Origin of the sequence: Oribacterium sp. oral taxon 078 str. F0263, assembly GCF_000469565.1 — a bacterium.
In the GTDB taxonomy this organism is placed as follows: domain Bacteria; phylum Bacillota; class Clostridia; order Lachnospirales; family Lachnospiraceae; genus Oribacterium.
The window spans coordinates 1-54917 of record NZ_KI273102.1; the positions used below are offsets into that span (position 1 = coordinate 1).

The 54917-nt window shown below is 50.7% G+C and carries 65 protein-coding genes (1 of these 65 running past the window's edge); 54 read left to right on the forward strand and 11 right to left on the reverse strand.

From position 1 onward, the window contains the following. The 6 genes from HMPREF1986_RS03910 to HMPREF1986_RS03940 form a co-directional block, all read left to right on the forward strand. Positions 1-1212, forward strand: a 1212-nt coding sequence (locus tag HMPREF1986_RS03910; RefSeq protein WP_021773472.1) for a transglutaminase-like domain-containing protein, incomplete at its 5' end; no start/stop codon positions are given. After that, positions 1213-1839: an alpha/beta hydrolase gene (locus HMPREF1986_RS03915; RefSeq protein WP_021773473.1), complete on the forward strand. Its 627-nt coding sequence runs from the start codon at positions 1213-1215 to the stop codon at positions 1837-1839. Positions 1840-1997: 158 nt separating this feature from the next. After that, on the forward strand, positions 1998-2771 hold the full coding sequence (locus HMPREF1986_RS03920; protein ID WP_021773474.1) for a hypothetical protein: 774 nt from the start codon (positions 1998-2000) through the stop codon (positions 2769-2771). 65 nt (positions 2772-2836) lie between these two features. After that, a complete protein-coding gene (locus HMPREF1986_RS03925; RefSeq protein ID WP_021773475.1) occupies positions 2837-3319 on the forward strand; it encodes a YcxB family protein in 483 nt (160 codons plus the stop codon). A gap of 228 nt (positions 3320-3547) precedes the next feature. Next, the gene (locus tag HMPREF1986_RS03935; RefSeq protein ID WP_036599260.1) at positions 3548-3970 is read left to right on the forward strand and encodes a PPC domain-containing DNA-binding protein; all 423 of its coding nucleotides are present in this window, start codon (positions 3548-3550) and stop codon (positions 3968-3970) included. A 34-nt stretch (positions 3971-4004) separates the two neighbouring features. Continuing rightward, positions 4005-4502, forward strand: a complete 498-nt coding sequence (locus HMPREF1986_RS03940) for a hypothetical protein (RefSeq protein WP_021773478.1) — start codon at positions 4005-4007, stop codon at positions 4500-4502. A gap of 116 nt (positions 4503-4618) precedes the next feature. Here HMPREF1986_RS03940 and HMPREF1986_RS03945 read toward each other — a convergent pair whose 3' ends face one another. Then, positions 4619-4996 carry a pyridoxamine 5'-phosphate oxidase family protein gene (locus HMPREF1986_RS03945; RefSeq protein WP_021773479.1) on the reverse strand — a complete coding sequence of 126 codons (378 nt, stop codon included), beginning with the start codon at positions 4994-4996 and terminating at the stop codon, positions 4619-4621. 144 nt (positions 4997-5140) lie between these two features. Between HMPREF1986_RS03945 and HMPREF1986_RS03950 the strand changes: the two genes are divergently transcribed. Further along, positions 5141-5644, forward strand: coding sequence for an RrF2 family transcriptional regulator (locus HMPREF1986_RS03950; protein WP_021773480.1), 504 nt, complete (start codon positions 5141-5143; stop codon positions 5642-5644). A 461-nt stretch (positions 5645-6105) separates the two neighbouring features. Then, positions 6106-6552 carry a flavodoxin domain-containing protein gene (locus HMPREF1986_RS03955; RefSeq protein WP_021773482.1) on the forward strand — a complete coding sequence of 149 codons (447 nt, stop codon included), beginning with the start codon at positions 6106-6108 and terminating at the stop codon, positions 6550-6552. An 88-nt stretch (positions 6553-6640) separates the two neighbouring features. On the opposite strand, the gene HMPREF1986_RS03960 is transcribed toward HMPREF1986_RS03955, so the two are convergent. After that, positions 6641-7210 (reverse strand): chromate transporter, encoded by a 570-nt coding sequence (locus HMPREF1986_RS03960; protein WP_021773483.1) that lies wholly within the window; start codon positions 7208-7210, stop codon positions 6641-6643. Continuing rightward, positions 7207-7932, reverse strand: a complete 726-nt coding sequence (locus HMPREF1986_RS03965; protein ID WP_021773484.1) for a chromate transporter — start codon at positions 7930-7932, stop codon at positions 7207-7209. Before HMPREF1986_RS03965 ends, HMPREF1986_RS03960 begins: the two co-directional genes overlap by 4 nt. Before the next feature lie 178 nt (positions 7933-8110). Here HMPREF1986_RS03965 and HMPREF1986_RS03970 point away from each other — a divergent pair, with 178 nt between their 5' ends. From HMPREF1986_RS03970 to HMPREF1986_RS04005, 8 genes are all read left to right on the forward strand, one after another. Next, the gene (locus HMPREF1986_RS03970) at positions 8111-9193 is read left to right on the forward strand and encodes an ABC transporter ATP-binding protein (protein ID WP_021773485.1); all 1083 of its coding nucleotides are present in this window, start codon (positions 8111-8113) and stop codon (positions 9191-9193) included. Further along, a complete protein-coding gene (locus tag HMPREF1986_RS03975) occupies positions 9165-10001 on the forward strand; it encodes an ABC transporter permease (protein ID WP_051273869.1) in 837 nt (278 codons plus the stop codon). Before HMPREF1986_RS03970 ends, HMPREF1986_RS03975 begins: the two co-directional genes overlap by 29 nt. Continuing rightward, positions 10001-10795: an ABC transporter permease gene (locus HMPREF1986_RS03980; RefSeq protein ID WP_021773487.1), complete on the forward strand. Its 795-nt coding sequence runs from the start codon at positions 10001-10003 to the stop codon at positions 10793-10795. Before HMPREF1986_RS03975 ends, HMPREF1986_RS03980 begins: the two co-directional genes overlap by 1 nt. After that, positions 10792-11907: an ABC transporter substrate-binding protein gene (locus HMPREF1986_RS03985; RefSeq protein ID WP_021773488.1), complete on the forward strand. Its 1116-nt coding sequence runs from the start codon at positions 10792-10794 to the stop codon at positions 11905-11907. The genes HMPREF1986_RS03980 and HMPREF1986_RS03985 overlap by 4 nt, the downstream gene beginning before the upstream one ends. Positions 11908-12049: 142 nt before the next feature. Further along, positions 12050-13126 (forward strand): lactonase family protein, encoded by a 1077-nt coding sequence (locus HMPREF1986_RS03990; protein WP_009216229.1) that lies wholly within the window; start codon positions 12050-12052, stop codon positions 13124-13126. A gap of 3 nt (positions 13127-13129) precedes the next feature. Next, positions 13130-14209, forward strand: coding sequence for a chorismate synthase (gene aroC / locus HMPREF1986_RS03995; RefSeq protein WP_021773490.1), 1080 nt, complete (start codon positions 13130-13132; stop codon positions 14207-14209). A 95-nt stretch (positions 14210-14304) separates the two neighbouring features. Then, positions 14305-15741 carry a proline--tRNA ligase gene (gene proS, locus HMPREF1986_RS04000; protein ID WP_021773491.1) on the forward strand — a complete coding sequence of 479 codons (1437 nt, stop codon included), beginning with the start codon at positions 14305-14307 and terminating at the stop codon, positions 15739-15741. 283 nt (positions 15742-16024) lie between these two features. Then, complete coding sequence (locus tag HMPREF1986_RS04005; protein WP_021773492.1) at positions 16025-17296, forward strand: CCA tRNA nucleotidyltransferase; 1272 nt, start codon at positions 16025-16027, stop codon at positions 17294-17296. On the opposite strand, the gene HMPREF1986_RS04010 is transcribed toward HMPREF1986_RS04005, so the two are convergent. Both HMPREF1986_RS04010 and HMPREF1986_RS04015 read right to left on the reverse strand, forming a co-directional pair. Continuing rightward, positions 17285-18016, reverse strand: coding sequence for a DUF6796 family protein (locus HMPREF1986_RS04010; RefSeq protein WP_021773493.1), 732 nt, complete (start codon positions 18014-18016; stop codon positions 17285-17287). The two genes, HMPREF1986_RS04005 and HMPREF1986_RS04010, sit on opposite strands and share 12 nt — an antisense overlap. 120 nt (positions 18017-18136) lie before the next feature. Next, positions 18137-18718, reverse strand: a complete 582-nt coding sequence (locus tag HMPREF1986_RS04015) for a TetR/AcrR family transcriptional regulator (protein ID WP_021773494.1) — start codon at positions 18716-18718, stop codon at positions 18137-18139. A gap of 757 nt (positions 18719-19475) precedes the next feature. Here HMPREF1986_RS04015 and HMPREF1986_RS04025 point away from each other — a divergent pair. Next, on the forward strand, positions 19476-21221 hold the full coding sequence (locus HMPREF1986_RS04025) for an ABC transporter ATP-binding protein (protein WP_021773497.1): 1746 nt from the start codon (positions 19476-19478) through the stop codon (positions 21219-21221). Positions 21222-21500: 279 nt separating this feature from the next. Here the strand turns inward: HMPREF1986_RS04025 and HMPREF1986_RS04035 are convergent, their stop codons facing one another. From HMPREF1986_RS04035 to HMPREF1986_RS12520, 3 genes are read right to left on the reverse strand one after another with little or no spacing between them, the layout of a single operon-like run. Beyond that, entirely contained in the window at positions 21501-22517 is a 1017-nt protein-coding gene (locus HMPREF1986_RS04035; protein ID WP_021773499.1) for a tyrosine-type recombinase/integrase, read from the reverse strand. Positions 22518-22535: 18 nt separating this feature from the next. Continuing rightward, positions 22536-23837 (reverse strand): restriction endonuclease, encoded by a 1302-nt coding sequence (locus HMPREF1986_RS04040; protein ID WP_021773500.1) that lies wholly within the window; start codon positions 23835-23837, stop codon positions 22536-22538. Between the two features lie 30 nt (positions 23838-23867). Continuing rightward, a complete protein-coding gene (locus HMPREF1986_RS12520) occupies positions 23868-24230 on the reverse strand; it encodes a helix-turn-helix domain-containing protein (protein ID WP_021773501.1) in 363 nt (120 codons plus the stop codon). Positions 24231-24383: 153 nt separating this feature from the next. On the opposite strand from HMPREF1986_RS12520, the gene HMPREF1986_RS04050 reads away from it, so the two are divergent. The 20 genes from HMPREF1986_RS04050 to HMPREF1986_RS04130 all read left to right on the forward strand — a co-directional run bounded on the left by HMPREF1986_RS04050 (position 24384) and on the right by HMPREF1986_RS04130 (position 32874). Continuing rightward, positions 24384-24590 carry a hypothetical protein gene (locus HMPREF1986_RS04050; RefSeq protein WP_021773502.1) on the forward strand — a complete coding sequence of 69 codons (207 nt, stop codon included), beginning with the start codon at positions 24384-24386 and terminating at the stop codon, positions 24588-24590. A gap of 55 nt (positions 24591-24645) precedes the next feature. After that, the gene (locus HMPREF1986_RS13090; protein WP_021773503.1) at positions 24646-24861 is read left to right on the forward strand and encodes a hypothetical protein; all 216 of its coding nucleotides are present in this window, start codon (positions 24646-24648) and stop codon (positions 24859-24861) included. After that, the gene (locus HMPREF1986_RS04055) at positions 24833-25027 is read left to right on the forward strand and encodes a hypothetical protein (protein ID WP_021773504.1); all 195 of its coding nucleotides are present in this window, start codon (positions 24833-24835) and stop codon (positions 25025-25027) included. Before HMPREF1986_RS13090 ends, HMPREF1986_RS04055 begins: the two co-directional genes overlap by 29 nt. Next, complete coding sequence (locus HMPREF1986_RS04060; protein ID WP_021773505.1) at positions 25024-25263, forward strand: hypothetical protein; 240 nt, start codon at positions 25024-25026, stop codon at positions 25261-25263. The genes HMPREF1986_RS04055 and HMPREF1986_RS04060 overlap by 4 nt, the downstream gene beginning before the upstream one ends. 50 nt (positions 25264-25313) lie before the next feature. Beyond that, a complete protein-coding gene (locus HMPREF1986_RS04065; protein WP_021773506.1) occupies positions 25314-25547 on the forward strand; it encodes a hypothetical protein in 234 nt (77 codons plus the stop codon). 33 nt (positions 25548-25580) lie between these two features. Further along, positions 25581-25874 carry a DUF3850 domain-containing protein gene (locus HMPREF1986_RS04070; RefSeq protein WP_021773507.1) on the forward strand — a complete coding sequence of 98 codons (294 nt, stop codon included), beginning with the start codon at positions 25581-25583 and terminating at the stop codon, positions 25872-25874. Continuing rightward, positions 25871-26122, forward strand: a complete 252-nt coding sequence (locus HMPREF1986_RS04075; protein ID WP_021773508.1) for a hypothetical protein — start codon at positions 25871-25873, stop codon at positions 26120-26122. Before HMPREF1986_RS04070 ends, HMPREF1986_RS04075 begins: the two co-directional genes overlap by 4 nt. Before the next feature lie 17 nt (positions 26123-26139). After that, entirely contained in the window at positions 26140-27150 is a 1011-nt protein-coding gene (locus HMPREF1986_RS04080) for a DNA cytosine methyltransferase (RefSeq protein ID WP_021773509.1), read from the forward strand. Beyond that, the gene (locus HMPREF1986_RS13485; RefSeq protein ID WP_081688433.1) at positions 27086-27517 is read left to right on the forward strand and encodes an XF1762 family protein; all 432 of its coding nucleotides are present in this window, start codon (positions 27086-27088) and stop codon (positions 27515-27517) included. The genes HMPREF1986_RS04080 and HMPREF1986_RS13485 overlap by 65 nt, the downstream gene beginning before the upstream one ends. A gap of 12 nt (positions 27518-27529) precedes the next feature. Then, positions 27530-28471, forward strand: a complete 942-nt coding sequence (locus HMPREF1986_RS04085; RefSeq protein ID WP_021773511.1) for a phosphoadenosine phosphosulfate reductase family protein — start codon at positions 27530-27532, stop codon at positions 28469-28471. Positions 28472-28505: 34 nt separating this feature from the next. After that, positions 28506-29327: a DNA adenine methylase gene (locus tag HMPREF1986_RS04090; RefSeq protein ID WP_036599269.1), complete on the forward strand. Its 822-nt coding sequence runs from the start codon at positions 28506-28508 to the stop codon at positions 29325-29327. Beyond that, a complete protein-coding gene (locus tag HMPREF1986_RS04095) occupies positions 29324-29566 on the forward strand; it encodes a DUF551 domain-containing protein (RefSeq protein ID WP_021773513.1) in 243 nt (80 codons plus the stop codon). Before HMPREF1986_RS04090 ends, HMPREF1986_RS04095 begins: the two co-directional genes overlap by 4 nt. Positions 29567-29640: 74 nt before the next feature. Beyond that, entirely contained in the window at positions 29641-29988 is a 348-nt protein-coding gene (locus HMPREF1986_RS04100) for a DUF4406 domain-containing protein (protein WP_021773514.1), read from the forward strand. Continuing rightward, positions 29964-30281: a hypothetical protein gene (locus HMPREF1986_RS13095; protein WP_155978761.1), complete on the forward strand. Its 318-nt coding sequence runs from the start codon at positions 29964-29966 to the stop codon at positions 30279-30281. Before HMPREF1986_RS04100 ends, HMPREF1986_RS13095 begins: the two co-directional genes overlap by 25 nt. 49 nt (positions 30282-30330) lie before the next feature. Then, positions 30331-30723 carry a VRR-NUC domain-containing protein gene (locus tag HMPREF1986_RS04105; protein ID WP_021773516.1) on the forward strand — a complete coding sequence of 131 codons (393 nt, stop codon included), beginning with the start codon at positions 30331-30333 and terminating at the stop codon, positions 30721-30723. Positions 30724-30733: 10 nt separating this feature from the next. After that, positions 30734-30985 (forward strand): hypothetical protein, encoded by a 252-nt coding sequence (locus tag HMPREF1986_RS04110; protein WP_021773517.1) that lies wholly within the window; start codon positions 30734-30736, stop codon positions 30983-30985. Positions 30986-30994: 9 nt separating this feature from the next. Then, entirely contained in the window at positions 30995-31489 is a 495-nt protein-coding gene (locus HMPREF1986_RS04115; RefSeq protein WP_021773518.1) for a hypothetical protein, read from the forward strand. A gap of 111 nt (positions 31490-31600) precedes the next feature. After that, positions 31601-32350: a rolling circle replication-associated protein gene (locus HMPREF1986_RS04120; RefSeq protein ID WP_036599270.1), complete on the forward strand. Its 750-nt coding sequence runs from the start codon at positions 31601-31603 to the stop codon at positions 32348-32350. Then, positions 32337-32597, forward strand: a complete 261-nt coding sequence (locus tag HMPREF1986_RS04125) for a hypothetical protein (protein WP_021773520.1) — start codon at positions 32337-32339, stop codon at positions 32595-32597. The genes HMPREF1986_RS04120 and HMPREF1986_RS04125 overlap by 14 nt, the downstream gene beginning before the upstream one ends. Positions 32598-32634: 37 nt before the next feature. After that, positions 32635-32874, forward strand: a complete 240-nt coding sequence (locus HMPREF1986_RS04130; RefSeq protein WP_155978762.1) for a hypothetical protein — start codon at positions 32635-32637, stop codon at positions 32872-32874. A gap of 64 nt (positions 32875-32938) precedes the next feature. Here the strand turns inward: HMPREF1986_RS04130 and HMPREF1986_RS12525 are convergent, their stop codons facing one another. From HMPREF1986_RS12525 to HMPREF1986_RS04145, 3 genes are all read right to left on the reverse strand, one after another. Continuing rightward, positions 32939-33358 carry a hypothetical protein gene (locus HMPREF1986_RS12525; protein ID WP_021773522.1) on the reverse strand — a complete coding sequence of 140 codons (420 nt, stop codon included), beginning with the start codon at positions 33356-33358 and terminating at the stop codon, positions 32939-32941. 65 nt (positions 33359-33423) lie between these two features. Beyond that, positions 33424-33876, reverse strand: coding sequence for a hypothetical protein (locus tag HMPREF1986_RS04140; RefSeq protein WP_021773523.1), 453 nt, complete (start codon positions 33874-33876; stop codon positions 33424-33426). 313 nt (positions 33877-34189) lie between these two features. Next, positions 34190-34459: a hypothetical protein gene (locus HMPREF1986_RS04145; protein ID WP_021773525.1), complete on the reverse strand. Its 270-nt coding sequence runs from the start codon at positions 34457-34459 to the stop codon at positions 34190-34192. A 216-nt stretch (positions 34460-34675) separates the two neighbouring features. Between HMPREF1986_RS04145 and HMPREF1986_RS13255 the strand changes: the two genes are divergently transcribed. From HMPREF1986_RS13255 to HMPREF1986_RS04225, 17 genes are all read left to right on the forward strand, one after another. After that, a complete protein-coding gene (locus HMPREF1986_RS13255; protein WP_196806100.1) occupies positions 34676-34819 on the forward strand; it encodes a hypothetical protein in 144 nt (47 codons plus the stop codon). 88 nt (positions 34820-34907) lie between these two features. Further along, positions 34908-35381 carry a helix-turn-helix domain-containing protein gene (locus HMPREF1986_RS04150; protein WP_196806101.1) on the forward strand — a complete coding sequence of 158 codons (474 nt, stop codon included), beginning with the start codon at positions 34908-34910 and terminating at the stop codon, positions 35379-35381. Continuing rightward, positions 35368-36843: a terminase large subunit domain-containing protein gene (locus HMPREF1986_RS04155; RefSeq protein WP_021773527.1), complete on the forward strand. Its 1476-nt coding sequence runs from the start codon at positions 35368-35370 to the stop codon at positions 36841-36843. Before HMPREF1986_RS04150 ends, HMPREF1986_RS04155 begins: the two co-directional genes overlap by 14 nt. Before the next feature lie 11 nt (positions 36844-36854). Then, positions 36855-39062, forward strand: a complete 2208-nt coding sequence (locus tag HMPREF1986_RS04160) for a portal protein (RefSeq protein ID WP_021773528.1) — start codon at positions 36855-36857, stop codon at positions 39060-39062. Next, complete coding sequence (locus HMPREF1986_RS04165) at positions 39059-39388, forward strand: hypothetical protein (protein ID WP_021773529.1); 330 nt, start codon at positions 39059-39061, stop codon at positions 39386-39388. The genes HMPREF1986_RS04160 and HMPREF1986_RS04165 overlap by 4 nt, the downstream gene beginning before the upstream one ends. Positions 39389-39547: 159 nt before the next feature. Continuing rightward, on the forward strand, positions 39548-40393 hold the full coding sequence (locus HMPREF1986_RS04175; protein ID WP_155978763.1) for a hypothetical protein: 846 nt from the start codon (positions 39548-39550) through the stop codon (positions 40391-40393). Positions 40394-40415: 22 nt separating this feature from the next. Further along, positions 40416-41459, forward strand: a complete 1044-nt coding sequence (locus tag HMPREF1986_RS04180) for a N4-gp56 family major capsid protein (protein WP_081688435.1) — start codon at positions 40416-40418, stop codon at positions 41457-41459. Positions 41460-41472: 13 nt separating this feature from the next. Beyond that, the gene (locus tag HMPREF1986_RS04185) at positions 41473-41787 is read left to right on the forward strand and encodes a hypothetical protein (RefSeq protein WP_036599278.1); all 315 of its coding nucleotides are present in this window, start codon (positions 41473-41475) and stop codon (positions 41785-41787) included. A 63-nt stretch (positions 41788-41850) separates the two neighbouring features. Continuing rightward, positions 41851-43002 (forward strand): hypothetical protein, encoded by a 1152-nt coding sequence (locus tag HMPREF1986_RS04190; protein ID WP_021773533.1) that lies wholly within the window; start codon positions 41851-41853, stop codon positions 43000-43002. A 92-nt stretch (positions 43003-43094) separates the two neighbouring features. After that, the gene (locus HMPREF1986_RS04195; RefSeq protein ID WP_155978764.1) at positions 43095-43646 is read left to right on the forward strand and encodes a hypothetical protein; all 552 of its coding nucleotides are present in this window, start codon (positions 43095-43097) and stop codon (positions 43644-43646) included. 332 nt (positions 43647-43978) lie between these two features. Further along, positions 43979-45220: a hypothetical protein gene (locus tag HMPREF1986_RS04200; protein ID WP_155978765.1), complete on the forward strand. Its 1242-nt coding sequence runs from the start codon at positions 43979-43981 to the stop codon at positions 45218-45220. A gap of 44 nt (positions 45221-45264) precedes the next feature. After that, the gene (locus HMPREF1986_RS04205; protein WP_036599280.1) at positions 45265-46257 is read left to right on the forward strand and encodes a tail fiber domain-containing protein; all 993 of its coding nucleotides are present in this window, start codon (positions 45265-45267) and stop codon (positions 46255-46257) included. Further along, positions 46244-47386: a tail fiber domain-containing protein gene (locus tag HMPREF1986_RS04210; RefSeq protein WP_021773537.1), complete on the forward strand. Its 1143-nt coding sequence runs from the start codon at positions 46244-46246 to the stop codon at positions 47384-47386. Before HMPREF1986_RS04205 ends, HMPREF1986_RS04210 begins: the two co-directional genes overlap by 14 nt. A 256-nt stretch (positions 47387-47642) precedes the next feature. Beyond that, complete coding sequence (locus tag HMPREF1986_RS04215) at positions 47643-48515, forward strand: tail fiber domain-containing protein (RefSeq protein WP_196806103.1); 873 nt, start codon at positions 47643-47645, stop codon at positions 48513-48515. Next, positions 48478-48717, forward strand: coding sequence for a hypothetical protein (locus HMPREF1986_RS13260; RefSeq protein WP_196806104.1), 240 nt, complete (start codon positions 48478-48480; stop codon positions 48715-48717). Before HMPREF1986_RS04215 ends, HMPREF1986_RS13260 begins: the two co-directional genes overlap by 38 nt. Beyond that, positions 48650-50188: a hypothetical protein gene (locus HMPREF1986_RS12535; RefSeq protein ID WP_442950089.1), complete on the forward strand. Its 1539-nt coding sequence runs from the start codon at positions 48650-48652 to the stop codon at positions 50186-50188. The genes HMPREF1986_RS13260 and HMPREF1986_RS12535 overlap by 68 nt, the downstream gene beginning before the upstream one ends. A 15-nt stretch (positions 50189-50203) precedes the next feature. Further along, positions 50204-54917: the 5' portion of a hypothetical protein gene (locus HMPREF1986_RS04225; RefSeq protein ID WP_021773540.1), read on the forward strand. Its footprint extends 4568 nt past the window's final position; only the first 4714 of its 9282 coding nucleotides appear in the window; it begins with the start codon at positions 50204-50206; its stop codon lies off the right edge, out of view.

Below are 54917 nucleotides of genomic sequence, written 5' to 3' on the forward strand. Positions count from 1 at the left end.
CAACCTCGTCATGTTAATCCGAGAATCCAGGATACACGGGAGGAAGCGCTGGGATTGCTGCGGCGTTATATTCCGGATTTCTCGGAAGAGCGTTTTGACGCACTGCTTGCAGAGGGGAAAATCTTCTGGAGATATCTGGATGGGAGTCCGCATTATTTCGGGCGCTTTTTTGACTCCCTCTGTAAGACGGAGCCTTATTTTTCCGAAGAAGCGGCAAAGCGGGGCTATTCCGCAGTGGGAAGCGATGTGGAACTTTTGCGGGAAAGTGCAGAGAAGATGCAGCGCGTCGGGAAGCTCAGTGTGCGCCTCCGCGTGCGGGCGGAGCTAAAGCTGGAGCAGCATTTGTATCGGGAAGGAGCTCTGCTTTGGGCATCGCTTCCCATTCCGCGGGATACGGAAGAGCAGAGCGATATCCAGCTTAAGGAGTTCTGCGCGGGCGGACAGATCGGCGCGTCAGATGCCGAGCAGCGCGTAGTCTTCTGGGAGGAAAGGCTGCGGGAAAACCACGCCTTCAGTCTGCAGTACAGCCTTTTGCATACGGAAAGCTACCGGGATTTATATACGCCTGCGGAGGAGCTGGAGGCAGGAAAGGGGGCTGAAATAGAAGAGGGAGGTCTCCCCGGCTCGACGGGAACTTATATCCGCCTGCTGGCGGAGCGGCTCACAGAGGGCGTGAAGGAGCCGCTCTCAAAAGCGAAGCGCTTCTATGATTTTATTACAAAGAGGGTGCGCTACAGCTTTATGCCCTCCTACTTTTGTCTTGACAGAATGGCAGAGCGCTGTGCCTCGGACCGCGTCGGGGACTGCGGCATCCAGGCGCTTCTCTTTCTATCACTTTGCGAGGCGGCAGGTATTCCCGCGCACTGGGAGAGCGGCCTTAAGACGGAGCCGGGCTTCATTGGGGCGCACGACTGGGTGCGCTTTTACGTCGGAGAGTATGGCTGGCGCGCGGCGGATCTCTCCTATGGGGGTGCGGCCTGGCGGCGCGGAGATATGCGGATGCATCGCTTTTATTTCGGAAATGTGGATCCGTGGCGCGCGGCGGCAAATGCATGCTTTATGGGAGAGACCGGCTTTCCGGAGCCGGAATTCCGCGCTGATCCATACGACAATCAAGTGGGAGAGATGGCGCTCGACGGGCAGGGGCTTCGCTATGAGGACTTCACCCGAGGGAAGGAGATCATCGCGGCATATGAGGAGAAAGAAGAATAGATGAGACGGGAAGGGGAAAGCGTTCTTTTGTATATCCATGGGAAAGGAGGAAGCGCGGAGGAGGCGGGACACTACAGAAAGCTCTTTCCATTCTGCGATATAGTCGGTCTTGATTATAAAAGTTTCACACCCTGGGGAGTAGGGAAGGAAATCAGAGAAAGGGTCCATTCATTAAAGGGAAAATGCAAAAATATATTCCTGATCGCAAACAGCATCGGCGCGTTCTATTCGATGAATGCGGGAATTGAGAGGGATATTATCCACGCATGGTTTATCTCTCCCATCATTGATATGGAGAGGCTGATCACAGATAGGATGAAGCAGGTAAATCTCAGCGAGTCGGAATTGAGAGAAAAAGGCGTCATTAAAACCGACCTCGGAGACGAGCTGTCATGGGAATATCTCTGTTATATTCGAAAGAATCCGATCGAATGGAAGGTCCCGACGGATATCCTGTATGGCAGTGAGGACGGTCTGACGCCTCTGGATGCGATAACGGCTTTTTCGAAAAACGATCGGAGAAGCCTTACTGTCATGAAAGGCGGTGAGCACTGGTTTCATAGCAAGGAGCAGATGCAGTTTCTGGATGAATGGATCCAAAGGACATCGAAAACGCTGCGGACTTAAGTTAAAGGCGCCCGGAAAGCAGGAACAGGAGAGGGAGATTCGATTGCGTTTTAGGTCAATGACCCATTGCTTGCTCCGGTGCTTTTGCAGATTATTTCGAATCCGTGTATAATAATGATTGCAGATCACAATATTATGTTTTTGAAGGGGGAAGAGGAATGAAAGCAGTTTTTGAAGACGCGGGACTTGACTACGAGCTCCCGGGGAAATACCGGCTGCATGTTGACAGCGAGGGGATCAGATATGAGTCGGCCAATGGGAAGAAATCTCTCAATATAAAATTTGCGGAGCTTGCTTCCCTGTTTTTGCTCGGGTACTGCAACTCGAATCGGAATTATACGGTGACCTTTCGCAATGCGGAGGGAAAGGCGATCGGAGAGATCAACACGGATGTGCGTGATGTCGGCCATCAATATGATAATATCCGCGAGACGAAATCGATCCTGATCGCCTTCGCGGAGAGCAGGCTGGGGAAAGCCTTTCCCGATAATATCGATCAGCTGGATCTGAGCCTTGCCTTAAGCCTGAAGGAAAAGGAGATCAGGCTTAAGGCGGGAAGCCTCGTCGGAGCAAAGCATCAGGTGAAGCTTTCCGATATCCGAAGGGTCAAGTGTGTCGGAAACGGCGCCTTAAACAGTCTTCTTGTCTTCACAAAGGAAAAGGGAGGCTTCTTTGATCTGCCGGATATGAGGGTCCCGGTCAATGAGCTGACCTTGCCGGTTTTGGAAGCGGTTATGGCAAAGAATACCGGAAGGGGGATTGATTTCAGCCAGGGGAATGGCTTTGATCAAAAGACCAGCGATTATATCCTCGAACGCTATATGAATTCTACCTTTTTCATGAACGAGGACGGAAGCGTGAGTGATGACTGGCATAGAATTGCCTATGAACATATCGCTGCACACCAGGAGGATATCACACTACTGGAGTAAGCGGCGGGGACAGTCATAGGGGCGGCAGTTGACAGCCGGGGCTTTATCGTGAGGAGAGGAGGCGTATGAAAGAGGCATATGAGACATCGATTGAAATGAATTATACGGAATACAGGAAGATGTGCCAGGTACTGAATGGCAGGAGAATCATCATTCTCGCCATAATTATATCGGGAATCCTGCTGGCCTCAGGACTGTTTCTTCTGATCATGGGGAGCAGTGTTGCGGGAGGATTTTTTCTGGTGCTTACGGCGGGATACCCGCTCCTTTTATGGGGAGTATTTACTCATTCTGCACGAAAGAGTTTTTCTTCACAAAAGCTGATTCAGAACCAGCACATCCGTTATGAGTTCCTTGAGGACCACTTCATCGTCTATACGGATACCAGCAGAGCGGAAATCCGATATCCTATGCTCTATCGGATCATAGAGACAAAAACAAACTTTTATCTTCTTTTAGGGCCGAATCAAAGCTTTGTGGTGAAGAAGGAGAACTGCTCCGGGGAACTGACGGCGTTTCTGGGAGAGCTTCGGAAACGTCACAAATGATATAGAGCATGGGCCTGCCGCTTTTGATCAAAAAGAGCAACCCGCTCTCATCCCTGATCCATGGCGGAAGGCGGATCTGTCGGCATGTGATCCGCATATCCGTCGGAGCTTCAGGGAAAGAGGAAAGATGCCGCAGGGAACGCGGGAAATGCGGAGGATGCAAAAACGCGGGTCAGCGCTTTGTCGGCTTTGTCCATCGCGGAAGGATTTATTTTAGAGGAGGTTTTTATGAAGTATAAGAAATTCGGGGAATACTATGTCATCCGCTTCGACCGGGGGGAAGAGCTTGTCAAAGGTCTTCTGGATTTTTCGGAGAAGGAGGGAGTGAGGCTTGGCATCGTCAGCGGGATCGGAGCTGCCGACTTCATGGATGTCGGGCTGTACAGCGTGGAGGAGAAGGAATACCATTCTGTGGAGCTCAGGGGGGAGATGGAGATCACCGCGCTGAATGGAAATATCACGGAGATGGAGGGAAAGCCCTATCTGCATCTCCATATCAGCGCCGGGAATTCGAAGATGCAGGTGCAGGGCGGGCATCTCCGCGCGCTCAGAATCTCCGGCACCGGAGAGGTCTTCGTCACGGTGATTGAAGGCACGGTGGGACGGGAGAAGGATGAGAAGGGGACCGGACTGAATGTCTTTTCTCTTTGATGGAAATTGATGGAAATGGAAGAGGAGGCTTCCTATGGGGGATTACGGAAAATTTAAATGGGTATTCCGGCTTTTAAAGTCGAAAGAGGGAAGAAAGGTAGTGCTGATCCCGCTTATTATCATGATCGTATTTTCCGGATATGAAATTTATCAGATGGAGTTTAATTCTAAACCGGAAATAACAGAGATGCAGGACGGAAGCGGTGAGATAAAGCTCAGCAAGAGAAGTGAGCTGGCTGCCTTCAAACTGCCAAAAGAGACCGGGGAGATCAGAGATATCCTCGGGGAGGATGCGAAGGTAAGATCGTATGATGTATTCTGTGATAAGGAGCATCATATAAAATCCGCTATGCTAAGCATAAAGGCCGATGAGACGAAGGCGCAGGAGATCATGGCTTCTTACAAAGATAAATACAGTCTCGAGGAGGGAGCTGCGGACCTTAGCGGCAGTGCAGAGGGATACGAGATGTGGATTCACTACGATGCAAATGACCACAGGATAGATATTGATCTGAAAAAAAGCAGTGACTAAGCCGCCTTCCGGGCTTAGGATACAATACCTCGGATAAGGCGGCTTTTCTTTTCTTCAATTCAATGGCGGAAAGGGCAGGAAAATCATGAGGGCGGCAGATTTTTGATCCGGAATCCTCAGATGATCTGGCGGCAGCTGTCCGCGGAAAAGACCAGTACGCGGCTTATCCATTCACACTGCTTCTTCATCCGCTCATAAAGCTCTCCCTCCTTTAGGAAGCGACCAGTGCCGGTCAGAAGGAAACCGGTTCCCATCCCCATTTTCCCCTGAACCTGATCGCTTCCCAGAGTGAGCTCCATGCAGGGATGATCCGCCGCATTTTTTTCTGTCTTATGGAAGCCATAGCATGGGATCAGGATTTTTTCATCCTCTGTGATAATCAGGTATTTGTTCCAGGTATTCGCGATATGCGGCTTTCCCTCTGCCGAGACTGTCGCAAGAGCTGCGATTCCCGGATGAGAGAGGCAGTCACGGAAAGTTTCGTTGAAGAGCATGATTTTCTCCTTTCTGATAATAAGCGATAGTTTCTATCGGCGATTGTTTTTGTCGGGAATCACTGTATACTACTTCTGATGGATCTTCAATCGCAAAATTTTATCCGCATTATGTAGGATCCGTGCGATCAGGGAGGATCGGCTATGAAATTTTCCGTCGCGGTCGAATATGCTCTCCATGGTCTGATCTATATGGCCGGACTCGAGGAGAACAAAAGCATTCGTATTCAGGACATGTCCCGCTTCCAGGGAATCTCGGAGAGCTATCTCTCTAAAACCTACGCAAAGCTCGCGAAGGCGGGCATTATTTCTTCTGCTGCAGGGGCCAAGGGCGGATACCGCCTGTCCAGGCCGGCGGAGCAGATCAGCTTCTGGGATGTGATCGAAGCGATTGAAGGGAAAGAGCCGCTTTTTCGCTGTGAAGAGCTGCGCTGTAAGTCCATCAGTGTCAATATAGATGCTCTCCCCGAGGAATATACCAATACCCCCTGCCTCATCAGCAGGGTGATGCATGATGCCGAGAATGAAATGAAACGATACCTTTCCGGGAAAAATATCGGCTGGCTGTACGATCAGGTTTTTAACCGAAAATTCTCTCCGGAGGAGAAGGAGAGGGCGCTGCGCTGGTTCCGGGAGCACAGCAATTAGGGGAGAGCTGATCCGCGCCCGTCCCGGGAGCTTCAGCTCATACAGCTTCCGTATGCCGGAAGAAGCGGCAGACTCCGATGCTTTCCGGCGTCGGCCGCTTCCTTGACAAGCCTCGGATGAGTTTGTATAACAGGCTTTGAGGATAGAGGATGCAGCATATTTGGAATGGAGATCCCGGGCTTTGGACATCCCGCCGGGGATGGAGTGATGGATCAATATCCGCTCTGCGGCTTCCGGTCTTTTGATCGTTGCAGACCGGGCCCGGCAGAAGGCGGACTCTGAGGAATCCTCCGGGAAAGAAGCGGCGTCTTCCCGATGCCAATGCGGGAGGCGCGGGAGAAGGCGGGTCATGAGAGAGCGGAGTTCTGTGTCTGTCTGTGATTGTCTGTGATTGCGATAGCTTTCCGGGGAATCGCGGGAAGCGGGATCTTGCAGAGGCTCTTTGAGAGAAAGGAGATTATATGGCGACAGCGATCTGTTTCTATTCGAAGCATCATGGCAATACCAAAAAGCTTCTGGATGCGATTCGGGAAGCGGAGGGGTCGGTTGAGCTCATCGATATCACGGAGCAGAAGAAGGCGGATCTGTCCGGCTACGACAGGATCGGCTTCGCGTCGGGAATATACTATGGCGGCTTTGCGAAGCAGCTCATCAGCTTTCTCAGGGAGAATCTGCCGGAGAATAAGCCGGTCTTTTTCCTGTATTCCGCGGGGAAGGGCGTAAGCGACGGCTTTTGCCGGAGGATTGGCGCGGCCGCAAAGGAGAAAAATGCGAAGCTTCTCGGGAGCTACGGCTGCAAGGGCTTTGATACCTTCGGACCGCTCAAGCTGATCGGAGGAATGAGGAAGGGACATCCGGATGCAAAGGAGATCCAGGGTGCTGTGGACTTTTATAAAAATCTGGGATAAGGCTTGACGGCTGAAGCAAGGCGGCACGAAGGACTTCGTTCTGTGCTCTATCCCTTCCTTTAATACATAAATGCCGGGGAGGGACGGCTCAGACCCTAAAAAGCAGCAGAGCGCAGCGGGAAAAGAGCTCCATGAGGCCGCAGAGGAGCATGACAAGGATAGGGTCCCTTTTGAATTTTCGCAGGAGGACGAGGGCCGCGAGAAAGAGAAAGAGGGCGCGCATATCGAGCCTGGGGGAGGCGCTGAGAGAGGGGAAGAGAGTCGGCAGGAGGATGAAGAGCCCGGCGGAGAGAATCATTGCGATCACGGCGGGGCGAAGCGCCTGCAGAATCCCCTGGAGGAGAGAGAGGGAGCGGAAGCGCAGGTAGAGAAAGGCGAGCAGGGTGACGAAGAGGCAGGACGGAAGTACGACTCCGATCGTTGCGATCAGCGCCCCCGGTATGCCGGCCACCTGGTTTCCGATAAAGGTGGCCGCGTTCACCGCGATGGGGCCGGGGGTCATCTGGGAGATGGTGACAAGGTCTGTGAAATCATTCGCACTGAGCCAGCCGTATTTCGTGATGACCTGCTGCTGAATGAGCGGCATCGCGGCATAGCCTCCGCCAAAGCTGAAGGCGCCGATCTGTAAAAAAGCCAGGAAAAGCTGCCAGTAGATCATCTTTCCTCCTTCTTCTTTTTTTCCCCCTCTGTTTCCTGCTTTTTGCTGTGGCAAGAGGCTGCGCCGCATCCTTCCGGATCGGAGGGGAGCGGCGTTTTCGCTGTCTTTTTGAGTATTTTCTCTTGAAGCAGGGTCCGGATGAGGCCGCATAGTGCCGCGATCAGGATGATGCAGCTCACATTGACCCGGAAAAAGTAATTGGCAATGAAGCTCCCGACGAGGAGCAGGAGCTTTACCGGGTCCCGTTCCTTCACAAGCTCGGAGCCCATGTCATAGACTACGGACAGGATCACGGCGCTGACACCGGACTTCATGCCGCTTAAGAGGGACTGCGCGACGAAGTTCTCCCGGAAGAAGTCGTAGAAGAAGGAGATCAGCGTCAGGATGCAAAAGGGAGGGAGCACGGCTCCGAGGACGGCAAAGAGGATGCCGGGGATGCCGCAGAGCTTATAGCCGACGACAATCGCGCCGTTTACGGCGATCGCGCCCGGGGAAGACTGCGCGATCGCGACGAGATCCAGCATCTCCTCCTCGTCGATCCAGTGGAGCTGATCCACGAATTTATTCTTGAGGAGCGTGACGATCACATAGCCTCCGCCGAAGGTAAAGGCGCTCAGGTAGAGGGTAGAGAGGAAGATGCGGGACAGCCGGTAGGGGAGAGAGCGCCTTTCGGGGACAGTTTTCGAAGCGTTCTCTTTCTTTTTTTCTGGGATTTTTTCCACTTTTTTCCTCTCTTATTTCTTTTCTTTTTCAGAGCTTTCCCGCGAGCCGCTCTTTTTTCGAAGCTCATTTTATCAATAAATTTCGGGGGGATCAATAGCGCTTGTATTTACAGCGCTTTTTGATAAAATACAATCAACGCCGCGGGAGCGGTAAAGGGAAGAAGGAGGTTTTTATGAGTTGGAAAGAGCGCTGATTGATTTAAAGGGAATCACCAAATTATTTGACGGGGAGATCATCCTGGATGAACTGAATCTTTCGATCCGGGAGAACAGCTTCGTCACACTGCTGGGACCTTCCGGCTGCGGCAAGACTACGACGCTTCGGATCATCGGGGGCTTCGAGAGGCCGGACAGAGGACAGGTTTTTTTTGAGGGGCGGGATATCACGGACCTTCCGGCGAACAAGAGACAGCTGAATACGGTTTTTCAAAAATATGCGCTGTTTCCGCACATGAATATCTTTGAAAATATTGCCTTCGGACTCCGAATACGGAAGAAGCCGGAGAGCTATATCCGGGACAAGGTCCGCTATGCTCTGAAGCTTGTGAATCTGGTGGGCTATGAGAAGCGGAGCATTGATTCTCTCTCCGGAGGGCAGCAGCAGAGGATCGCGATCGCGCGGGCGATCGTAAATGAGCCGAGGCTTCTCCTTTTGGATGAGCCGCTCGGGGCACTGGACCTGAAGCTTCGCCAGGAGATGCAGTATGAGCTGATCCGCCTCAAAAACGAATTGGGGATTACCTTTATCTATGTCACCCACGATCAGGAGGAGGCACTCACGATGTCCGACTATGTCGTGGTGATGAATCAGGGCTATATCCAGCAGGCCGGCACCCCGGAGCAGATCTATAATGAACCGGAAAACGCCTTTGTCGCGGATTTCATCGGAGATTCCAACATCGTCCCGGGACTCATGCTGGAGGACCGGCTGGTCCGGATCTTCGGCGCGGTCTTTCCCTGTGTGGACAGCGGCTTCGGGCGGAACCGTCCGGTGGATGTCGTCATCCGCCCGGAGGATGTGGAAATCCTGGAGAAGGAGGATCCGAGGGCGATTCTGCATGGCGTCATGAGCCACAGCATCTTCAAGGGGGAGATGTATGAGATGGAGTGTACTACGGAGAACGGCTATGAATGGCTGATTCACTCTACGGAGCTCCATGAGGTGGGAACTGAGGTTGGTCTCTATGTGAAGCCCTCCAACATTCAGATCATGAATAAGCCGGCTTCGGAGGATGAGGAGGCCATCGGCGTTGAAGAGTAAGAGGATGAAACTGCTGGCGCTGCCCTATCTCGTCTGGATGGTCGGCTTTATCGTAATCCCGCTGCTTCTCGTGTGCTTCTATGGCTTCACCGATCAAAGCGGCAGCTTTACGCTTGAAAATATCGCGGAGATTCTGGTCCGGGAGAATTACCGGCCGCTCTGCCTCGCACTGCTTCTCTCCGCTGTGAGCACGGCGATTTGCTTCCTCGCGGCCTTTCCGCTCGCTCTGATTCTGAGAAGCAGGAAGATCGGAAGGGGCTCTTTTGCCGCCTTCCTCTTCATCCTGCCGATGTGGATGAATTCCCTGCTCCGGATCCTGGCCTGGCAGACCCTCCTTGAGAGAAAAGGGGTCCTGAACGGGATCCTCGCGGCCTTGCATCTCCCGGGGCAGAGACTGATCAATACGCCCTATGCGATCATACTGGGTATGGTCTACGACTTCCTGCCCTTTATGATCCTTCCGATCTACAATACGCTGAGTAAGATCGATGACAATACAATCAATGCGGCCTATGATCTCGGAGCGAGCATTCCGACGACGATTTTTCGGGTGATTCTGCCTCTGTCCGTCCCGGGCATCGTATCCGGCGTGACGATGGTCTTTGTGCCGGCCCTGACTACCTTTGCAATTTCAGATATCCTGGGGGGCGGGAAGATATTCCTGATCGGAAATGTGATCGAGCAGGAGTTCGTGCTGAACTCGAACTGGAATCTGGGCTCGGCGCTCTCCATGGTCCTGATGCTCTTTATCATCCTGTCCATGGCGCTTTTGTCCCGCTATGACAGTGGAGAGGGGGCGATGTTCTGATGAAGAGAGGGAAAAAGCTCCTCGAGAACAGCTATCTGATTCTGGTGCTGCTCTTCCTCTACGCGCCGATCCTTGTGCTGTCGGCGCTCTCCTTCAATGCCTCCCGTTCGAGAGTGCGCTTTACGGGGTTTAGTCTTCGCTGGTACCGGGAGATGTTCTCCGATCCCGCAGTCCTCCTCGCCCTTCGGAATACGCTGCTCATCGCCCTTGGCTCCGCCCTTTTCGCGACGCTGCTCGGGACGATGGCGGCGATTGCTCTTCGGAGCATGAGGAAGCTGAGCAGAAATCTCGTGCTCGGGATCACCAATGTCCCGATGCTGAACGCAGACATCGTGACCGGAATTTCCTTGATGCTTTGCTTTATTGCGTTTCGGATCAGCCTGGGCTTTCAGACGATCCTGATCTCGCACATTACATTGAATCTTCCCTATGTGATCCTCTCGGTGCTCCCAAAGCTCAAGAAATCATCCAATGTGAGCTTTGAGGCGGCGCTGGATCTCGGCGCGGGTCCGGTCTACGCCTTCTTTCGCGTGGTGCTCCCGGATATCATGCCCGGTGTGCTCTCCGGCTTCCTTCTCGCCTTTACGATGAGCCTCGATGACTTCATTATCACGCATTTTACGAGAGGGGCCGGCATCAACACGATTTCCACCCTCGTCTACTCGGAGCTTCGCCGCGGCATAAAGCCGAGCATGTACGCGCTCTCTACCATGATCTTCGCCGTCGTTTTCCTTGTGCTCCTTTTTGTCAACTTTGCGCCGGCCTGGTTCTCCGGGAAGGAGGAGAAAAAGTGAGAAAAGCTTCCGCTTTGTATCTTTTTTCGCTCTGTCTTCTTTTGGTTTTCCTCGGACTTTTTCTCTCCTCCTGCGGAAAAAGCGCGGAAAAAGAGGAGAAGGAGCAGGGCGGGGAAAATGTCGTGAATGTCTACAACTGGGGGGAGTATATCGATCCGGAGGTCATCTCCCTCTTTGAGAAGGAGAGCGGGATCCATGTGGTCTATGATCTCTTTCAGACAAACGAGGAGATGTATCCCGTCATCGAGGCGGGGGCTGTGCGCTATGACGCGGTCTGTCCCTCTGACTATATCATTCAAAAGATGATGAAGAACGGCCTTCTCCGGGAGCTGGACTACGACAGGATCCCGAATATCCGGGAAATCGGGGAGGAATACGAGAGGATGTGCGCGGAATTCGACCCGGGAAACCGCTACACGGTCCCCTATACCTGCGGTACGGTCGGCATCATCTATAACAAGGGGATGCTGGATGCCCTGGGCGTCCCGTATCCGACGAAATGGGCGGATCTCTGGGATCCCCGCTTAAAGGGGGAGATCCTGATGCAGGATTCCGTCCGGGACGCCTTTATGGTGGCGCTGAAGAAGGACGGCTCTTCCATGAATACCGTGGAGGATCAGGAGCTCGACCGGGCGAGGGATGAGCTGATCCGGCAGAAGCCGCTGGTGCAGGCCTATGTCGTCGATCAGGTCCGGGACAAGATGATCGGAGGAGAGGCGGCGGTCGGCGTGATCTATTCCGGGGAGATGCTCTATATCCAGGGAGAGGTCGAGGGCAGCGGCATGGACTTGGAGTATGTGATCCCGGAGGAGGGGACAAATCTCTGGATGGACGGTTGGGTTATTCCGAAGAACGCGCCCCACTGGGAGAATGCGGAGAAGTGGATCAACTTCCTCTGTCGGCCGGATATCGCAAAGAAAAACTTTGAGTACATCACTTATACGACGCCGAATGAGGGCGCATATCGGCTCCTCGACAAAAGTTATACGGAGAATAAGGCGCTCTTTCCGGATATGGGAGAGCTTCTGAAAAAGGGAGAGGTGTACCGCTATCTGGGGGAGGCGGAGGAGGCGAAGTACAATAAGCGCTGGAAGACTGTCAAGGTGAGCTGAGAGCGCGGTATTCTCGGATCTTGGTGAAGGCGGAGACAGAGAGAAGGCAGGGCCGGATATCGGCCAGGCCGGCATTTCCGGATTTCAGCGAAGCCGGGCGCAGAGGGCACGGCAGCGCTGCTTTTTCTAAGGAGGCAGAAGGATGAAGAAAAGATACGCGGCTTATGTGGGCTCCTATTCCTATACCGGCTCCGCGAAGGGGATTACGATCTGCGATGTGGATCCCGAAAAGGGGATTCTCAGGAAGCGGACCGAGGTGGAGGTGAATAATTCCTCTTATCTTGTGGCCTCGCGGAATCAGAAGACGCTCTACTCGATCGCGGATGAGGGTGTGGTCTCCTTCCGCATCCTGGAAAATGGAGCTCTCTCCCGCCTGAACTGTCGGAATATCCGCGGCATGAGGGGCTGTCATCTCGCCATCGATCAGAAGGATGAGTATCTGATCGTATCCGGATATCACGATGGGAAGGCGACGCTTTTACAGCTCGAAAAGGACGGCTCCGTCGGGCCCATCATCGACGGCGTCTATGACAAGGGGATCGGCTCCGTCGCCGAGCGGACCTTTCGTCCCCATGTCTCCTGCTCCCGCATGACGGACGATCAGAAGTATATCCTGGTGGCGGATCTCGGCATCGATCAGGTCCGCATCTTCCGCTTCGACAAACCGGACGGGAAGATGCGCCAGATCGATACGCTCCGCTGTGAGCTTCAGTCCGGCCCGAGGCACTTCCGCTTTAGCCCGGACCGGAAGTTTCTCTATCTCATGTATGAGCTGAAAAATGTCGTCGATGTCTACCGCTTTTCGGAGGAAAAGGGAGGGAATGACGTCCTTCTCGAGCGGATTCAGACGGTCAAGACCCACAGCGATCCGGAGAATAACCCTCTGATTGCGGCCTGTCAGATGCGCTTTTCGCCGGATCCGGAGGCCAGGCATCTCCTCGTCTCCAATGCCGGGATCAACACAGTATCCGTCTATGACCGGGACGAGGAGAGCGGCCTCCTCACGATGAAGGGCTCTCTTCCGATCGGAGGCGAGTATCCGAAGGACTTTTGTATCTTCCCGAATGAAAAGCATATCGCGGTCGCGAACAATGAGTCGGGGACCATCACCTTCTTCTCCGTGGATTATGAGAGGGGATTGCTTGTCATGAGCGCAAGAGAGCTCGAGATCGATGAGCCGAACTGCATCTGCATGGTGCGGCTCCCGCAGGAGGGCTGATTTATGGCGGGAAATATCTTCGGAAAGCTCTTCCGCATCGCGAGCTTCGGAGAGTCCCATGGTCCGGCCCTCGGCGTCGTGATCGACGGCTGCCCGGCGGGACTTTCCCTGACGGAGGAGAAAATTCAGGCCTTTCTGGACCGAAGAAGGCCGGGGCAGGGCTTCGGGAGCACGGCGCGGAGAGAGGGGGACCGGGTCGAGATCCTCTCCGGCGTCTTCGAGGGGAGGACGAGCGGGACCGCTATCGCCATGCTGGTCCGGAATGCGGATCAGCGCTCCAAGGATTACGAGGAGCTTCGGGATGTCTTTCGCCCCGGGCACGCGGACTATCCCTTTCAGGAAAAGTACGGTCTCCGGGACTTTCGGGGAGGCGGGAGATCCTCCGGGAGAGAGACCGTTGCGAGGGTCGCGGGAGGTGCCGTCGCAAGCCTGATCCTCTCGGAGCTCGGCGTATCGGTTCACGCCGAGCTCACAGAGCTTGCGGGAGAGGAGTTTGTGAGCGAAGAGGGGAGGAAGAGGGCGGAGAAAAAGCTTTCGGAGCTCCGGAAGGAGGGGGATTCCGCGGGGGGTGTCGTCACTTTATCCGTAAAGGGACTTCCCGCGGGGATCGGGGAGCCGGTCTTTGACAAGCTGGACGCGAGACTTGCGGAGGCGATGCTGTCGATCGGAGCGGTGAAGGCGCTGGAATTTGGAGCAGGGGAGGAGAGCGCGAGGATGCGGGGCTCGGAGAACAACGACTCCTTTCTGCCCGCTTTTTCCTCCGGAGGGGAGGAGGACGGGCAGAGAAAGGGGACGCTTCGGAAAGAAAGCAATCACTCCGGAGGAGTTCTCGGAGGCATGAGCGACGGTTCAGAGCTTTTGCTCCGTGTCTTTTTTAAGCCGACGCCCTCCATCGGACTTCCGCAGCGGACGGTCGATCGCTGGGGGCGGGAGAGGGTAATCGCGATCTCCGGCCGCCATGACCCGACGGTTTCCATCCGTGCCGCGGTCGTCGTCGAGTGCATGGCCGCGCTGGTTCTCCTCGACGGCATGATGGAGAATGCGCTCTCGCGGCTCGATCAGCTGAAGAAAATCTATCCCTGAGCTCTTTTCAGCAGAGACTTGAAGAGGAATTAAAGTGCGGCTATAATAAAAAGAGTGACTTATGGCAGGGAAATTTTCACAGAAAGGCAAAGACTATGGCGGAAAAGAAGCTGGTAGAGCAGATCACTCCGATGTCGGAGGATTTCGCGCAGTGGTACACAGATATTGTGAAGAAGGCGGAGCTTGCGGATTACTCCTCCGTGAAGGGCTTTATGGTGATCCGACCGGCGGGCTATGCGATCTGGGAGATGCTCATGCAGGCGCTGGACAGCCGCTTTAAGGCGAGCGGTGTGCAGAACTGCGCGATGCCGATGCTGATCCCGGAGTCTCTCCTCAGCAGGGAGAGTGAGCACGTGGAGGGCTTCGCCCCCGAGGTGGCCTGGGTGACGATGGGCGGAAAGAAGAGGCTGGAGGAGAAGCTCTGTGTGCGCCCGACCTCTGAGGTGCTTTTCTGTGATTATTACTCAAAGATCGTGAAATCCTATCGGGATCTGCCCCAGCTTCTGAATCAGTGGGTCTCGGTCATCCGCTGGGAGAAGACCACGAGGCCCTTCCTCCGGACGAGGGAATTCCTCTGGCAGGAGGGACACACGGTCCACGCCACCGCGGAGGAGGCGGAGGAGCGCACGATTCTGATGCTCAATATCTATAAGGATGTCGCGGAGAACGAGATGGCGATTCCGGTCGTGAGCGGAAGAAAGACGGACAAGGAGAAGTTCGCCGGCGCGATCGCAACCTATACCATCGAGGGGCTGATGCACGACGGACAGGCGCTGCAGTGCGGAACCTCCCATAATTTCGGAGATGGCTTCGCGAAGGCCTTCGGGGTGCAGTTCCTCGACAAGGACAATCAGCGAAAGACGGTGCACCAGACCTCCTGGGGCTTTACGACCCGGATGATCGGCGCTCTCATCATGGTGCATGGGGATGACTCCGGACTGAAGCTTCCCCCGAGGATCGCGCCGACACAGATCATGATTGTACCTGTGCAGCAGCAGAAGGAAGGGGTTTTGGACAAGGCCTTTTCTCTCAGGGAGAGGCTCATTCAGGCGGGATTCCGCGTCAAGGTCGATGACTCCGACCGCTCCCCGGGCTATAAGTTCGCAGACTGTGAGATGCGGGGCATTCCGCTTCGCCTCGAGATCGGACCGAGGGATATCGAAGCAGGACAGGCCGTTCTGGTCCGCCGGGATACGGGGGAGAAGCTCACAGCTCCTCTCGATGGGCTGGAGAAGGAGTGCGGAGAGCTCCTGGAGCGGATCCAAAGCGATATGCTGGAGCGCGCGAGGAGGTTTATGAAGGAGCGCACGACCGACGCGAAGAGCTTAGAGGAGCTGGTGTCCTCCATCGACCGCCGGCCCGGCTTCGTCCGCGCGATGTGGTGCGGCTGCCGGGAGTGCGAGGATAAGCTGAAGGAATACTCCGGCATCAGCGCCCGCTGCATCCCCTTTGAGCAGGAGAAGATCTCCGATCACTGCGTCGTCTGCGGAAAGCCCGCATCGAAGATGGTCTACTGGGGAAGAGCGTATTGATTTCGCGGAGCTCCGCCGCATGGCGGGGCTCTTTTACTGTATCAGTTTCCGTCAAGCAGGCAAATGCGAGGCAAGCTTGCTTGCGGGTATTTGACGGGACAACAGGTATGAGCATGAAGCGCTGCTGCTTTTTGCAGCGTGAAATGCGAATACCTGTCAGCGTCACGGGAGCTGCGGAGGCAGCGAAGTGACGCTGAGACGGATACCCATACTTATGTTGACGTCATAGTGTGGGATAGATGTTTACTGTATCAGTTCCCGTTTAGAGGGAGAGGCGTTTGTGATGCAGAGGATTGAGCTTCCGGACGGGGTGCAAAGAATCATCGGAAGACTGGAGAGCGCCGGCTTTGAGGCCTATGCCGTCGGGGGCTGTGTGCGGGACAGTCTTCTCGGAAGGACGCCGGAGGACTGGGATATCACGAGCTCCGCGCGCCCGGAGGAGCTGAAGGGCCTTTTTAAGAGGACGGTGGATACCGGAATCCAGCACGGAACTGTGACCGTTCTGATCGGAGGAGGGGAGGGCGGCGAACGGGCGCAGGCCTTCGAGGTTACAAGCTATCGGGTCGACGGGGAGTATAAGGATGGAAGGCATCCGGAGTCCGTCCGCTTCACCCCCTCTCTCTCGGAGGATCTTTCGAGGCGGGATTTTACGATCAATGCGATGGCCTACAATGAGAAAAGCGGGATCGTGGATCTCTTTCAGGGCATGGAGGATCTTGAGAGAGGAGAGATCCGTGCAGTGGGAGAGGCGGAGCTTCGCTTCCGGGAGGACGCGCTTCGGATGCTCCGGGCGCTCCGCTTCTCGGCGCAGCTTCGCTTCCGTATCGCTCCGGGGACGCTGGAGGCGGTTCGAAGCCTCGCACGGGGACTTTCCAGGGTATCGAAGGAGCGGATCCGGGAGGAGCTCACAAAGCTCCTCCTCTCGGACAATCCGGAGCAGATGGAGCTTGTGTTTCAGACCGGACTCGCCCCCTATGTCTCAGAGCATTTTCCGGAGATCGCGTCTCCCTCTCTCCCCGAGCTCTCGGGAGATATGGAGAGAGAGGCCTTTCTTCGCTGGGGGATGCTCCTTCGGGGAAGAGAGCAGCTTGCAAAGCGGATCCTCCGGGAATTGAAGATGGACCGGGCGACGATCGATCGAGCGGGCTCGATCGCGGCTCTCCACGGAGAAAGGATCCCGGAGGAAGCTCCCGAAGCAAGGAGGCTTCTCTCCCGCTATGGGGAGGAACTTTTCTTTTCCTGGCTTTCCATGGAGGAGGCGCTCGCCCTGCATTTCCCGAGGGAGAGGGAGGCTCCGCTTTCCGGAGAGAGAAGGCAGGGGAAAATCCGAAGGGCGCGCGCCCTCGGAGAGGAGATCCTGAAAAACGGGGACTGCCTCTCCCTTTCTGCCCTTATGGTTAACGGGGAGGATCTGGCAGAGCTCGGGATTCCGAGGGGGCCGGAGTACAGCGCTGTCCTCCGCGCCCTTCTCTCCGAGGTGCTGGAGGATCCGAAGAGGAACCGCCGCGAATACCTGAGAAAGAGAGTGAAGGAGATCCGGGGCTTAGCGCACTGATTCCTCTCTTTCTTCGCTTCCTTTCGGACAACAGAGCAGGAGCATCAGAAACATCCATAGATTTCCAATGCTGATCTCCGATGTAAGCATTCCATTCTCAAAGGCGGAACTCCCCGGGAGCAGAACAAAAAGAGAGCTGCAGAGAATCCCGATAAAAATATTAAAGAAAGCGGCATAGCGGGGATAAGGGGTTTTTCTCTGAAAAAAGGCGATGAACTGAGATAGGTTCATCAGCATAAAGCCGAGCATAAAGAGGAGATAGACCGGGAGCAGGAAGTGGTACTGAAAGTCAGATGCGATGACAAGGGCTGCCTCTTCATTGAGAGCAGAGATTCTCTTAAAGAGGAACATCAATACGCTGCAGTTTAAGTGCACGCCGCAGCAGCCCCACGCGAGATAGCAAAGCATTCCTGCCCGAAACAGTGTGGAGAGCCGGGGACTCTTTCTCCGGATTAAAAGATAGATCTGGTAGAAGCCGATGCATTCTGCGGCGATGCCGACTACGCCGAGCAGTCCTCCTGCTAATATCCTGCTCTCCGGAATTCGGAGGGCATACTCCAAGAGACGGTAGCGGCTCGCTTCTGCACCATTTAAGCTGACGGCGCCGAGTAAAAGGTCGCCGATCAAGGTGAGGACAGCCGCAAAAAGACCGATCAAAAGACCCCTTCGATAGGATGAACCTGCTCCGCAGAGTCCGCGCGTTTCCTGAGTCATTTTCATAAAAAGCTCCTTTCTTAGTATTTGTTGGTGTTTTCCGGCCTTACATAACAAGTGTTATGTAAGGCCGGAAAGAAAAGAAACTCGCCTTGCGGGTTTCTTTTCTTTCCGAAATCCTCTTTTTTACTCCTCCCTTAGGAGAGCGAGAAAACCGGATTCCGCATAGATTCTCATCTTCTGCACCAGCGCGTTCGCAAGAGGCAGAGGGTAATCATGATCGATCAGCTCCAGATAACCTGCCATTCTCATTTTCACAAGGATGCGGATCAGCTCCGGATCGGCTCGCTGCCCCCGCTGCTTTTCGTAGAACTCCAGAAAGCCCTCCTGTAGCTGTTTCTCCAGAATTTTCCCGAAATCACGGTATTTCGTCTCTCCGGCGCAGCCAAAGAGAAGCTTTATCTCTTTTCTGTGATGAATGAGGTATTCCAGAATTTCGGATTCGTTTCTCTCACTGCTGCTGATATCGGAAAGCTCTCTTTCCCGGCTCAGCTGAAGCATATCGAGAAGATGTTCATAGCTTCCCTTTACGATATTTTCCAGGAGATCCCTTTTGTTCCGGAAGAAAAAGTACAGAGCTCCGGTCGTCACTCCGACCCTCGAACAGATGTCTCGAACGGATGCACCCCGATATCCCTTTTCCAGAAACTCCTCTGTCCCGGCCCGAAGGAGAAGCCCTCTTACATTCTGCCCCGCTCTATCCTCCATCTCCCCCCGCCTTTCCGGAATCAGGAAAATCTCTCCGGCATTTTATCGTCTTGCGCTGGCTTGCTGAGGCCAGGCAATTTTTCAGCCCCGGTCTTTCATCCGCCGTCCGCCGTGCTGCTATGGGAAAAATACGAGGAAAGCTCGAAAAAATGCAGACGGAGGAAACGACGCAGAAGCCGCAGGACGGAAAATCGTGAAAAGCAGCCTTTGCAGCAAAATCAATATATTCCTTCCGGGGTGAGACGTCAATAATTTTTTATGCCGTTCCGGGAAGCCGTAAACACCTTAAATGACCGTCCTTGCGGCCATTCTGCATGGAAGCGGGACGGTGCGGAAGGAGAATATAGCTGCAAAAAAGCGCCGACAAAGCGGACAGCAGGTATACGGAAGAGAGCTGCGTCAGCGGCTTCGGCGAAGCGATGAGAAGCCTCCATGCCTGCCGAAGCGATGGGACTTTTGGCAGAGGTATTGCATGGAGGGATAGCAGCTGTTATGATCTTCCGAAAGGGAACCGGAGCTTCGGGAAGCTTCCGGAGGATGAGAAGAAAGCATGAGGACAAGAAGAAAGCATGAGGACAAGAAGAAAGCATAAGGATGAGAGGGAAGCATGAGGATGAAAAGGAAGCATGCAGAAGTCTGGCGGGAATGGATCAGCGATGCAAGGGCTTAAAAGAACGGAAGCGGCAGCCGGGACTGTCATGATAGGGATGCTGCTCTTAAGGGCTACTTAAGGGATATTTAGAGGGGGGAGGCAGCTGTGACGACGGAGGATTTTCAGAGGAAGAGCGAGTTTTCCATCCTGTTTTCTTATTTCAGGCCGCACTGGAAGCTTTTCCTTTTGGATATGGCGGCTGCTCTTATGATTTCCATCATCGACCTGTCCTTTCCCTTTGCCTCCCGGCTCTGCCTCTACTACCTTCTCCCGAAGCAGGCCTTCCGGGCCTTCTGGGCGATCATGGGGCTTTTTCTCCTGCTCTTTCTGCTCCGGGGTCTTCTGAACTTCGTGATCACCTTCTTCGGGCACAATTTCGGAATCCGCGTGGAGACGGATATCCGAAGGGACCTCTTTCGCCACATGCAGGAGCTCGGCTTCCGCTACTATGATGAGACGAGGACCGGACAGCTTCTGAGCCGGCTGACTGCGGATCTTTTCGATATCACGGAATTTTCTCACCATGCGCCGGAGGACCTCTTTGTCTCTTCCGTCACGATCATCGGGGCACTTATCCTCATGTTCCGCATCCAATGGAGGCTCGCCCTTGTGATCGCGCTGATGCTCCCTGTCTTTCTCCTTTTGATCTGGAGCTGCAGGATCTCCATGCGGAACGCTTCCCGGAGGGTAAAGGCCGTGATCTCCGGGATCAATGCTGACTTCGAGTCGGAGATCTCCGGCATCCGGACGACAAAGGCCTTCGCGAATGAGGAGAAGTCCCTCGAGCGCTTCGACCGGGCCAATATCCGCTATCAGGCGGCGAAGGTCTCCTATCATCTTGCGATGGCGCGCTTCTTCTCGGTTCTTGAATGCAGTCTTTCGATTCTTCCGCTCGCGGTGATCTCGGCCGGCGGAGCGCTGATCATGATGGGGAGACTGGATCTGATCGACCTCATCACCTTCAGTCTCTACACGGCGACCTTCGTGAATCCGGTCCGAAAACTCGCGAACAGCTCCGAGCTGATCGCAAACGGCATGGCGGGGCTTCACCGCTTCACGGAGCTCATGCGGACGGAGGCGGAACTTCGGGACAGCCCGGATGCGGTCTCGCTCCCCTCGATCAGAGGGGAAATCCGCTTTGAGCATGTGGACTTTTCTTATAGGGAGGGGCGGGAGGTTCTCTCCGATGTAAACTTCCGGATCTCCCCCGGAGAAATGCTGGCTCTTGTCGGCTCCTCCGGCGGCGGAAAGACGACGATCAGTCAGCTGATCCCCCGCTTTTATGAGGTCAGCGCCGGGGCGGTCCTTCTGGACGGCTGCGATATACGTAAGATCCGGCAGGACTCCCTCCGAAGGGGGATCGGGATCGTGCAGCAGGAGGTCTTCCTCTTTGCGGACACGGTACTCGAAAATATCCGCTGCGGGCGCCCGGACGCATCATACGAGGAGGTGATCGAAGCCGCGAAACGGGCGGAGATCTATGAGGACATCCTCAGGATGCCGGATGGCTTTTTGAGTAATGTCGGAGAGCGCGGAGTCCTTCTCTCCGGGGGACAGAGGCAGAGAATCGCGATTGCCCGCATCTTTTTGAAAAATCCCCCTGTCTTGATCCTGGATGAGGCGACCTCGGCTTTGGACAGTGTCACGGAGGCGAGGATACAAAAGACCTTCGAGCAGCTCTCCCGCGGAAGAACCAGCATCGTCATTGCGCACCGCCTCTCGACGGTGAGGAATGCGGACCGGATCGCAGTCGTCGAGGACGGGAGGATCCGGGAGCTTGGAAATCACGAGGAGCTCATGAAAAGGGGAGGAGAATACGCGAGGCTGATCGAGAGCCAGAGACTGATATAGAAAAAAGGGACTGCTCGGAGGGAGATCTGACTTTTGCCGTTTTGCCGCTCCGACAGGAAAGGCTTTTACCTTGCGGCTTATACCCGCATCGGCTTAAGAGACGGCGGCATGGAAAGCCCCGGAAAGAGGAAGTATTTCTTTACGAAAAAGACGCCCGGAAAAATTCCGCGGCGTCCTTCGTCCGAGCGCGAGACGGGAATCGAACCCGGAAAGAAAATGGTTAAAACCCATTGTTATAAGCCGATATTTGAAAATCGTGACAGGATTCGTGACAAGATTTCATTTTAAGATTCGTTCCATTCGGTCGGCGAGGTCTTTTTTTGCCGCCTCGGAGCGCTTCTTCTGAGCATAGGAGTAGACCTTCCGCATGACTTGGCTTCCGGGGCGCCAGCCCCCTGCCTCTTCAACATATTGGTCACTCATGATTTCTCGGGCGGAGGCTGCGAAGTAATGCCGCAATTTGTGGAGGCTAAAATGTTCTATTCCCAAATGCTCTTCCACGGATGCGAGATATTCGTTGATTTGCCCGGGGGAACCGGAATAAATCCGCTCGGAGTTTATTTGATTTTCTTGGGAGTGGATCAGTGATGCGACATAGTGGGGGAGAATGATGGAGCGAGTAGAGAGTGCTGTTTTCGTGGACTTCAGTACCCATTTCCCATGGGGATCGATAACAAGGGCCTTAGAGATGGAAAGCGTGCGGTCTGTCAGGTCGGAATAACAGAGAGCGCAGACCTCTGATCGGCGAAGGCCCAAACACGCAAGCCATAGCGGGATCTCATACTTGGATCCCTTGGAATAATCCAGGATACGGCGCACGTCTTCCTCTTCTGGGACGTAAAAGGTATCTCGGGACTTTTGCGGAAGCGTAGCCGAAGCGGTAAAGGTAGGTATCTGAGATCGCATGACAGCACTTATAAATCCGCTCAGATTTCGCACGGATTTAGGACTATGGGAACTTGCATAGTCGTTAAGCAATATCTGTATGTCTTCTCGTCGAATGGAGTCAAGACGTAAGATCCGAAACGATTCAGGAATATTTCGCAAAATAGAGTAATATCCGGTGATAGTAGACTGCGAAAGGATAGCATTTTTAGAGGCGATATATCTCTCTGCGGCTTCGCCGAAGCGAATCCGGGAAGTGGGCTTTTCTGGACGATTTTGGATCATGGCAAAGAGAATCTTATCCGCCTGAGCTTTAGTTGGCTTATAGTCTAAGACCAAGGAATATACCTCCTTTTGGTAAGTCCTTCGAATGCGGTAATGCCCGGATTTGAGTTTTGTAATCGTTGCCATAGCAGAGATATTCCTTTCTTATTCGTTGCCTGGATGCCATTTATAAGCGCGCCGAAAGCCCATTGCCTCAGCCTCTTTTACCGTGAAAGCAAGAAACTCTCCTGGATGAAGGAGTTTCACTTGATCGTATTGTTGATCCATTGGTAGATGATAGATATGGGTCTTGTTTCCAGCACTGTCTCTTCCGATATTGCATTTTATGCGGGGAAAATCTCTAATGGGATAGTTTTCTTTGAATTGTATATGAAGGACCTTGGCGACTTTCCTGGCCATAATCGACAAAGAGGAGGAAGTAACGAATATGCCGACGACGGAAGAGATCGGAAGGCAATGTTCGATAGAATAGCAAACGAGAGATCCATACAGTTGAAAGATATGCTTTTCGTGAATCTGTTTTCTTTCGGACCAATATTTGCATTGAACAATCAGATAGCGGCCATCACGCTCAAGAATCAGGTCTCGCCCCATATCCTCCAGCCTCATAGCAGAGCCATAATAATCGACATGCCATCCCCCTTTTTGGTATTGCCATCCGACGAAGAGCTCATAATCCCGGCCGATCTGCCATTTGGTCTTTCGGTGGGAGCGAATATAATTGTCAAGCGCCAGCTGATTGCGGGCGCTTTCATTTAGACTCTGGTATTCTTCTTTGCTTAGATAGTCGCGAATGGGATCATAAGTCGGGATTTCTTTGGAATCTTTCACTGCCTCAGGAAGTTCGAAATAATTTACATCGAGGACATCCTGCAAGGAAGGGAAGAGTTTTAGAAGGTAATGCAAATTATATTCATACATCTTATATTTTTGGAGATAGGCCTTGGTCTCTGCCCGAATCTCTCGGATCGTCGCAATTTTCTCTCGGCGGGTCGCGCTATCTCCGTAGTCTAATGCTTTAATGTATCGCTTCAAATATCCGGTTTCAAGATCGGACTGGATTGCAGCAAGGTAGGGATAGACAGTTAGATTGGATAGAAAGATTCGATGATGTTCTTTTAGAGCGATCAATTCATCTGTCGCCTTTTTCTCAGATACTTTCAGCCTTCCGTTTTCTTCTTTTAATAGCGCGACGGATCTTTTGAGTGTGTGAATAAATTCTGTTTGATCCGCGACCCTGTGCTCAAGGGAGATCTTCTTGGAGCGGAATATATAATTTTCTTTCTGAAGATCACTAATCTGTTCTTTCAGTAAATCAATCTTACGATGCCGATATTTTTTCAGAAGCTTATGAAAGAACATAGTGACAAAAAATATAAGAACTATTAGAGCGAAGCTTAATACAACGAGGATCCCAACATCGATATCAATTCCCATTATATTCATAAAAAGCCTCTTAATCAGGATATGGATGGTTCAGGCGGTCTCGATATCGGCGGAGGTCGACGATCTTCGTTCCGTTGCGGATTCCTCGATGTCAAGTAATTTGCGGATACTGATTCGGATGCCGGAGTTAGCATTGCGATAGGCTATAACCAGTTCGCGTTCCGCAGGGGAGAGAATGATGTCAGGTGATAAGTCGTCAAATCCCATCAGGTAAGAAGGCGTGCATTCTAGGATTAGGGACATTTTGGCGAGAATGGATTTTTTGACATTTTGAACTCTCCCACTTTCGTATTTGGCAATAGCAGATTTTTGCAATCCCAATTTTTGCGCAAGCGCATCTTGCGTAAGATGCATTGCGATACGTCGCTCTTTGATTCTATTCGCCATAGTCATAGATAAATATGTCCTTTCGATTTTTTAATATTTCAATGATACTCTGACAGTGCGATAAAGGCAATATAAGATAGCAAAATTAAAAAACAGATTGACAAAAAAGCGCAAAGCTCATACTATAGAAGTGTCTAAATAAGACACAAAGGAGGAAATATGAATAAAAATTTATTAAAATCAATCATAGTAAGAAATGGAGATAGTGGAAAATCCCTTGCAGGGTATTTGAATATGACAAATGGGACGTTCTCGCGGAAGATCAACGAAAGAAAGGGAGCTGAGTTTACGGTAGGAGAAATCTTAAAGATAAGGACAAAATATCAGCTGAGCGCAACGGATATAGATCAAATTTTTTTCACATAAAAGTGTCTTAAAAAGATACAGCAGGCAAATTTTAGCTGAATAAGAAGGAGGAAACATGGATTTCATTTTTGCACTTAAGGATGGATCTCACTGCGAGATTGCATTCAGTTGTGGTCATCCGGACATTGAGAATAATCAGTGTCCGACAAGATTCGGGGACTGCGAGAACTGCCGTCATGGTGTGGCGCGCATGCAGATCAAAGATGCGATGAGACTGCTCGACATCGGAAGGGGAGGAGAAGATGAAGGACGGGCTGAAAGTAGGGATTGAAACGGCAAGAAAACGAGTGGGAGAACTGCGGGATATGTGGCCACATGACAGAGAGCCAGATGCCTGCACAATGTGGGCATTGTGGCAGAAGTTCATCGAATTAGAAACAGATATAAAGTTTCTCGAACAGCGGTTCCGGGAGATCGAAGAGGAGGAGATACGATGAGACTGACAGAGTTAAATGTGCCTGATCTGAAGGCCATGGCAGAAGGAAGACGGGTTGCGGAAATGGCCAGAGAGCTTCAGGTGCTGAAGAGAAGGACTTCTCTTCTCGGGGCGAATCTGAGGGTCCTCGTTGAGGACAAGAAGACCGCACTGGGAAGAATGATTTTCTGGAGATGGGTGGCAGTCCTGGAGTGCATAGGGTTACTGTCACTCATTGCGTTGCATATCTTTTCGTAAAAAGCGGAGCAGGATAGAGGGATAATGCAGTTTCCGGGGAAGGAAAAAGAATGCCAAGGATAAAGGCAGATCCTTTGTGTAAAGCAAAGGACCTGGCAAGGGTTTTGAAGATCAAGAAAATAGAGTTAGACCTTCGGGATGAAGATATCGCGAGGGAAATCGGGATTTCGGAGAGGAGCTTTGCCAGGAGGAAGAGATCTGGGAATTGGGAGTTCCCGGAGCTTATCAAACTTTTCCGGGAATTACATCTTAGGGATGAGGATATCCTGAAGATTATGAAATAAGTGTGCGGATTAAGTTTTGATTGGAACAGAGGAATGATACACGAACTGAAAATTCTGCCGGAATACTATAACGCCGTCAAGAGCGGAAAGAAGAAGTTTGAGCTCAGAAAAGACGACCGGGGATTTGCGGAAGGTGACAGTCTGCGGCTCCATAAATGGACTCCTAATGGAGGATATACCGGAGAGGACATTATAACAGATATCACTTACATCCTGCGCGGCCATTCGGAGTATGGTCTCGAAGAAGGTTTCTGTTTGATGAGTCTTGGACCGATTCTCAAGACAGAAAAAATTGATGATTCTATAAGGGGTGAGAAGGAGGAATGAAGGCGTGGATCGTATCCGACAGAAAGAGAAAGTCTAGGATTTATGCTGTCGTGTTCGCGGAGACAGTAGGAAAAGTGCTTAGATACACACACCTCCGTTTAAAAGAATGGATCGAGCTGGACTTCACGGGTCTTCGGGTGACGAGGTGCAAAGCGCTCGATGAATACTATCGCGGAGAGCCGGAAATGGACTGGTTCAATATGGATGACCGCGAGGCGATGATAAAACATGTGGGAATAAGCTTTTGACATGGGAGAAGAGAAACATGAATCATCTATCCCTTTTCAGCGGAATTGGCGGTCTGGATCTTGCGGCGGAATGGGCCGGAATCAAGACAGTAGGGCAGTGTGAGTTTGCCGATTACTCATATTCCGTACTTGAGAAGCATTGGCCGGATGTCCCAAAATGGCGGGATATCCGGGACCTTACGAAGGAAAGCTTTTATGAAAGAACAGGTTTACGAACAGTTGACATTATTTCCGGAGGATTTCCATGCCAGCCGTTCTCTTTGGCCGGGAAGCGAAGAGGCGAGAAGGATGACCGCTTCCTCTGGCCGGAAATGTTTCGAGTCATTCGGGAGCTCCGGCCGAATTGGATTATTGGAGAAAACGTTGCTGGGATCGTCAATATGGCACTCTCCGATATTCTTTCTGCGTTGGAAGACGAGGGATATCGGTGCAGGGTGTTTATTATTCCAGCTCTTGCGGTCGGCGCATGGCACGAGCGGAAGCGGGTCGCGATTATCGGATGCCGGGAGAGTGGCGTTTCCGACGCCGCGGGCCTCGGACAGCAAAGGAGCTCCTGCTCGGCGGGAGAGCATCGAAAAGGCGGCAAAGAGCGGGAAACTGTCGAGCGCAGTGTTACTTCCGACGGTCACGACGGGAGCGGGGCTTTGCGGAGGGAGTGGGAATTTTCAGAAGCTGAAGGATCTTACGGAGAATGGAGTATTGACAGAAGAGGAGAGAAAGAATCTGTCACGGGGGAATGGAGGCCAGTTGAATCCGGAGTGGACGGAGTGGCTGATGGGCTTCCCCATAGGCTGGACAGAGATTTTCTCCTGAACCATTACTGGGATTCGGAGCCGGAGATCCCGCGGATCATCGGGAGGATCCCGCATAGAGCAGAACGGATCAAATGTCTGGGGAATGCGGTAGTGCCGCAACAGTTTTATCCGATCTTCAGGGGGATTCAAAAAATAGATGAACAGGAAAATGAGAATAAGGCCAATAACGCTTCGGGAAGCGAATCAGTACGTGGAAAAACATCACAGGCATAACGCAAAAGTGGCAGGATGTAAATTTGCGATCGCATGCTATTCGGAGGATCAAATTTGCGGTGTCGCAATATGCGGAAGACCGGTATCGAGATATTTAGATGACGGAAGGACGTTGGAAATCAATCGAGTGTGTACTGATGGATCGAAAAATGCGTGCTCTATGCTATACGGGGCTTCCTGTAGGATCGCGAAGGAAATGGGGTACGAGAAAGTAATTACGTATACCCTTCAATCGGAGACAGGGGCATCCCTTAAGGCAAGTAATTTTGCCTTCGACGGGGAAGCCGGGGGAATTCATTGGACGGGAAAACGAGGGAAATCTCAAATGCCGAATGAAATGAAAAATAGGTGGCATAAATCTTTTTAGGAAAACAAAAAAATGGGAAAGAGAATAGAAGATAGTATGAGAGCCCTTCGGCTGGCAGCAGAGATGAGTCAAAGATTTTATGAAAAGCCGCTCATTATCACCTACTCAGGCGGGAAGGATAGCTCGGTCCTATTGGATCTTGCGGAAAATTGCTTAAAGCCGAATGAGTTCGAAGTGATCCATTCTCTGACAACGGTAGACGCTCCGGAAACGTTCTATTTCATCAAAGACGAGTTTAAGCGGTTGAAAGCAAAAGGTGTCAATGCGAAGATCAGTAAAGCTGTGGACGAGAGTGGGAAGCAAATCACCATGTGGAATTTGATCCCTAAGGAAAAGATTCCTCCCACAAGGATAATGCGCTATTGCTGCGCGGTCTTAAAAGAGTCGAAAACTCCCAATAGGATATGCGCGACGGGAGTAAGGGCAGAAGAAAGCGCAAAGAGAAAGGGGAGAGATACTTTTATTGTGAAAGGTACAACGGCAAAGGACGCTAAATTTTTTCCGCTGGAACACGCGCTGGAAGTCTATGAGGAAAGCCTTACACGAGAACCGATCTGGAATTGCAAATTGATAGAGGAGATGCGGAAGAAAAATAACATAATTGTAAATCCCATTTACGATTGGACGAGAAAAAACGTCTGGGAATATATCAGATCCCGCCATTTGAAAGTGAATCCCTTATACGACAGGGGTTATACACGTGTGGGATGTATTGGTTGTCCTCTGGCAAGCTACTGGAGTAGGAAAAAGGAATTTTCGGAGTACCCGAAATATAAGGAGGCCTATTTAAGAGCATTTGAAAAAATGCTTGAGGAGAGAAAGCGCAGCGGGCTATCGTTTAAGTTTAAGTCGGCGCAAGAAATGTTTGACTGTTGGATGGAGGAGTACAAGCATAACTGCAAAGGGCAAATAACATTGCAGGAATGGGAAACAGAAATCAGTGTGAAGGCATAGCAATAATTATGGCTGAACAATGAGGAGTAAAAGCATGAACGGAGTGATTAAGTACCCGGGAAGCAAATGGAGGATCGCAAAATGGATCATACAGAGATTTCCTAAACATCATAGTTATTTAGAGCCATTCTTCGGAAGCGGAGCCGTGTTTTTCAGCAAGCCAAGAAGCAATATCGAGACCATCAACGATATAGATGATAATGTTGTGAATCTTTTCCGGTGTATCCGGGAAGATCCGGAGAAGCTCAGCAGGGCGGCATACCTTACGCCATATGCGCGAGTGGCCTATGAAGATGCATGTGCTTCAGAGAGGAAAGATCCATACCAAAAGGCTATCGATTTTATGATCCGGCTTAATTCTGGCTATGGATTTAGGACAAATGGTCAAAAAGTGGGATGGAAGGAAGATATCCAAGGGAGAGAAAAGGGGTATGCGGCAATCGATTGGGGAAACCTCCCCAATAAGATCATTGAAGCCGCAGAGAGACTCAAAGGGGTCCAGATAGAGCACATGGATGCAGTGGAGTTGATAAAAAAATTTAACTCTGAAAATGTCCTGATCTACTGCGATCCGCCATATATGCTGAGTACCAGAAGGCAAAAGCAATATGCCTATGAAATGGAAAATCGGGATCATGAAGAGCTTTTGGAAGCTTTGAAAGCTCATAAAGGATCAGTAATACTTAGCGGATATGAGTCGAATTTATACAGAGAGGCTCTTTCAAACTGGCATACAGAGCAGATCATAAGTAGAAATCAAGCTGGGCAAGAGAAAATCGAGATGATTTGGATGAACTTCTCTCCAGCAAGACAAATGACTTTACAAGAATGGCAGGCGGAAGAAGGGGAGACATGAAGAATAAGCAAGAAATGGAGTGGATCCCGTGTAGAGAAAGAATGCCAGAGGCAGACGGCGAGTATATCGTCACATATTGCGTTTATAGGGAGAGCTACGGTGTTACAGAAATGACATTCAGTACAGACAAAGTTAGAGGAAAGACTGTGAAAAGATGGCATTGGCATAATTATATATCTACTTGTGAAGTTATTGCCTGGATGCCGCTTCCGGACCCATACATGAGGAAGACACAGTAAGCAGATGGGAAGATATGTCGGCAGAAGCAAAAGGGTCATGGGATCGAAAAGGGAAATGATGAAGGAGGAAAAGAGTGATTGGATATCTAAGCGGGCCCATAACTGGGGTGGAAGGATATGAACAGAAATTTGCGGAGGCGGAGCAGAAGGCAAAAAATCTCGGGTATTCCGTTATTAACCCGGTAAAACTTCGCGAAGTAGTACCGATAGAGGAATTGGATTATGCAGATATCATGGATATTGATATGTATTTGCTTTATAAAGCGGATTGTCTGATCCACCTCCAGGGATGGGAGGGATCGACAGGCGCGGGACTGGAGCATTTTGCAGCCATGAAAATGGGGAAGAAAATATTCTCGATCGAGGATCTTCCGATTTGTGAAGCAGGGGAGAAAAGATGGGGGAAAGATGGGCCGAGGTAAGGATAAAGGGAAGGCTGATAGAAGTATCGCTATGGTGCTCACATGGGAAAGCATCCCTGTCTGGAGATTGCCCGACAAGCTTTAAAGACTGCAAAAATTGCAGTCACGGGGTTTTACTTATCCCGGCAAGAATGCTGCAGTTACTGGAAGAAAAGAAAGAATGGAAATACGAGCACGGAGGATCTGGGAACAGCAGCCGACCGCGGGGCGAAACCATTGGAAGCGAGAAAACAAGGAAAGACAGAAGTGAAAAGTTAGTGCCTGGGAAAAGATTGCGAGCGTACTTGGAGTGATGGGATTTGCAGCGATGATTTGGGGAGAAGGGAGAGAAGAAAGGAAGAAATGGGGAAGACATTGATCGGCGCGCGGGTGCTATCCGGATCGGAGGAGCAGGAACAAATGCAGGTCATTGCATGGGCAAGGCTCATGGCGAGAAAAGATTCTGCACTGAAGATGCTGTTCCATATTCCGAATGGAGGGAAGCGAGGAAAGCTGGAGGCGATTCGATTTAAGAAAATGGGGGTCCTGGCGGGAGTACCGGACTTGTTTCTGCCAGCTCCTCGGAAGGGGTATGCGGGGCTCTTTATAGAAATGAAGGTCGGCGGGAACCGGATCACACAGCAGCAGGCGGAACTGATCCATGGACTGAGTAATCAGGGATATCTGTGCAGTGTCTGTTATGGGGCGGATGCCGCAATCAAAGAAATATCTGACTATCTCGGGATACGGAAATAAGGAGGAGAAAATGGGAGAAAGAAGAGGAAAATATGAAGAATGGACCGGACCATTTGGGAAAGCGGAACTGGCAGCAATGGAGCGAGAGCCGGCTCGGCATATGCTGCCAGCTTATGCTTATACTCCGCTTTGTCCGGATCCAAGATATCGCACGGCGAAAGGGGTGCGGGAGGCGGAGAGGGAGTATAAAGAAAATGAACAGAAAAATCCTGTAAAGCAGGCAGAAAAGAGGATTATCCCGCTGAAGAATTTGGATTATTAGGAGGTGGCTATGAACGAGAAGGAGAAAATGCCGGAAGAACTGGAGAGTGAGGAGAGAGAGGAGCGAAAGGAGAGGATGAGAGATACTGAAGTGAAAGGAGAATATGGGACTTGTCAATTCTGCCAGCAGCAGAGGATTGTCTATCCCTTGCGGGAGGAGACGCAGGAGGAACTGGATCGCATGGCGACAGAGGCGTGTCAGTGCGAAAGAGCGCAGAACGCTAGGAAGCAAGCAAGTGCTCATGCGAGGATTATGGCATACATCGCAGTGCTAATGGATGAAATTAAGAGAAAAGACTGGTTTTCAGCGCAGGAGATCGCAATGGGAGCGCTTGAAACTTTGGAGACCATGCTGCTGAATGTTGTGGATATGCTTGAAATCAGCATGGGGACGCTGCAGAGCGTAAACATAAAAATAAAGGATATAGCGATTCGGGTAAGTAAATCCGGAACCGCTATCAGTTTCAAGGTTTCCGAAAAGAAGGATCAGACGGTGAAGTTTTAGCAGATAGATGTTTGCCTTCTAATTAGGAAGAAAGAGAGCGAAGGGATGCGCGATATCATCCCAATTCAGTTCTTTAAGCCATTAACTTTAGGAACAAGAAGGACGGAAATCATGTATGTGAAGAAGACGATCATCTATGGGAATCGGATCGAGGAGAGGAAATATCATACGAGGAGATTCCGTCCGAAGGATGGGAAGAGACAACGGCGAGAGAAGATCACGCCGGAGAAGATACAGGAGAACAATGAGAGAAACTCTGTTCGGAATTTGTATCGTCTATTAGTGGGGAATTTTTCCAGCGAAGACTACCATGTGGTATTGACATACGGAGAATCGGACCGTCCTGATCCGGAAGGAGCGAAGGAGAGACTGAAGAAGTTATTCGCGAAACTCCGTAAGTGGTTCCGGAAGCAGGGCGGAGAATTGAAATTTATCGCTGTGACGGAGTGGATGAAAAAGAAGGTCCATCATCACGTCGTGATTAGTGGAATGGATGGGCTTGCCAGGGCCTTACGGAAATTATGGACGGGCGGAGTCCATATGGAGCCGCTTTTTGAGAATAAGGATTTCCAGGGGCTTGCAGAGTATCTTGTAAAAGAAACAAAGAAGAGTTTCCGGCAGCAGGGAAGTCCAATCAGGCAGAGATATACCCATAGCCGGAATTTAAAAAAACCGATCGAGAAGATCAAGGTGATCGATGCCGAAAGCTGGAGGGAAGATATTGTGGTCCCTCGGCGCTTTCGCGATGCGGGATATTTGCTAGATAAATCCAGTGTGGTATCTGGATTTGACTTTTTTGGGTATCCGTTTTTGGAATATCAATTTGTGCGGTACTTGGAGGACGAAAATGCAGTGGTATAAGGAGAGACTGAAAGTAAGATGCCCGTTTTACGTCGATCACACGTATCCAAGGAGGGGAAGTGAGCCAAAGATATCATGCGAGGCGCCGGAGTCCTGGAAGGAGGAAGTGGATGTACAGTTGAGATTTAAAAACAAGGAAATCAGAGAAGCACATATGTGGCGCTATTGCTGGGGGAGGTATGAGGCTTGCCCTTACTTCAAAATGAAAGAAATGGCGGAGGAAAATGAACAAGAACAGAAAAAGTGAAGGGATGAGAAAGCGGCTTGGAAAGGAAATCCTATGGTTGGAACGCCAGAAAGAGCTCCTTATACGGAATCTGGAGACAAAGAAGCAGCAGGTGCAGAAGCAGGAGAATGCACTGACGCAGCAGAACTATATTATCTATCGGCTCCTGGAAAGATTGGGAGGAGAGACGTGTATCGTATCGCCGCACCTGGAGGAGAATGTCAATGACAGATTGAGTGTCAAATTGGAGTATTCTCCGGGAGGGGAGCTGCTCGGGATGTATTTGAAAATCAATTAGCAAAATATAAAAGGGACCGCATGTCCGAAGGATCGGGCTGCGGTCTCTTTTGCATCTTGGGAGATCAATGGAGGATAAGGGATTCAACGATCTCCGACATGGATGTATTGCCTTCAGAAGCCATATCCTTCAACGCTTGCCTTGCGGATGCAGAAAGTCGCAAGGTTATTGTCTTCTTTTCCGGATCATAGTTATGATCAAAGATTCTAGAAAAATCCTCTTCACTGATATGATCTTTCGACCATTCTTCCGCCTCAGAAAGAGTCAGAGGCTGAATCATTTCTCCGCTTGACCAGGAATTATTTCCCAGGAATCTAGCGTACTTAGTGGCGGCCCCACCTTCGCAGTGGAGAAAATACTCGCCCGTACTCTTACGGTAAAGAGTCTCCACTACTTGAGATAGTTCCCCGATATCGGAGGACCATACGGCCAAAGCCTTGGCCGTATGGGTGTTGTAGCGTTTATCATTGATAATCTTTTTCACAAAGGAGTCCTTTCTGCCTTCGTAACCTCCGGGGCGGGATATTCTCGATGGGCGTCTAAACTGAATCAGTTCTCATCATCCTCTTCCGCATCATCGCCTTCATCATCTTCATCACTCTCTTCTTCCTCCTCATCATCATCGTCCTCATAGTTCGGACGGTTCAACTCGACCTCAAAGATACATTTTTCTGCATACACTTCTTTGAGATGCTCAAAATCTGAAGCGACTTGATGGATGTATCCATAGTGTGCGACAACAACGATATCCTCGCCCAAGCAATAGAGGATATAGCAACCGTCTGGTAACATATAGATCGCCTTATCCTTCTCCTCAACTGTGATTTCCAAAAACTCAATAAATGCTTTTTCATCCTCATCTTCGGTCAAGCCATAATTCTTTTCTAATAGATCGTAGACTGACCTGGTCTCGAGAACCTTCCCGCAAGGATCGGTTACTTCAAATTCATCCACATCGATCCAAACGTAAGATACATTATCCCATCCGTCATGCTTTGCCATTTTCTTTGCCTTTCTCCCGTCGTAACCTCCGCGGGGGGATGAAATCAGAATTTCTCAAAATTTCCAATCGCTTCGGAGCGGTTCTTTTCCCACTCCTCCGCCTCTGCTGCGGTCATGGGGCGGATACTCTGTCCGTATCCTCTCCAGTTTTCACCGCGGGGCTCTCCGTAAATAGTGTTAGGGCCGCCCATGCAGTGGAGGAAAAACTCCCCGCCGCGCTTCCGATGGAGAGTCTCAATAACTTCCGTAAACTCCCCATTGGTACTGTTTGTTTTGTCCTGGGATCCCTTCTGGGGGCGCCCATAGAGTATACTTAATCGCCTACTTTAATGACTCTGGGGTCAAAAAAATCGTATTTTGGTTCAACCCAAAAGCCAGCCCAAAATTCGTGGAGGTGGGTCTCCTCATACTCCTTTCTGTAGTAATAATACAGTCCCTCGACGCTCCTCGGATGATACTTTTCTATGGCCTTGGCCCTAATCCTTGGGTCCATCATATTTTCTGCCAATCTAAACTCGATATAGCCACCGCAGCACCACACAACGGCTTTGCCGTCAACTTCCTTTCTGTGACTCAGTTTCATGTTTTCTCCTTTGCCATCGTAACCTCCGTGGCGGGCGCCTTTGTTTGTTGTGAGTACATCTTAGCATATGTTTATTTAAATGTCAATAGAAACGACGTTTAAATAAACCGAAATATACAACAAAAAGTAAGGAGATATTTTGTGCAAATTGCATTCAGAGGCTGGAAGAGAAGAATCTGGAGTAAGATCAAGAGCGTTTGGATATTGCTTGAATGAATGAGAGAGAAAAATGCAATAATAGAGCAAGAGCGGAGGCGCGAAGCGGATGGGAGAGACTCGGACAAAAGAGAAAGAAAATCGGACAAGGATCCAGCATCCAAAGGAGGGAGGAAGAAAAAAGAAAAGAGTTCCTTCTATTAGCGCGCGCGAGAAAAAATATTTAGATGGAGCAGGAGGCCGTCCGAAAAGAAGGAAAACGAAGGCGGATCGGTGGATTAGCGGAAACGGATTGGATGCGATAAAGACCTGGAAAAGAAATGGAGTGTCTGATGAGGAGATTGCAAAAAACATCGGAGTGAGTCGGTCTACGCTAAATGAATGGAAAAGAAAATATCCAGACTTATCGGACGCTTTTACGCGCGCGCGCGCAGTAGCGGATGCCGTTATAGAGGGGGCGCTCTTCCGGGCGGCGAAGGGCCATGTCGTAAATCTAAAGAAAATAAGGATTACGGCGAACGGAGATATCATAGAATACACGGAGGAGCATTATATCCCGCCGGATGTCAAGGCGATGATCTTTTATTTAACAAATCGAATGCCGGGGAGCTACAAGCACAATCGGGATCTGATCCCGGAGGATGCAAAAGGAAATACCGGCGGGAAAGTGGAGATTGTTGTGCAGCAGGACGGCCTGGCGGAAGTAGAAGCGAGAGCGATCGCGGAAGCGATGGAAAAAGAGGGAAATGCGAATGGAAGTGCTTGAATATCGAGACCCGAAAAGCGGCATAGCGATCGAGCGACCGGCGGAGGTGATCTGGGAGCCGCAGGACAAGCAGGCCATGATGATGGCGAGAGCGGAGTATGAGGCCTTATACGGAGGTGCGGCCGGAGGGGGGAAAACAGATTATCTTGTGATTGAGGCACTCCGGCAGGTAGATATCCCATGGTATAAGGGACTTATCCTCAGACGGACTTACCCGCAGCTAAAGGAGATCATCGACAAGGCCTACCACTACTATCCGCGGGCCTATCCTGCAGCAAGATACAACAAGACAGAGCATCGATGGAGGTTTCCGTCTGGCGCAAAAATCGATTTTGGATCGATGAAATCGGAGGAGGATAAATACAGATACCAGGGACTTGCCTATGACTTTATTGGCTTTGATGAGCTCACACATTTCACGGCGTCGCAATATGAGTACCTAAAAAGCCGGAATCGGCCCAATGGTCCGGGGACAAAGGTCTATATCCGATCGACGGCAAACCCCGGCGGTGTAGGGCATGGATGGGTCAAAGAGCGTTTTGTCACGGCCGGGGAGCCTGGAAAAACGAAAACGGATGTCCTCAAAGTCGTGACGCCGGCAGGAGAAGTGTATAAGGCACAGTCTCGTGTCTATATCCCGGCGTCTGTATTTGACAATAAAAAGCTGCTGGAAAACGATACAGAGTATGTCACACGCCTCTTTTCCCTTCCGGAGGCGGAAAAAAAGGCGTTGTTGTATGGAGACTGGAATAGCTTTAGTGGACAGGTGTTTGTGGAGTTTAGGGACAATCCGGAGGGATATGAGACACACAAATGGAGCCATGTGATACAGCCTTTTGAGATCCCGCAGCACTGGGCCATAGTGCGGGGATATGATTTTGGGTACGCGAAGCCTTATGCTGTGGGATGGTATGCGGTAGATCATGATGGGGTCATGTATCTGATCCGGGAGCTCTATGGCTGTACAGGGGAGCCAAACATTGGGACAAGACAGGACAGTCATGAGCAGGCTCGGCTGATCCGGGAGATCGAGGACAGCGACCCGGTGTTAAAAGGACGCAATATCGCCGGGATCGCGGATCCCGCGATATTTGAGAAATCAACGGGGGAGAGTATCGCGGAGCAGATGGAGAGGGAGAGGATCTTTTTTGATCCCGGGGATCATAAGAGGATCGCAGGCAAGATGCAATGCCACTACAGGCTGTCCTTTGATGACAATGGGCGTGCAATGTTTTATGTCTTCCGGGACTGCAAGGATTTTATCCGGACCGTCCCGAATCTTGTCTATGATGAGCATCATGTGGAGGATGTCGACACAGAGGGGGAGGATCATATCTATGATGAGTGGCGCTATGTCTGTATGGCGCATCCGATCGCGCCGCGGAAAAAGTCAAAGCGGACGGTCCCGGAGTTTGACCCGCTGGAAATCTATCATGATCAATGGGGCAATGTAACACGCTGAGAGGAGGAGAAATGAGAAAGAAACTGAAGAAAAGAAATGCAGATCTTGCAGCAGGAAGCCAGGAGGGAGTGAATGCGTTGGCAACGGGAGGAATGGAGGATCTGGATGCGCAGATCGCGATGATACAAAGGAGGAGGGGAGAGCTAGCGCAGGGGATGCAGCGGAATCGAGAGAAACAAGCGGAGATCATGCTGCCTGAAACGAAAGAAATGGGAGCAGCAGGCCCGACGGGGGAAGTATCGCGAAGCGACGGGAGAAATAAGAATGGGATGCAGGAGCAGGGGAATCCGGTGGGGCGTATGTCGGATAATCCGGCGACTTATAGGGATGGGGAGAATACCCCAAAGCAGGGCTTAAATGACAGCGATGTTGCGGAGGCCAGACAGAGAGCTCTGGACTATAAAGCAAAGCTGGAGCCGCTTTATCGCAGGCTCAGGCTGAATGAGGAGTATTATCGACAGAGGTATAGCTGGACAAAGCCGGAGGATGACAAGGAAAGCCTGCCAAATCAGTCGAGCGGATATCTTGTCAACTCGATCATCAATAAGACGGCGGATATCATGGACAACTATCCTGAGGCAAATATCCTGCCGAGGGAGAAATCCGATGAAGAAGCGGCAAAAATCCTGTCAAAGATCATCCCCGTCATTCAAAAGCGGAACCACTTCCGGAAGATTTATTATAAGAATGCGCTGGAAAAGGTGAAAAACGGTTTCTCGATCTTCGGGACATTTTGGGATCCGATGGCGGAGAACGGAATGGGAGAAGTGCGGGTAGAGGGAATCGATCCGATCCATGTGCGATGGGAGCCGGGGGTGGAGGATATCCAGGATGCGAAAGAGATCTTTGTCCTGCGAGACTATGATAACGATGTCATTGAGGAGCTTTTTCCGGATATGCGGGGGAAGACGGGAGGATCGGAGCTGAGCGGGACGGATTACCTGGGAGCAGAAGAGAAGGTAGACCGCACCGATAAATCCACGGTCTATGATTGGTATTACAAAAAGACCGTGCGCGTAGAGGTGGCGGGGCAGGCATTTCCGAAGACGGTGCTGCACTATGCAAAATTCTGTAACGGAAAACTTCTGTTTGCGTCGGAGAATGATGAGAGATATCGGGACGGATGGTATCAGGACGGAAAGTATCCCTTTGTTTTTGACGTGCTTTATCCGGTAAAGAGCACTGTGTACGGATTTGGAATGATCGATATGATGCGACAGCCGCAGGAATTTATTGATCGTGTGGATTTTGGAATCCTCACAAACGTGCTTGCGAATTGTAGGCCGAGATATTTTGTGAAGGAGCAGGCGCAGATCTCGGAGGAAGAGTTTTTGGATTATACAAAACCCCTGGTGCATTATACGGGGGGGAGTGTAACAGATATCCGCCCAATGGATCAAAATCCGCTCTCCCCAATTTACCAGCAGGTGCTGGCGGACAAGAAAGAAGAACTGAAGGAGAACACCGGGAATCGGGACTTTTCGCAGGGGACGACATCAGGCGGAGTCACAGCAGCAAGCGCAATCGCGGCGCTGCAGGAGGCGTCCAGTAAGACCTCAAGGACGATCAATATCATCTCCTACTCCTCCTACGAGGAGGTTGTGGGGATGATGATATCCCGGATGCGGCAGTTTTATACGATTCCGCGCACGTTCCGGATCGTAGAGGAGAATAAATCCCGATTTGAAACGATCTCCGCAGAAACTCTGAATCCGGAGGGAGAACTGGATGAGACGCTTGGGACATATATCGGCGGAAGAGTGCCGATCTATGATATCGATATCTCCGCACAAAAGCAGTCTCCCTACAGCAAGATCGCAGAGAATGAACTGGCGAAGGAGCTCTTCCAGCTTGGGGTCTTTAATCCGGAGCTTGCGGATCAGGCCATTCCGTTGATCCGGATGATGGACTTTGATAAAAAGGCTGAAGTCCTGGATACCATCGCGAAGAATCAGCAACTGTATGTCCAGAATCAGCAAATGAGACAGCTCCTTGCGGGGCTTGGCCCAGTAATCACGCAGACCACAGGCAATACGGCAATCGAAGAAATGTTCGGGAACGCGGAAGATACGGAAGGGGAGCCTCTCATAAGTCATGTGGCGCCAAAGGATCAGGAAACAAATCAGCTGGGAGAAACGGATACGATGGAGGATCGGTCGACGGGGGCAAACATGAGGAGAAGAGTCCGCGGAATGGCGGAAGTGGGAGGTGCCAGATGACAAATATCAGGTTGATTGCAAATCGGAACAGGATAGGATTTAAGGCAGATGGGCATGCGGAGAACCGATATGCCTGCGGAAAGATCAGTATCATGTGCCAGGCCATGGCAGAAGCAATCCTGGCGAGGGCACCGGTGGAGTCCGTCAATGGATACACGGAGGGCACCGGAAAGACGGAAATCATCGCAGATATTTCCGGAATCTCGGAAGCGGAGTACAGGGAGCTTCTTACGATACTGGGAGTGGGACAGATTGGATTTTCCATCATACAGGTGCAATTTCCGGGGAGTTTGGATATTGCTTTCGAGAATTCCGCGGAGGGATGATAAAACAAAATAAGACACCGGGGAGAGACCCGAGAGACACCGCGGATAGACGCGTGTAGGCGCGAAGGAGGCGCAGTAAGAATGAGAAGATGGCATGATCCGTTACAGTTTGGAGAGGGCGCTGGGGAAGGAACCTCTGGAGGATCCGGAGGAGAAACTGTGCAGGGAACCAACGGGGAAGAAACGGGAGTACAGGAGGCGGCAGAAGGGGAGCAGGAAGAAGGCGCAAAAGAGGAGCAGACAGATCCGGAAGGGGAGAAGAAAGAAAGAGTGACGCTCCGCGACCTATTGTCGCAGGATAAGGAACTGAAGAAGGAATATGATAAGACAGTGTCCGGCATCGTAAAGAATCGTCTGAAAGGCTTTGATGAGTTACAGAAAACGAATCAGAGCTATCAGGAGATGGCAAGGGTACTGATGGACATTATTCCAAACGCGCCGCGAGATGGGAATCCGGAGTCGATGCTGAACTACCTGAAAGCGCAGCAGGATCTCTGGGCGGATGCCGCGTCGGCGGCAGGTATGTCCACAGAGGCATACCAAAAGATGACAAATATCCAGCGTCAATCGGAAGAGATCCTCGGACAGCAGCGCGCGCAGCAGGAAGCGGCCCTCCGGCAGCAGCAGTTCGAAAACTGGGACCGGCAGGCCGAGGAAGCCAGGGAACTCTATCCCGATCTGGATCTCGTGGCGGAACTGGACAATCCACAGTTTACAAGACTGATGGATTCCGGATTTACGGTGCAGCAGGCTTTTGAGGCTGTGCATCATCAGGAGCTTATGGACGGAGCAATCCGGTCTGCGTCTAGTATTGCGGCGCAGAACGCGACGAGAAAGACCGTCAACGCACTTCGATCCTCGCAGCAGAGACCGGCGGAGAATGGCGTCGGTGGGAGTGCCGGAAGCGGTGCGCATCGGCTGGATCCACGCACAATGTCATCGGAGCAGAGAAAATCACTGATTGATAGAGCAATGGCCGGGGAGAGAATCACACTGAATGATTAAGCTCCCGGGGGAAAGGGAGAACATGAGGAAAGAGGGAATCACTATAGCAAAGTTTTATCACAATCCGCTGCAGTTCGGGCCGGGGACGCCGCTCAATACCACGGCAACCTCCGAGCTCAGCCCGGAGATGAAGGAATTTTATGATACGCATCTGATTGAGCTCGTCGGGCCGTATCTCGTCCATGACCAGTTCGGGCAGGAAGAGAATATCCCGAAGGGAAGAGGAAAGACCATTGAGTTCCGGGGTTTTAAGCCTCTGCCGAAGGCGCTCACGCCGCTTACGGAGGGCGTGACGCCGGACGGGACGAAGATGCAGATGTTCACAAAGCGGGCGACACTGAACCAGTATGGCGCGTATGTGCCGCTTACGGATCTTCTGGAGCTTACGGCGCTGGATCCGATGATTCTCAGGGCAGAGGATGCGATCGGGCAGCAGGCTGGAGAAACGCTGGACACGGTAACGCGAGAGGTCATTAACGCGGGGACGAATGTACAGTACGCAGAGGGACAGGTCTCTTCCCGCGCGGCCCTGACCGGCGCGATGAAGCTCACAGTAAAAGCGCTGAAGATTGCTGTGCGAACGCTGAAGAAAAAGAATGCGCCCAGGATCAAGGGAAACTACTGCGCGATCATCAATCAGGATGTGGCCTTTGATCTGACGGAGGACCCGGAGTACAAGGAGCAGATCAAGTACACGGATAACTCCTCTTTTAAAAACGGATTCCTCTATCGCCAGTGGGGCATAGAGTTTTATGAGTCCACGGAGGCCAAGATCTTCGCAAAGGCCGGGGCATCGCAGCAGGACGTCTACAGTACGCTTGTGATCGGTCAGGGCGCATATGGTGTATCCAGGCTGTCCGCGGCGAGAGATGGAGCTGGGAGGGCGATGGGCCGAGACGGCATTGAAATGATCGTACATCAGAGAGGAGAGGCCGGATCCTCTGATCCGCTGAATCAGAGGTCCACCGTCGGATGGAAGGCGACCAAGGCGGTCTGCATGCTCGTGGATGAGTACATGGTCCGGATCGAGACGGGGTCCAATTTTAACGACCATGAGGCAAACTAAAAGGAGGATAAGGATGGCAAAGACTGGAAATCTGGAAGAGGAGTTTGCAATGAATCCGCCGGAGCCCGTTGCGGAGGGAAATCTGAAGGAGGATGAAGCGAAGAAAGAGGAAGCGACGGAGGCGATGGAAACCATCGTTATACCGATGACGGATGAGGATAAGGACGATAAGTTTCTCTGCATCAACGGTCGCGGGATCTACGTAAAGCGTGGGGAGGCTCAGAAGGTCCCAAAGCCCTATGCGGAGCTTTGGAAAAACTCGCAGATGCAGGCATCCAGGGCGATGCGATACCAGATGGAGAACGAAAACAAACAGCTTACAGACTGATGTCTGAAGCCGGGAACGGGCGGGGCAGAGGTCCCGCCCGTGTTTCATAGGGAGGGGAAAAGGATGATTAAAGTAAGAGGGAAAGTGCTTTTCATTCCGGAAGAAGAAGCGACGATCGCGGCAGTGGGGGATTCATTCAGCTTGGAAAGGATCTTTCATATCGACCGTTTTTCTCCGGATGGAATTGATCTTTCTAATCTCATATTTCACTTGAACGCGAAATTTATGGACAGGCCGGGGACAGACAGGAGCTATTTGGAAAAAAGCATAACGGAAGATGAAGTGATCCTGCAGTGGCATATTGCGAGCTCGATGACAACACATCGCGGAAGCGCATTTATCCAGTTGGATGCCGTGGATCAGGGGGGACAATGCCGTTGGAGATCCTATCAGGGAGTCGTATACATTGAGGAGTCCCTTGATAACCCTAACATGCAGTCTGCATGGCTGTCAGAATTGGAGCAGCTAGAGAATCAGATCGATAAAAAATTGGACGCACTGGAAGGCGTCAGTAGAAGAATAGAAAAAGTGGAAGACGATGTTGCGGCCAGGATGCTGGAGTTTGCGGCTGAGAGAGAAACCCTAAAGCAATATGCGGCACTGTCACGCTCCTACGCGACAGGGGACGCGGTGGGAATCAACAGGCCGGAGCAAGGGAGGGATAACTCGAAATATTATTCCGCTGTGGCTCAAGCGGCAGAAACCAGTGCGGAGGCAGCAAAAACCGGGGCGGAGGCAGCAGCAGAAGCAGCAGCAGAAGCGGCAAGGCATGCAAAAACATTGGCGGGTGTCGAGATTGCAGACGTTCAGGATGCAATAGATGCGATGATGTTAAGAAATATAGAAGGAAAAAAGCATCATCTTGTCGATCTTGCGGGTATAAAAGCGGGAATGAATGCTTATAATAGCGAAGTTGTATTATATATAAAACGACTGGCAGAAGATAATCAAAAGGAACTGAAGAAGAGAGTGGCATGGGATAGGGTCACAAATGAATACCTGGAAGATTTTGAGCATGTCGCAGGAAGCAACAGTGTGTTCAAAATCGAAAAACGAGTCAAAGCGATTGAGGAGGTCGTGGTAAGAACGGAAAAGAATCAGGACGAATCAAAGATGATAAGCCAGTTTACGCTAGAGAAATCGGAAACCTTCCCGAGAAGGCTGCATGTTTTCTCAAAAGGAGGATATGTGGGATATATCGACCTGAACAAGTGAAAATCGAAAGGCGGGGCTTTGGCTCCGCCTCTTTATTGCTTGCCATAAATCCGATGCAGAAAGATAAGATAGCAAAAAGAGAGGGGATAAAAATGAAAATTACTGTCGGAGAAGTATTGCATATCGCGGATATCATGCGGCCGAATGCCGTGGAACCGGAGATGAAGCTTCGCTTTTTGAATGAAGTGGAGGCAGAGGTATTTGACGTCCTGTCCCGTTATGTTCCAAGAGCCTTCAAAAGCTTTGGAAATGTCGGAGCACGGAAGCAGCTAGGATTAGATTGGGAGAGCGGCGGGATAGGTGGAGTGCCTGCAGACGATGCGGGAGAAGTGGAACGTGATGGACAAGGTACCCTCGCTTGGGATGGAAATCCACTGGAAATGGGGGAAGCCAGAAGGAAAGAGAAACCGCTTTGGAAGTTGAAACCCTATCTTCCGACGGATCATGAGGCGGTGCTCCTTCTGGACAGCAGATTCAGCGGAGTTTATACGGCTTATATTATGGCAAAGATTGATTTTCTGGAAGAGGAAAGCGAGAACTATTTGAACGATTCGCAAATGTACGCGGCCGAAAAAGATGCCTTTGTATCCTGGCTGATCCGCACGCATCGACATATCAATGTAAAGACAAGGGGGCTTCTGTGAATCTTCCGAAACTGCAGCAGATTGTAAAGAACAAAAGAACGATAGGAAATTTCGGGGGACTCAATGAGTCCCTGATTTTGAATGAGAATGAATTCTCGAAGATGAAAAATATCTGTTCCGACATGTATCCGGGAATCACTTGCCGGAAGCAAAGAGGGGATCCGATTGCGAAGTTGGAACGTCCTTTTGGACTGTATTGGAAAAATGGATTGTTCTGGGTAAATGGAGGCAACACTTATTATAAAGGGGAGTATGTAGGATTTTATCCGGATGAAAAGGAACGTACCTTAGTCGGACTGGGTGCGTATATCTGCAGCTTTCCGGATGGCAACATGTTCAGCACAGTGGATAAGAAGTTCCGGAGTATGACGGCGACCTGGCGAGGCGATGTCACAGTGGAGCCAGTGTCGGAGGGATCTACATTTGTCAGGATCACGGGAGGCGGAATCGGAAATGCGTTTGCATCTGGGGATGGAGTGGAGTTTTCGGGGTTTGTGACTCACTATGCGGCATTAAACGGAACTAAAATTTTGAAGGAAGTTGGAAGTGATTTCGTGGTAGTGATCGCGGTAGATGCCGGGGATCCGATTCGTCGCTTCACAAACGGGAATATCACTTTGAAGAGGAAGGTCCCGGAGATGGATTTTGTCTGTGAATTCAACAATAGGTTGTGGGGATGCTCGAATCGAAATCATGAGATCTATGCTTCGAAATTGGGAGATCCTACGAACTGGAATGCATTTGAGGGACTCAGCACAGATTCCTACGCATTGACAGTGGGATCGGATGGGGATTTTACGGGATGTCTTGCGCATAACGGTTATGTCGTGTTCTTCAAGGAGGACTGCATTCATACGATTTATGGGAGTAAGCCGTCTAATTTTACTTTGGACACTGTGCAGGCAAGGGGCCCGGCGAAGGGATGCGAGAAATCCCTTTGCAATGTGAATGAATCCGTATTTTATGTTTCCCGAAACGGCGTATGTATCTATGAAGGATCTTTGCCGGAAACGGTATCGACAAAACTTTCCGGGAAATGGAAGGCAGCGAGTGGGCAGCAGTACGATTCAAAATACTATGTCTCGGTGCAGGATATAGCAGGGAACTGGAGGCTATTGGTCTATGATATGCGACGGTCCGCGCAGAATCAGGCGGAGCTTTGGTATCAGGAGGATGAAGAGCAGATGAAATACTCCTGCTACGCAGAGGGGAAACTCTATATCGTCGACCGGAATAACATGTTGCGGGAGATTTATGCGGAGAAAGAGGAAGACTATATCGAATGGAACTTGGAGTCTGGGGATCTGGAGGAAGGGACACTATCGAAGAAAAAACCGAGCAGAATGCAGTTATCCATCGACTTGACACCGAATGCAGTGCTCACGCTGTATGTATCCTACGACAATTCGCCGACATGGATCAGAGTAAAAACGATAACGGCGGATGCCAGAAGGAATTATCAGATTCCGATCAAACTGAAACGATGTGATCGATATCGATTTAAGATAAGGGGACGGGGGAAATTCCGTCTCTATGGAATGTCTAGGACGACGGAAGGGGGGAGTGATCGATGAGCGTATTCACTCCCCCTCAAATTTCTTTAGACAAGCTAAGAAGTATGGGGGATATCAAAGAATATCTTCGGGATCTGAATCGAAAAATCCGCTTCCTGTCAGAAAATGTGGATCGGGATAATTTTGATCCGGAGGAATATCGGAAGATTTATTCCAACGGAGATCGATCGGTAGAACTCTATCACAGTATCGATGAATTTAAGATCGAGGCAAAGAAGAAATCGGAAGGCCTTCTGGCGAGGATCCGACAGACGGCAGATGAGATATCGTTACTTGCGGAGAAGGGAACTATAACGAACGAAGTCAATATCTCTACGGAGAAAATATTTATTCATGGGAATAAGCTATGGGTGAATTCTGAAAATTTCGTACTGGACGATGTTGGGAACATGTCGATGCGGGGGGATATCTACGCGAAGTCAGGATACTTTGGGGGATATGCGATAGCAGAGGAGGGAGGGAAACAATATCTAAAGGCAGACAACGGAGTTGTGCGAGCGGCAACGTTGGCGGGAACCAATATCATGACAGACAAGTTGGACATTGCGACCGATGAAGATATTTCTGGCTGTTCGATCGACTTTTCGAATTGCCATGTAAAGAGTAATCGGAATTCCTATTTTGGCTGGTTTTACTCAGATAATGTGACGGCGTCAAAGGACATCTATGCCCATTGCGGGAGCGCGGATGTTGTGGAGTGCGCCGGAAAAATTTTCTGCTACGATTATTGGTCGGACAATCAAGGGATTGCGTATTCGGACAGGAGATTAAAAGAAGAGATTCGGGAGATCCCGGATGAAGAGGCGTTACGGTATATCCTTTCCCTTCGGCCTGTAGAGTATGAACTGAAGGATGAGGCCGGAGTGCACTATGGGCTAATCGCGCAGGATATCATAGGGGAAGGGGACCCTTATCATCTCGTGGAGGAGATGGAGGACGGATACTACTGTATAAACTATGAATCGCTGGATGCGTTGATCGCGGGAGCGATGCGGCAGCAGGAGCGGGAGATGGAGGGGATCGGTGTCGGTTTATAAAGGGGAGTCTCCGGAAAGCCTTAAGGATTATAGACAGGTAAGGGATTATGTGCAAAGGATCAACAAGGCGGTGCAAAATGTATTTCATTCCTTGGATCCAGATGACAATTTTACGGAAGAGGAATGGAATCGATATCGGGAGACTGATGGAAAAATCAGTTCGCTGGAAATGGGATTGAATGGGTTAAGAAGTTTCCTGAAGGACAAAAGAAAAGGAGTAGAATCGCTTCTTATGCAGCAGAAGGATCGAATCTCCTTTAAGGTCAAAAAGGGAGATGTTTTAAATCAGTTAAATTTGGAGCCGGGAGCGCTTCGGATCTCTGGGAATCGGCTGGAGATTTTAACAAACAATTTTATTGTGTCCGGAGATCGAATGTATGCAGCAGGAGATGTCACGGCATATGGAGGAAGGATCGCCGGATGGAGGATCAGCCGGGAGGGAGAAAAGCAATATTGGTTTGGAGAGGGAGACTCGAGAATCGATGTGCAGGAGATCACGGCAGAGAGGGGAGATGCCGGAACCATTAAAGCTAGGGGGGAAGTCAATATCCACTCTACCTTCAAAGGAAATTTCGATCAGATCACTTGCAACGGTGCAGTGTTTGATGGAGGGATTTCCTGTAGCTGTATGCAGGCCATGGGAAATAGCCGGTATACACTGACATGCGAAGAAGTGACTTGTTATAGCTCTTATCGAGATGCTGGAGAAACTTTTCCAGAGGAACCGACTCATCCCAGCAAGGAGGAATATGATACGCCGCATCCAAACCGATACAATACAAATTCCTTGCCATATGGGGGGATTGTGGCGGATCAGGTCACGTGTCGAGCGATTTATTCTAAATTGTCCGGAGAGACATGGTCTGATCGCAGGAAGAAAGAAGACATACGGGATATTACAGAAGAAGAGGGAAGAACACTCCTGCATCGTCTTCGTCCGGTATCCTTCCGGATGAAAAAGAGCGGAGCAGAACGCATGGGATATATCGCGCAGGAAGTTCCGGAAGAATACCGGGAAATGACTCCGGAAGGATATTTCGGGCTTCGCTATGCCTCTATCGCGACAGTCCTGGACAAAAGACTGAAGGAGATGAGCAGAAGACTGAAGGAGGAGGAAGTGGATGGATGATATTCAAAAGATTCGGGGGCTTCTTTTGCAAAATCAGAAGATCATCCGGTTTTCATCGGAATCCTTAACATGGAGAGATTCCTGGGATCCGAAGGTGATCCGGAAATTCAATCAGGATCAGAAGACGGTGCAAGATTACGAATTGAGTCTGAAGGGATTCCGGAGTTCATTTGCAGAATTCGAGAACAATCAAAATCGCTCCCTGATCGAGATCAATGAGAACGGGATCCGGCTTTCTGTAAAGAGAACCGATATCATGGGGGAATTGAACACGGAGCTTCGAATTGACGGGAGCAAGATCGATTGCCGGACAAAGAAATTTCTGGTAGATACAGAGAACTTCAAACTGAATGAGCACTCTCTCACGTTTTCAGGGGAGGTGCATGGAAGGGATTGTCAAATTGGAGGATTTACAATCCGGGGGAACGATATGACGGGGAATGCGGACAGTGTAATATCGTCTGGATTGATCAATACCAAAATATTGCATTTGAGGAATACGATTGCGAAAACGATTGAATGTAATCCGGAGAATCTCCCCCAAAAGGAAATCAAATTCGATTCGTCGAAAACAATGGATCAAGATGAAAAAACAGATACCGGGACGACGGTAACGGGACTGCAGGTGAAAGGGGATATCTGGGCCCTATACGGATGGCATGATCGAGAGCACGGAACGCCATATAATTTCGCTTACACTTATTTGAAATGCCGGTCGGTGCGGCTATGGATGCAGGACCATAGGTATAAGACGCGGAACCGTCTTCGCTGCTCTGAAGTGTATTCGGAAAATGCGGGGAAGTCATGGTCGGATAGGAGGCGGAAAAAGAATATAAAGGAGCTTGACTCGGAAAAAGCGGAAAAGTTTTTTCTTTCACTTCGTCAAAGACGCTACAGAGTGAAGAAAAGCGGGAAAGTACAGGAAGGCTATATTGCGCAGGAACTGCAGGAGGCAAGGGACCGCGCCGGGCTTTTCGGATTGCTGGGAGAGTGCGGAGGATTCTTATCGCTTCGATATCCGGAGCTCACAGCGTTTAGAATAAATCAAATACAAAGGAATGAAGAGAGGATACAGAGAAGGAGGAAAGAACGTGAAGGATACCATGAAAATAAGGAGAAGGAATATTAAGGAGGCCTGTGATATCCTGGACAGTTTAAAAATTTCCGGGCTGGAAAACTGGATGAAGCTTCTGCAGGTGGTGCGGCTGATTACAGAAGAAGAAAGAGAGGAGGAAGAGAATGGCAGTGTCGATCGTGGACTGGATGAAGCAAAAAGGGATGGACTCGAGTTACGGTGCGAGAGCGAAGCAGGCGGAGAATCTCGGAATTAGCGGATATCGCGGAAGCGCGGATCAGAACATAAAACTCTATCAGCTTCTTCGGGATGGAGCAAAAGGAAATGGGGGGACGTCGTCGGCACCTGGGGCAGCAGGAGCTCCGTCGGCAAATGTCCTTGCTGGTTCAAATGATACAAAGGGAGTGATTCAGGGAGTTGATGGTGGGGCAACGGGGACCGCTCTACCGCCACTGAAAGCGCTTGGAGTGAGTGGGGATCTTTCGAAGAGTGCGGTGACAAGAGGATATCGCCCATCGGAGCAGGTGGGGAAGGCATATCTTGCCATGAAAGCAAGAGAAGCCAGAATGCCGGGTGACTATGAGGAATCGGAGAATGTACAGGCATGGAGGGACAAACTGCGAAATACGGATGGAGAGAAACCGGATCCGTTCCGATCGAAATACTCCGATCAGATCAATAGTTTGCTGGGGCAGATCTATGGAGACAAAGAATTTCGCTACACGGGACAGGATCTGCAGAACGATGATCTTTATCAGATGATCAGCCAGCAGAAGCAGGATGCAGCGAGGCGCTCTATGCGGGACACGATGGGGAATGCGGCGGCATTGACTGGGGGCTATGGATCTACGGCGGCACAGGCAGCAGGACAGCAGGCCTATGATCAGACCATGTCCGAACTGAATAACGATGTGCTTAGTTTTTATGATCGTGCGTATCAGCGTTATCAGAATCAGCAGGCGAATAGGTACAATCAGCTGCAGGCCTTCCAGGGGCAGGACAATACCGATTATGGAAGATATCGGGATACAGTGGGAGACTGGAAGGATGATCGAAATTTTTATGCCGGACGGCTGGATGCAGAGCGGGCAGCAGATTTGAATGCATATCAGGCAAATACCGCAAATTTTTGGAATGGACAGAACTACCTTGCGGGCAGGTATGATTCCGAGAGGGGAGCGGACTTTTCGGCGTATCAGCAGGATCAGCAGGATAGTCAGTGGGCGCAGCAGTATGCACTGCAAAAAGAGGAGCAAGCAATGGCAAAGGAGCAGGCGGCGCTGGACAATGAACTGAAAAAACTGCAGGCACAGAAAGCACAGAAGGAACTTGCCATGATGGATATGCAGATGGCGGGAATGACGAGTGGAAGCAGTGGAGGAAGTGGAGGATCCGGTGGAAGCGGGAGAAGAGGAAGACGGGGAAGAAGAGGAAGGGCAAAGGGAAAGGAGAGCACCGCAGAGAACACTGCGGTAACGCTTCCTTATGCAATGACGCCGAGTCTTGTACGGAAGCAGATCGCAGATATCCGAGCTGGGAACTTCGCCGGTGGAGATAGCCCGCTTCTCACGCAAAAGGGGAGAGATAATTATGCGAAGCAGTATCAGCAGAAGATCATCGCGGACCAGATGGCTGGGAGAATCGTAATGGATCCGTTAGTTGGCGCAGTCAATGAAAAGGCAGATGATTTTGCATCGGGGAGACTGCTTCGAAATCTGAAAAAATAAGAGGAGAGTGCGGGAATGGCGAGAAGAAAAAAAGTAGAGGAGAGAGAAGTTTCCAGGAGCTCTTACAATCCGTTCCAGGAGTTTTTGAAGAGTAAGGGGGGAGAAGCGATTTCCTCCGGGGTAAAGTCTGGGAGAATCAGAATACCGGAAGCGGATCCGGATCCCGCACAGGCGATAAGAAGCAAAGGAATGCCGCAAAGCGCTGCGGAAATGTATCGAGACTATAAGACATTGAAGGGAATTCCGGACTGGCAGAGCGATCCGGCGGGAAGCGAGCAAAATGAGGCCGCAAGCTCAAAAAGAAGAGGGATTGGTGATTTGAGATCGCTCCTGAATTCCCAAAAGCCGATCATGCCAAATTCGAAGATGAATGACCAGATCCGTGATTATATGCAGGAACATAAGTCCTGGGCGCCATCTTATCAGACAATGGCGGAAAAGACCGCGGATCCTACTACGGCACATGCACTGAGGGAGAGGAGAGAGGGACAGGAAAGATCGCTTTCGGCAAGATTGGAAGCAGAAAAAGTATCGTCCTATCATCCGGAATATTATGTGAAGCCGTCGGGACAGCCGGAAGAAACTGAGGCACAACGGAAAGAGTTTGAGGAGTATGTGCAGAAACATCCGGGAGGGGATGGAACAAAGATTCGGGGAACGACGCAGGAGGATCGGGTGAATTCGGTTCCGCTTGTGTCGGATACAGCCGAAGGCTACCGGGAATATCAATATCTGAAGAGGTTGTCGGAAAAGCCTGGCATTGGGGCGGTAGCGCCGGTTCTGGGAGCGGCGCTGTATACGGGAGAAAATGCCGTAAGCGGTGTAGAAGGGCTTATCAATACTGCCGCACAGATGGCTCGTGGGGATAAGATGGAGCCGGAAAATATGAAAAGTGCCCCTGTCGTGGACGCGATCCGACAGGGGACACAGCGCGCAGTAAGAGAAAGGCTTGGACTGAAGAACGATGGAATACAAAGTACACAAGAAAAAGTGTCGAATTTTTTGACTGGAACTGTCTTGGACGCTGCCAGTTCGACCGCGAATGCGCTTCTTTTTGGGGGAGGGAGTTTGGCGCTTGCGGGGGGTAATGCAGCAAATCAGGAACTCTATGAAGATTCCATGAATGAGAATCTGAGCAAGAATCAGATGCTTGGAAGTGCAATAACACATGGGATTGCAGAAGCGTTCTGGGAGCGTTTTTCGCTTGGGAATTTTGAATCAATGAAAGAGGTTCCGGTAACGGGGATTAAGCAGCTCGCGAAGAACTATGCGAAGAGTTTCTTGACAGAGGGATCGGAAGAGTTTGCGACGGATATTTCGAACGATATTACGGATATCCTGATAAAAAACACAGCGTCAGAGCCCTATCAGGAGTACAGCGCAAGAATTGCGAATGGGGAAAATGAGAAGAGTGCCTTCATGAATACAGTGGCTTCTCGTCTGCAATCAGCCGGTCTTTCCTTCCTTGGCGGAGGACTGTCCGGAGGATTTTCTTCTGGCGTTGCGTCTGCGATAGGGACATACGGGAAGGGGGCGGAATATCGAGATGTCTTCCGGGGGAACGGATACCAAGAGATTGCGAACAGCGTGGATGACAGTACGGTAGGTGGACAAAAGGCGAAAAGCATTGCGCAGCAGTATGCGGACCGCGTGAAGAAGGGAGAGAATATCTCTCAGATGGAGCGGGGATATCTTGCAAATGCGATCGAAGCAAATATGGAGGACGCGCAGAGACTGCAGGAGGCCAATGAATCTGCAGTCAATCAGGAAAACACGCAGGAAGAAGCGAAGGAAGAGAATCTGGGGCAAGGAATCAAAGAGACGAAGAAGGAAACTGCGAAGAGAGAAAGCATTGGGAAAGCAGAAGAAAAGGAAGAAGACAGAGAGGAACTGGAGAACAGAAAACGGAAGTGGGAAAGGGAGACGCTAAAGGATTGGGCCGGAAATTATGGTGCAGCAGGGAAGAAGGCGTTTCTTGAGAACTTTGACGGAACAATGACGGTGCCGGATTACATCAAGACTTATTCGGATATCTACAATATGGCGAGGTATGGATCTCTGCAGGATGATATGAAGACTGCGGAAGCGGCCATACTTGGGAAGGATAAATTTGAATCGATCTATAAAGCTGGGCATGCGGACTATATGAAGAATTTGAAGAGGCTTGCCAATGTGAACTATAGAGAAAGACAGGAGAAGAGAAGTGGGGGACTTTTAGAGAGCGTACCGGAAACTCCGGAAGCCCTAAAGAGAACGTTAGAAAGTCTCGGGGAAAAGACCGGGATTTTATTCCGTGTCACAGATAGCACGAGATACGGAGAGAATGGTCTTGGCCGATCGGATGCGATGGGAGGATATCAGTCGGGGAAGGGAATTGTCACGGTTGATTTGAGCAGTGAGAACCCCATGGCAACGGTAAGCCATGAGATGACGCACTGGATCAAGGAGTATGCACCGATAGAATACGCAGACTTTCGGGAGGCTGCCGTTCGCGCGATCGTCCGATCAAAGGGGACGGATTTTGATTCGCTGATAGAAACATATCGGAAGGCATATGGAGAAGAACTGTCTCATGAGGAGCTTACGGATGAAATTGTCGCGGATTCCACAGGGGAATTCCTGAACGATAGGCAGTTTATCAAGGAAGTAACGGAGACACAGAAAGGGATTGGGAGGCGAATTCTCGAGTGGCTGAACTCGGTTGTGGATGCCATTCGGGAAATTATTTCAAAGCAAGGGCTTCGGCGGGCAAGCACGGCGCTTGCAGAAGATCTTCGGCAATATGAGGATGCTCGGGCTTTGTGGATGGAGGCAGTGGAGAAGTCCGCGGAGACGATGGAAACAAAGGAGTATGCCGGAGAGGAACGGGAAGGAGAAATAAAGTATCAACTGGTTGGGCATGAGGGAAATATCGATGTTTATGAGACGAGCGATGCGACAAAAAAACTTACTATAAGAGAGAGAATGCATCATGCCCTTGAAATCATGAAGGGAAAGTACCGGGATCAGAAGGTCGTCTTCCAAAAAGATGGTGTAACCTATGAAGCGAAATATGATCCTTATGGCATAAGGAAAGGAATATTTGGCGGAAAGCAATCCGACAGAAAAGGGTTTAAGACAAAAATAAATATTGCAGCAGATGGGGACTACGTAACTTTAGCGGAGAATTCCAATTACGATAAGAGTAAAGCGGAAAAGGGAGGGAAAAAGAATGAGTTCCATCGCGATGCGAAGAATTGGGATTACTTTGTAAAGACGATCAAAAGTGACGGGAGTTATTTTGACGTCTTAATCAATGTGAAAGACACTGGAGATGAACATTATGTTTATGACATCTCATTGAGAGAAAACAAAAAAAAGAGGAACAACTCTGCTGACGCAATGAAGCGCTTTAGGGTGCAAAGTGATCCTCATGAAGAGACTATAACAGAACATTCTCCGAATGTCAATGAGAAGAACCATACGCTGAAGGATCATCTGGAGGGAAAGGAAGAGGTAGAAGAGAGTAAAAGCCTGATTGCGGTTCATAACTTAAAGGCGGATAAGCTTCTTAAGGTCTTGTCTTATGATGGGATCCCTATGCCGTCTATTGCTGTGACGAAAGCAGATTATGGATGGGAAAAGTTTGGGGATATTTCGCTTGTTTTCCGGAAAAATACCGTGGATCCGGAGAGGAAGGGGAATAAGGTGTATGGCGCAGATGCCTGGACGCCGATGTTCCCAAAGTTGGAATATGAGGGAGAGCAGAAGAAAATCAAAGAGATTCAGGATCGCACGAAGAGAAACATAGAGGAACGGGATATCCCGAGAGAGATGCAGGAGAATGCAGAGAGATTCCTGAATGAGATGCAGTATGCAATCACACAGGGCGGAGAGGCCGAATTAGTAAAAAGGGCGGAAGAGAACAGAGGAATGCAGGCGCTTTATCTTTCGGAGAAAGGGATAAGTGTGCCGGAGTTCAAAGGCGATACATCAATTGAAACAGCAGAAGATGTTTTGATGCGTACTGTGAAAAAAGAATTCGGGAAAGAGCTTCATCATATCTATGATATGGGGACGCAGGAGATCACGGAAAAATACGGGGAAAGATTGCTGGAACTCAAACGGGAATCTATGGAGAAGGTAGGGAAGCCGGAGAAGTTGATACAAACAGTGCTGTCTTCGATGCGGGAAAAGGGGGATGCCTATAAGATCATGGAGAAGGCATCCAGGTGGCAGGATCCGCATGAGCACGCGAGATATGATGAGGAGGCTGCAGAGAAGTTTCTCGACCGGCATGTGGACAAGGAAGGATACCGGAAATGGCTTTCTGATCTATTTCGTGGGAGCGAAGGAAAAAAAGGAGTATGGAACGGGAAAGAACCGTTTACGAAGAAGGGGAAGCGAAGAAACTTTTCGGAGCTTCACTATGATGTGACGCCGGAAAATATAGTAAGATCAATGCTTTCTCAGTCGGATAATGCAAAGAATGTGGAGGGGTTTGAAGGAGTAAAGACGCTCCGAGCCGCAGTGAAGAGTGACATAAAAAGCATTCAGGAGATGCATCAGCGAGAGGGTGGTTTGAAGAATCTGACGGAAGAGGAGTTCAAGAAGCAGCAGGACGAATTGAACGAAGAATTATTGGAAGTGATATCAGGGATTCGAGAGAGGTCTGGAAGAGGCGATCGACTTGAAGCGATCAATCAGATAGGAAACATCATTCAGGATGCGGCGGGAGAAAAGAACTTTA

What these genes read in the sequence shown, in the direction of transcription:
- HMPREF1986_RS03915 (WP_021773473.1), top strand. Translation starts at nt 1,213, where the DNA reads ATGAGACGGGAAGGGGAAAGCGTTCTTTTGTATATCCATGGGAAAGGA.
- HMPREF1986_RS03920 (WP_021773474.1), top strand. Translation starts at nt 1,998, where the DNA reads ATGAAAGCAGTTTTTGAAGACGCGGGACTTGACTACGAGCTCCCGGGG.
- HMPREF1986_RS03925 (WP_021773475.1), top strand. Translation starts at nt 2,837, where the DNA reads ATGAAAGAGGCATATGAGACATCGATTGAAATGAATTATACGGAATAC.
- HMPREF1986_RS03935 (WP_036599260.1), top strand. Translation starts at nt 3,548, where the DNA reads ATGAAGTATAAGAAATTCGGGGAATACTATGTCATCCGCTTCGACCGG.
- HMPREF1986_RS03940 (WP_021773478.1), top strand. Translation starts at nt 4,005, where the DNA reads ATGGGGGATTACGGAAAATTTAAATGGGTATTCCGGCTTTTAAAGTCG.
- HMPREF1986_RS03945 (WP_021773479.1), bottom strand. Translation starts at nt 4,996, where the DNA reads ATGCTCTTCAACGAAACTTTCCGTGACTGCCTCTCTCATCCGGGAATC.
- HMPREF1986_RS03950 (WP_021773480.1), top strand. Translation starts at nt 5,141, where the DNA reads ATGAAATTTTCCGTCGCGGTCGAATATGCTCTCCATGGTCTGATCTAT.
- HMPREF1986_RS03955 (WP_021773482.1), top strand. Translation starts at nt 6,106, where the DNA reads ATGGCGACAGCGATCTGTTTCTATTCGAAGCATCATGGCAATACCAAA.
- HMPREF1986_RS03960 (WP_021773483.1), bottom strand. Translation starts at nt 7,210, where the DNA reads ATGATCTACTGGCAGCTTTTCCTGGCTTTTTTACAGATCGGCGCCTTC.
- HMPREF1986_RS03975 (WP_051273869.1), top strand. Translation starts at nt 9,165, where the DNA reads ATGAGGAGGCCATCGGCGTTGAAGAGTAAGAGGATGAAACTGCTGGCG.
- HMPREF1986_RS03980 (WP_021773487.1), top strand. Translation starts at nt 10,001, where the DNA reads ATGAAGAGAGGGAAAAAGCTCCTCGAGAACAGCTATCTGATTCTGGTG.
- HMPREF1986_RS03990 (WP_009216229.1), top strand. Translation starts at nt 12,050, where the DNA reads ATGAAGAAAAGATACGCGGCTTATGTGGGCTCCTATTCCTATACCGGC.
- aroC (WP_021773490.1), top strand. Translation starts at nt 13,130, where the DNA reads ATGGCGGGAAATATCTTCGGAAAGCTCTTCCGCATCGCGAGCTTCGGA.
- proS (WP_021773491.1), top strand. Translation starts at nt 14,305, where the DNA reads ATGGCGGAAAAGAAGCTGGTAGAGCAGATCACTCCGATGTCGGAGGAT.
- HMPREF1986_RS04005 (WP_021773492.1), top strand. Translation starts at nt 16,025, where the DNA reads ATGCAGAGGATTGAGCTTCCGGACGGGGTGCAAAGAATCATCGGAAGA.
- HMPREF1986_RS04010 (WP_021773493.1), bottom strand. Translation starts at nt 18,016, where the DNA reads ATGAAAATGACTCAGGAAACGCGCGGACTCTGCGGAGCAGGTTCATCC.
- HMPREF1986_RS04015 (WP_021773494.1), bottom strand. Translation starts at nt 18,718, where the DNA reads ATGGAGGATAGAGCGGGGCAGAATGTAAGAGGGCTTCTCCTTCGGGCC.
- HMPREF1986_RS04035 (WP_021773499.1), bottom strand. Translation starts at nt 22,517, where the DNA reads ATGGCAACGATTACAAAACTCAAATCCGGGCATTACCGCATTCGAAGG.
- HMPREF1986_RS04040 (WP_021773500.1), bottom strand. Translation starts at nt 23,837, where the DNA reads ATGAATATAATGGGAATTGATATCGATGTTGGGATCCTCGTTGTATTA.
- HMPREF1986_RS12520 (WP_021773501.1), bottom strand. Translation starts at nt 24,230, where the DNA reads ATGACTATGGCGAATAGAATCAAAGAGCGACGTATCGCAATGCATCTT.
- HMPREF1986_RS04050 (WP_021773502.1), top strand. Translation starts at nt 24,384, where the DNA reads ATGAATAAAAATTTATTAAAATCAATCATAGTAAGAAATGGAGATAGT.
- HMPREF1986_RS13090 (WP_021773503.1), top strand. Translation starts at nt 24,646, where the DNA reads ATGGATTTCATTTTTGCACTTAAGGATGGATCTCACTGCGAGATTGCA.
- HMPREF1986_RS04055 (WP_021773504.1), top strand. Translation starts at nt 24,833, where the DNA reads ATGAAGGACGGGCTGAAAGTAGGGATTGAAACGGCAAGAAAACGAGTG.
- HMPREF1986_RS04060 (WP_021773505.1), top strand. Translation starts at nt 25,024, where the DNA reads ATGAGACTGACAGAGTTAAATGTGCCTGATCTGAAGGCCATGGCAGAA.
- HMPREF1986_RS04065 (WP_021773506.1), top strand. Translation starts at nt 25,314, where the DNA reads ATGCCAAGGATAAAGGCAGATCCTTTGTGTAAAGCAAAGGACCTGGCA.
- HMPREF1986_RS04070 (WP_021773507.1), top strand. Translation starts at nt 25,581, where the DNA reads ATGATACACGAACTGAAAATTCTGCCGGAATACTATAACGCCGTCAAG.
- HMPREF1986_RS04075 (WP_021773508.1), top strand. Translation starts at nt 25,871, where the DNA reads ATGAAGGCGTGGATCGTATCCGACAGAAAGAGAAAGTCTAGGATTTAT.
- HMPREF1986_RS04080 (WP_021773509.1), top strand. Translation starts at nt 26,140, where the DNA reads ATGAATCATCTATCCCTTTTCAGCGGAATTGGCGGTCTGGATCTTGCG.
- HMPREF1986_RS13485 (WP_081688433.1), top strand. Translation starts at nt 27,086, where the DNA reads ATGAGAATAAGGCCAATAACGCTTCGGGAAGCGAATCAGTACGTGGAA.
- HMPREF1986_RS04085 (WP_021773511.1), top strand. Translation starts at nt 27,530, where the DNA reads ATGGGAAAGAGAATAGAAGATAGTATGAGAGCCCTTCGGCTGGCAGCA.
- HMPREF1986_RS04090 (WP_036599269.1), top strand. Translation starts at nt 28,506, where the DNA reads ATGAACGGAGTGATTAAGTACCCGGGAAGCAAATGGAGGATCGCAAAA.
- HMPREF1986_RS04095 (WP_021773513.1), top strand. Translation starts at nt 29,324, where the DNA reads ATGAAGAATAAGCAAGAAATGGAGTGGATCCCGTGTAGAGAAAGAATG.
- HMPREF1986_RS13095 (WP_155978761.1), top strand. Translation starts at nt 29,964, where the DNA reads ATGGGGGAAAGATGGGCCGAGGTAAGGATAAAGGGAAGGCTGATAGAA.
- HMPREF1986_RS04105 (WP_021773516.1), top strand. Translation starts at nt 30,331, where the DNA reads ATGGGGAAGACATTGATCGGCGCGCGGGTGCTATCCGGATCGGAGGAG.
- HMPREF1986_RS04110 (WP_021773517.1), top strand. Translation starts at nt 30,734, where the DNA reads ATGGGAGAAAGAAGAGGAAAATATGAAGAATGGACCGGACCATTTGGG.
- HMPREF1986_RS04115 (WP_021773518.1), top strand. Translation starts at nt 30,995, where the DNA reads ATGAACGAGAAGGAGAAAATGCCGGAAGAACTGGAGAGTGAGGAGAGA.
- HMPREF1986_RS04120 (WP_036599270.1), top strand. Translation starts at nt 31,601, where the DNA reads ATGTATGTGAAGAAGACGATCATCTATGGGAATCGGATCGAGGAGAGG.
- HMPREF1986_RS04125 (WP_021773520.1), top strand. Translation starts at nt 32,337, where the DNA reads ATGCAGTGGTATAAGGAGAGACTGAAAGTAAGATGCCCGTTTTACGTC.
- HMPREF1986_RS04140 (WP_021773523.1), bottom strand. Translation starts at nt 33,876, where the DNA reads ATGGCAAAGCATGACGGATGGGATAATGTATCTTACGTTTGGATCGAT.
- HMPREF1986_RS04145 (WP_021773525.1), bottom strand. Translation starts at nt 34,459, where the DNA reads ATGAAACTGAGTCACAGAAAGGAAGTTGACGGCAAAGCCGTTGTGTGG.
- HMPREF1986_RS13255 (WP_196806100.1), top strand. Translation starts at nt 34,676, where the DNA reads ATGAGAGAGAAAAATGCAATAATAGAGCAAGAGCGGAGGCGCGAAGCG.
- HMPREF1986_RS04155 (WP_021773527.1), top strand. Translation starts at nt 35,368, where the DNA reads ATGGAAGTGCTTGAATATCGAGACCCGAAAAGCGGCATAGCGATCGAG.
- HMPREF1986_RS04160 (WP_021773528.1), top strand. Translation starts at nt 36,855, where the DNA reads ATGAGAAAGAAACTGAAGAAAAGAAATGCAGATCTTGCAGCAGGAAGC.
- HMPREF1986_RS04165 (WP_021773529.1), top strand. Translation starts at nt 39,059, where the DNA reads ATGACAAATATCAGGTTGATTGCAAATCGGAACAGGATAGGATTTAAG.
- HMPREF1986_RS04180 (WP_081688435.1), top strand. Translation starts at nt 40,416, where the DNA reads ATGAGGAAAGAGGGAATCACTATAGCAAAGTTTTATCACAATCCGCTG.
- HMPREF1986_RS04185 (WP_036599278.1), top strand. Translation starts at nt 41,473, where the DNA reads ATGGCAAAGACTGGAAATCTGGAAGAGGAGTTTGCAATGAATCCGCCG.
- HMPREF1986_RS04190 (WP_021773533.1), top strand. Translation starts at nt 41,851, where the DNA reads ATGATTAAAGTAAGAGGGAAAGTGCTTTTCATTCCGGAAGAAGAAGCG.
- HMPREF1986_RS04195 (WP_155978764.1), top strand. Translation starts at nt 43,095, where the DNA reads ATGAAAATTACTGTCGGAGAAGTATTGCATATCGCGGATATCATGCGG.
- HMPREF1986_RS04200 (WP_155978765.1), top strand. Translation starts at nt 43,979, where the DNA reads ATGTTCAGCACAGTGGATAAGAAGTTCCGGAGTATGACGGCGACCTGG.
- HMPREF1986_RS04205 (WP_036599280.1), top strand. Translation starts at nt 45,265, where the DNA reads ATGGGGGATATCAAAGAATATCTTCGGGATCTGAATCGAAAAATCCGC.
- HMPREF1986_RS04215 (WP_196806103.1), top strand. Translation starts at nt 47,643, where the DNA reads ATGGGGGAATTGAACACGGAGCTTCGAATTGACGGGAGCAAGATCGAT.
- HMPREF1986_RS12535 (WP_442950089.1), top strand. Translation starts at nt 48,650, where the DNA reads ATGAAGCAAAAAGGGATGGACTCGAGTTACGGTGCGAGAGCGAAGCAG.